Below are 56118 nucleotides of genomic sequence, written 5' to 3' on the forward strand. Positions count from 1 at the left end.
ATTGGTCCAGGCGTCGGATGCCCACCGCCAATTGCTGCAACATCGCCTGGGTGGTGCTGAGCAAATCATGCCCGGCATCGGTCAGGCTGACGCTGCGGCCATTGCGATGAAACAACGGCTGCTCCAGGTAGCTCTCCAGGCTGCGGATCTGCTGGCTGATCGCCGACTGGGTGAGGTTCAAGGCCTCGGCGGCCTTGTGGAAGCTGCCCAACCGGGCTGCGGCTTCGAAGCCGCGCAGGGCGTTGAGCGGGGGCCAATGCTTGAGCATGCTGATAAGCCTGACTGATCAGAAATACGCTAAATCTATCGTTTGTCGCCGCGACTTCCTAGCCATAGCATGGACATCAACACCCGCGACGGCGGGCTTCGTTGATAAAAATCCCTAATAGATCGGAGTTCACTATGCACCTGTCCCACGACAGCGGCTGGCGCATGCCCGCCGAATGGGCCCGCCACGCTGCCACCTGGATGATCTGGCCGCACAACCAAGCACTGTGGGAAACCGGCTGGGGCGTGACCCTGGCCGACGTGCAGCGCGACTATGCCCGGGTGGCCACGGCCATCGCCCGCTTCGAGCCCGTGAGAATGGTGGTCGACCCGTCCGCCGTGGACAGCGCCCGGGCCCTGTGCGGCGCCGGTATCGAACTGATCGAGCTGGCGGTGGATGACAGCTGGTGCCGTGACAGCGGCCCGAGCTTCCTCGTCCATCCGCAGGAGGGCGTCGCGGGCTTGAGCTGGCGCTTCAATGCCTGGGGCGGCAAGTCCGAGCACGGCCTGGACCGCAGCCTGGCCCGGCGCATGCTCGACCACCTGGGCCTGCAAGGCTTCAGCACGCCATTGTGCAACGAAGGCGGTGCCATTCATGTGGACGGCCAGGGCACCTTGATCACCACCGAGTCGGTGCTGCTCAACCCCAACCGCAACCCAGGCCTGAGCAAAGCGGACTTCGAAGAGGTCTTCGCCCGCCTGCTGGGCATCCGCAAGACCCTCTGGCTGCCAGGCGACCCGCAGTACATCACCGGCGACATGACCGACGGCCATGTCGATGGCGTCTGCGCCTTCGCCCGCCCAGGCGTGCTGCTGGTGGACGCCACCCATGACCGCGACTCGGTGTACGCCGAAGTCGCCCGGGAGAACCGCCGAGCCCTGGAACTCGCCACCGACGCCCAGGGCCGCCATTTCGAGTTGCTCGACCTGTACGAGGCCAGTGCCGCTGTCGACCCGAGCGCCGAGGTGTTCTGCGCCTCCTACACCAACTTCTACCTGGCCAACGGCGCGGTGATCATGCCTGCCTACGGCATCGACGCTGACCAGGCCGCCGCGCGCCAGTTGGCCCTGGCCTTCCCTGACCGGGAGATCGTGCCGGTGCGTATCGACCACATTGCCCATGGTGGCGGCGGCATCCACTGCATCACCCAGCAACAGCCTGCCTGGCCTCTGCAGGAGGCACGCCCATGAGCTGCTTGCGCATCGCCACCACGCAGATGGTCTGTGACTGGAACCTGCCCGGCAACCTCGACCGCGCCGAGCAACTGGTGCGCCAGGCCGCCGCCCAAGGCGCCCAGGTGATCCTGTTGCAGGAGCTGTTCGCCACGCCGTACTTCTGCATCGAACAGCGCCATCACCACCAGGCGCTGGCCGAGGACTACCACGACAGCCCGCTGCTGCGACGCTTCGCAGCCCTGGCCCGGGAGCTTGGCGTGGTGCTGCCGCTCAGTTGGTACGAACGCGCCGGCAATGCGTTCTTCAACTCGCTGACCGTGGCCGACGCCGACGGCCGCTTGCTGGGCGTCTACCGCAAGAGCCACATCCCCAACGCCATCGGTTACCAGGAGAAGGAATACTTCAGCCCTGGCGACACCGGCTTCAAGGTCTGGGACACCGCCTTCGGCCGCCTGGGAATCGGCATCTGCTGGGACCAGTGGTTTCCCGAGACCGCGCGCTGCCTGGCGCTGATGGGCGCCGAGGTGCTGTTGTTCCCGACCGCCATCGGCTCCGAGCCAGGCGCCGCCGAACTCGACTCCCGCGATCACTGGCAGACCGCCATGCGCGGCCATGCGGCAGCCAACCTGGTGCCGGTGGTGGCCGCCAACCGGGTCGGCCAAGAGGTGGCGGGCAGTGACGACACCCTGTCGATGCGCTTCTACGGCTCGTCGTTCATCTGCGACCACAAAGGCGCCCTGCTCGCCGAGGCCGACCGCCACAGCAGCGGCGTCTGGCTGCACGACCTGGACCTGGCGCTGATGCGCGAGGATCGCCTGAGCTGGGGCATCTACCGCGATCGTCGCCCCGACCTGTACGCGCCACTGATGACCCTCGATGGCCGCACACCTCAACCCACGGGAGCCTGACCCATGCCACGCCGTCCATACCCATGGCTCGCCGCCCTCGCCCTGGCGAGCGGCGCCAGCCTCGCCCAGGCCGAGCAGGAGCCCCTGCGCCTGTACAACTGGGCTGACTATTTTGCCGAGGACATCCTCAAGCGCTTCACCGCCGAAACCGGCATCCCGGTGATCTACGACGTCATGGACGGCAGTGAGGTGCTCGAAGCCAAGCTGATGTCCGGGCGCAGCGGCTACGACCTGGTGTTCCCCGGGGACACCGTGGCCGAACGGCTGATGCGCGCCGGCAGCCTGCAACCGCTGGACCCGACCAAGCTGACCGCACTGGACGACATCGACCCCGGCCTGCGCAAGCTGCACGCCCAGTACCCCAAGGCCAGCCAGGCCACCGTGCCCTATACCTCGGGTACCATCGGACTGACGGTCAATGCGCAGAAGATTCGCGAGCGCATGCCCGACGCGCCACTGGACAGCCTGGACCTGCTGTTCAAACCGGAGCTGGCCGCCAAGTTCGCCGACTGTGGCATCTCGATGATCGACTCGCCCGATGAAGTGCTCGCCGTGGTGCTCCATTACCTGGGCCGCGAACCGCGCAGCGCCAAGCGCGAAGACCTGGCCGCCGCCAGCGAGCTACTCAAGGGAATCCGCCCCTACGTGCGCAAGATGCAATCGCAACCGGTGACGGAGCTGGTCAACGAAAACATCTGCCTGTCGCTGGGCTACAGCGGTGACGTGATCCAGGCCCAGCGCGCCACCGAGGCGGCCGGCAAGTCCATCGACTTCCAGTACCGCGTCCCGCGTGAAGGCACCACGATCTGGATGGACACCATGGCCATCCCCGCCGACGCGCGCCACCCCGATTACGCCTATCGTTTCATCAACTTCGTGATGCGCCCGGAAAACATGGCCGCGATCAGCAACGCCACCGGCTATCCCACCGCCAGCGCCAAGGCGCGGCTACAGGTGGACGCGCGCCTGCGCGACAACCCGGACATCTACCTCGATGAAGCCACCTACGCCCGGTTGATCCCCGGCAAGGACATCCCCCAGGCCGACATGCGTGCGCGCATGCGCGTCTGGACCCGCTTCAAGACTGCACAGGACTGACCCATGCCCACTCGCCGCACCTTCCTCCAGCAGCTGTCGATCGCCGCCGGCATCGGCGCTGCCGCCAGCCTCGGGCTGCCGTTGGGCAGCGCCCGGGCCAGCGAGACCGATCGCTGGTTCATGCCCGACGAGGGCGAACCCCAGCAACGCACCTACCTGGCCTTCGGCGCCCAGGACGCGATCTGGGAAGACTTCACCCAAGACGTGCAAGCCGCGCTCGGTCGCATCGCCCAGGCCATCGCCGGCTACCAGCCGGTCACGGTGTTCTGTCGTGCCAGCGAGCGTGCGCTGGCCGAACAATACTGCGCCAGCCCCAACACCACGTTCGTCACCACCGAGCTGGACGACATCTGGATGCGCGACATCAGCGCCAACTTCGTGGTCGATGACAGCGCAGCCCTGAGTGCTGTGGGGTTCAACTTCAACGGCTGGGGCAACAAGCAGCGCCACCGCAATGACACCCAGCTGGCAGCCCGGGTGGCGAAGCTTGCCGGCGTGCCCTTGCAGCGCAGCGAGCTGGTCGGTGAAGGCGGCGGCATCGAAGTGGACGGCCACGGCACCGGGATCATGACCCAGAGCTGCTGGGTCAATGCCAACCGCAATCCGGGCTGGAAGCTGGCCGAGGTCGAGGAGGAGCTCAAGGCCCGCCTGGGCCTGCGCAAGATCATCTGGCTGCCCGGCATCGCCGGCAAGGACATCACCGATGCCCACGTGGACTTCTATGCCCGCTTCGTGCGCCCTGGCGTGGTGGTGGCCAACCTGGACAACGACCCGCAGTCGTACGACTACGCAGTGACGCGCAAACACCTGGAGATTCTGCGCAAGGCCACCGACGCCGATGGCCGCCCGCTACAGGTGCACACGATGTCACCGCCGCTGTCACCACGGCGCAGCAAGTTCAGCCAGGGCAATCCGGATTTTGCCGCCGGCTACATCAACTACGTCGTCCTCAACGGGGCGGTCATCGCGCCGCAGTTCGGTGATCGCGATGCCGACGAGAAGGCACGCGCGCTGCTGGCCCGGTTGTACCCGGGCCGCGACGTGGTGCAGTTGAACATCGATGCCATCGCCGCCGGGGGCGGCGGCATCCATTGCGTGACCAGCCACTGCCCGGCCGTGTGAGTGACCTGCGCCTTCAGTCCTTGGAGGCGCGTCGTCGCCCGGTGAGCATCGACAGGGGCAGGTTTTCCTTCAGGCGCACGCTCTCGACCAGGGCTGCGAGCAGATGCACGCAGACCAACGCCAACAGCCCGTTGGCCAGAAAGCTGTGCACATCGTGGGGCCAGTCGACGCCCCACAAAGCGTCCACCTCCTGGGACAACCAGCCGGTCACCCCCAGCCCGACGACGCAGGCGAGCATCAACACCATCACCAACCCGCCGATCGGCGTATGACCCATGCGGTGATAACGCTCCCCGCGCCACAATGCCCGGACGTGCAGCGCAAGGCGCGTCGGGGTCGGCCAGAAGTCCGCCCAGCGCGCACTGCGCGGCCCGACGAAACCCCATACCAGACGCACGACCACGACACCGAACGCGTAATAGCCCAACCACTGGTGCCAGTCGTCACCCTCCTCGTTGAAAAACGAGTTGGCGAAGAACACGAATACCAGCGACCAGTGGCAGCACCTAAGTAACGGGTCCCAGAGCCGCACGCTGGCCATCAGTCATGGATCTCGCTCTTGACCGCCTTGCCGCTCACCGGGTCGTGGTAGATCTCGACCTTGCGTCCGTCCTTGTCGAACCCGTAGATCTCGTAGCAGTTGCCCTTGGTAATCTTGAACTTGTTGATGCGATAGCCCTGCTCCTTGAGCTGGGCCTGGAACTGGTCAGCGTTCTGCCAGGTGCTGCGCTCGGCGGTGGTGCACTGGGGTTCGGCGAAGGCGGTGGCACTGGCGAGGACCAAAGCAGTGGCGATCAGGATATGGCGCATGACGGGAAGCTCCGTTTTTTGATGGGAAGCCGCAGTGTGCGACGCGAAGCTGAAGCCAATCTTAAGTACCGGCGGCATGCAGCCGCCTTATAGGCGACCGCATTGATTTGAATTTCAGATCAATGCAAAAGAAAAACAAACTTAACAAATGAACCAAACCCGCCGATGCTGCCGGTAATACGCCGAGCCGGCGTCCACCCCTTGCACGGAGAACAACAAGATGAACGACGTGGTCATCGTCGCCGCCACCCGTACCGCCATCGGCAGCTTCCAGGGTGCCCTGGCCAATGTGCCCGCCGTGGACCTGGGCGCCGCCGTCATCAAGCGCCTGCTAGAGCAGACCCAACTGGACCCGGCCCAGGTCGACGAAGTGATCCTCGGCCAGGTACTGACCGCCGGCGCCGGCCAGAACCCCGCACGCCAGGCCGCGATCAAGGCCGGCCTGCCCTACAGCGTGCCCGCCCTGACCCTGAACAAGGTCTGCGGCTCGGGCCTCAAGGCCCTGCACCTGGCCGCCCAGGCCATCCGCTGCGGCGATGCCGACGTAGTGATCGCCGGCGGCCAGGAGAACATGAGCCTCTCGCCCTACGTGCTGCCCTCGGCACGTACCGGTCAGCGCATGGGCCACGGCCAACTGGTCGACACCATGATCACCGACGGCCTGTGGGATGCCTTCAACGACTACCACATGGGCATCACCGCCGAGAACCTGGTGGAAAAATACAGCCTCACCCGCGATCAGCAGGACGCCTTTGCCGCCGAGTCCCAGCGCAAGGCGGTGGCCGCCATCGAGGCGGGCCGCTTCAAGGACGAGATCACCCCGATCGTCCTGCCACAGAAAAAGGGCGAGCCGCTGGTGTTCGATACCGATGAGCAACCCCGCCCAGGCACCACCGCCGAAGCCCTGGGCAAACTGCGCCCGGCCTTCAAGAAAGACGGCAGCGTCACCGCCGGCAACGCCTCCAGCCTCAACGACGGCGCCGCCGCCGTGCTGCTGATGAGTGCCACCAAGGCCAAGGCCCTGGGCTTGCCGGTGCTGGCGAAGATCAGCGCCTATGCCAGCGCCGGTGTGGACCCGGCAATCATGGGCATCGGCCCGGTGTCGGCCACCCAGCGCTGCCTGGACAAAGCCGGCTGGCAATTGGGCGAGCTGGACCTGATCGAAGCCAACGAAGCCTTCGCCGCCCAGGCCCTGGCCGTGGGCAAGGCGCTGGAATGGAACACCGAGCGGGTCAACGTCAACGGCGGCGCCATCGCCCTGGGCCACCCCATTGGCGCCTCGGGCTGCCGTGTGCTGGTGACGCTGCTGCACGAAATGATCAAACGTGACGCCAAGAAAGGCCTGGCGACGCTGTGCATCGGTGGCGGCCAAGGCGTGGCGCTGGCGATCGAGCGCTGATCCACAGCCCAAGGGCCGCTGTAGGCTTCGTCTGCTCCTAATCGGCGCTGTACCTATTAGGCGCTGGCGAGGCCTGCGATGGGCTGCAAAGCCGGCCCGACCACCACACCGCTATATACTTTTCCAATAGCGCTATGGCACTGTATCGGCACCCGCTTTCCCGTACGCCGTAGCCATGCCTATCCGTTATCCCTTCCTGCGATGCCCCCATGTCCAACATTCGCGAGCGTAACCGCCGCCTCATCGTCGAGGCCGCCGCCGTCGAATTCGCCAGCAAGGGGTTCGAGGCCTCCAAGGTCGAAGACATCGCCGCCCGCGCCGGCCTGCCGAAGGCCAACCTCTACTACTACTTCGAAAACAAACGCGACCTCTATGCCTGCGTGCTCGACAGCGTCATGGAGCCGGTCCTGCGTGCGGCGCGCAGCCTGGACCCACAGGCCTTGCCCGAGCAGGCGTTGCAGCGGTACATCCGCGTGAAGATGCGGGTCGTCAGGCAGTACCCGCACGCCTGCAAGGCGCTGGTGCGGGAGATGCTCCACGGCGCCCACCACGTTTCGGGGCGACGCGCCGAGACCCTGCGCGACACCGCCCGCCAGAACCTGCACTGCCTCACGGCCTGGATGGACAAAGGGCTGATCACCCGCACCGCGCCGGAACACCTGCTGCTGTTTTTGTGGTCGATGCCGATGGCGCACATTCTGGTGGCCGATCAGCCAGGGCTGACGCAACCGCGTGGATCGTCGCAGAGCACCGTGATGCGGATCGTGTTGCGTGGGTTACGCCCAGAGGTAGTGGCGAGCGCCACATAGGCATTGGGGCGCACAGCGCCCCCACCAACTTGGGTTTCACACCTTGCCCTTGGCATCCTTCACATCGCCCGCCAGGCCACCCGCGGCCCCCGCGATGGTGGCGCCTGCACCCGGCACCACCTGGGTCACGGTTTGCGTCATGGTCGCCTGCACATTGCGGGTGTACTCGGCCACCTGAACGCCAGCACGCATGTGCGCCGAAACCGTCTGGGGCGTCAGCACCGTGCGGGTGAAGGTCGAGCTGACGGTGCGGAACAGATTGCCCAGCGCCGAGACGATGGACACGATGGTCAGCACCACGAACGGAATCGACAACCACATGATGCTCATCTTGAACAGCGCCTGCTCCGTGCCCAGCCCTTGCAGGCGACGGCAGTACTGCACGCACACGCACAGGTAGATCAATGCCAGGATCGCGATGGCCAGCAGGTCACGTACATCGAACGCCACCCGCGCCGTCAGCAGCCCATAGATCAGCGCACTGGCCAGCACGTCCGGCATCAGCACCTTGAGCCCCTCCACCGCCTTGGCGATGTTGTAGAGCACAAAGCCAATGAGCACGATCCAGCCCAGCACCGGCACGAAACTGAAGGCGATCACCAACAGCGACAGCAAGATGCCCTGAAGCATCCCGTGATAGAGCTTGTGGCGAATGAGATAGAAGACGAAGTAGCCAAACGAGAACGCCGCGATCGCGAGCAGAGAAGCGGTCATCATCTCGCGATCGAGGAAAAAACTCGGAAAGCCAACGGCGATCATGAACGCCAGGCACAGGTATCCACTTTTTTGCATCGGAGAATCATCCATGGGGGGAGGCCCTGATCGGTGGGGCCTCCATCGCGGGCATGGATGCTACTAATGTGCCACCACCCTGTCGAGGGCGACTTCGTCTCTTTACCGGCACAAAAAAACGCTACATCGATCGCGATGTAGCGTTCGCTCAGTGTTCGAATCAGGCCAGCGCCGTACGACGCAACTCACGCGCCGCAGCAACCATGTTGACCAGCGCCGCCTCGGTCTCCAGCCAGGCGCGGGTCTTCAGGCCGCAGTCCGGGTTGACCCACAGGCGCTCGGCCGGGATACGCTGGACCGCCTTGTTCAGCAACCCGATGATGTCGTCCTTGCTCGGCACGCGCGGCGAGTGGATGTCGTACACGCCAGGGCCGATCTCATTTGGGTAATCGAAACGCTCGAAGGCCTCCAGCAGCTCCATGTCCGAACGCGAGGTCTCGATGGTGATCACATCGGCGTCCATGGCCGCGATCGACTCGATCACATCGTTGAACTCGCTGTAGCACATATGGGTGTGGATCTGCGTCTCGTCACGCACGCCCGAGGCGCACAGTCGGAAGGCCTCGGTGGCCCATTCCAGATAGTGCGGCCAGGCCCCCCGGCGCAGCGGCAAGCCTTCGCGGAAGGCGGCCTCGTCGATCTGCACGATCTTGATGCCCGCAGCCTCCAGATCCACCACCTCATCGCGGATCGCCAGCGCCAGCTGGCGGGCCTGGACTTCGCGGCTCACATCCTCCCGCGGGAAAGACCACATCAGCATGGTCACAGGGCCCGTCAGCATGCCCTTCATCACCTTGTCGGTCAGGCTCTGGGCGTACTGGATCCAACCAACGGTCATGGCCTTCGGGCGGCTAAGGTCGCCGAAGATCACCGCCGGTTTCACACAGCGCGAGCCATAGCTTTGTACCCAGCCGAAGCGGGTGAAGGCATAGCCCTCGAGCTGCTCGGCGAAGTACTCGACCATGTCGTTGCGCTCGGCCTCGCCGTGCACCAGCACATCCAGGCCGAGGTTTTCCTGGATCTGCACGGCATGGCGGATCTCGCTTTGCATGGCCTCGATGTAGTCGGCCTCGGTCAGCTTGCCCTGCTTGAAGGCCTGACGCGCCAGGCGGATCGCAGACGTCTGTGGGAACGATCCAATGGTCGTGGTGGGAAACGCCGGCAGTTCCAGCCCCGCCCGCTGCTTGGCGATGCGCTGCTCGAAAGCCGACTGACGCTGGCTGTCCTTGGGCTGGATCGATGCCACACGGGCCTGCACCGCCGGCTTGTGGATGCGCGGCGACGTGGCGCGGCTGGCCTGAACGGCGCGGCTTTGGGCCAGCGCCGCGATCACTTCATCCGCCTCAGGCGTGTTGATCGCCTTGGCCAGCAGTACCACCTCCTGACACTTCTGCACGGCGAAGGCCAGCCAGCTCTTGAGTTCGGCATCGAGCTGATCTTCGCGAGCCAGGTCCACCGGGCTGTGCAACAGCGAGCACGACGGCGCCACCCACAGGCGATCGCCCAGGCGCTCGGCGGCGTAACGCAGTACGTCCAGGGCCTTGTCCAGGTCGCAGCGCCACACATTGCGGCCGTTGACCACGCCCAGGGAGAGGATCTTGTAGGCAGGCAGGCGGTCGAGGATGGTCGGAAACTGCTCCGGTGCCCGCACCAGGTCGATGTGCAGGCCATCGACCGGCAGGTTGGCCGCCAGGCCCAGGTTGTCTTCCAGGCCGCCAAAGTAGGTAGCGACGAGCTTTTTCAGCGGCGCGCGCTGCAGGATGTTGTAGACGCGCTCGTAGGCGTTCTTCCAATCCTGGGGCAGATCTAGCGCCAGGATCGGCTCGTCGATCTGTACCCACTCCACGCCTTGGGCGGCCAGGCGGTTGAAGATCTGGTCGTACAGTGGCAGCAGGCGGTCCACCAGCTCCAGCTTGTCGAAGTCCGCACCCTTGGTCTTGCCCAGCCACAGGTAGGTCAGCGGGCCGATCACCACTGGCTTGACCGCATGGCCCAGGGCCTTGGCCTCGTCCACCTCCTCGAACAGTTGCTCCCAGCTCAAGGCGAACGCTTGGTCAGCGGTGAACTCTGGGACCAGGTAGTGGTAGTTGGTGTCGAACCATTTGGTCATTTCCTGGGCATGGCCACCGCCACAGCAGCGGTCGCTGACGCCACGCGCCATGGCGAACAGGGTGTTCAAGGTCGGCTTGGCCCCGTCGTGGCCAGCAAAGCGAGCCGGGATCACACCGAAGGTCAGCGAGTGGGTAAGCACCTGGTCGTACCAGGCAAAATCACCGACCGGCAGCAGCTCGATCCCGGCATCCTTCTGCACCTGCCAATGGGCGGCGCGCAGCGCCTGGCCCACGGCGCGCAGGCCGGCTTCGTCCAGCTCACCCTTCCAGAACGCCTCCTGGGCCTTCTTCAGTTCGCGGTCCCGACCGATGCGCGGAAAGCCCAGGTTGTGCGCCAGTGCCATGTCTTATCCCTCAGAAATCTTGAAATTGAATGAGGGAATTTTCCCGGCTGAGCCTGTGTGAGACAAACTCATTAAATTTGAGATCAACTCAAGATTTGCTCATGATCGTCGAACAGGTTCGAGGACAACAAAGAACCTGCGGGAGCGGGTTCCCCGCGAAAGGGCCAGCACCGCCAACTCAAATGTCTCTTTCAGCGCATTTCCCTACGCAACCGGACATGACCCAACCCTCGCCCTGCCCCACAATGCCACCGTGCCCCAACCCGATACCCGAGCGCCCATGAGCCAGCTGAAAACCGCGCTGCACGACAACACCTTCGTCTGCATCATGGAGTTCGTGCCCAAGTCCTCCAGCGAGCGTTTCGCCAGCATCGAAGCGCTTATGGCGCGCCAGCACCTGTGCGGCTGGCCCATAACCATGGCCATCGCCGACCGGGTCGGCAGCCCCTTCGAAATGTCGCCGCTGGACGCCTATTCAAGCCTTGAGCAACCGCAGCCCGCGCTGTTGCACTTCTCCGGCAAGGACCGCGAGCGCCACCACTTGCTGGAGCAGTTGCAGCAGATGGACGCCGCTGGCCTCGACCAGCTCCTGCTGCTCACCGGCGACCGCCTGCCCGGCCACGTCCCGGGCCAGCGCCCGGTGCGCTACCTCGAATCCATCGCCGCCCTGCAGACCGTTCGCCAAGCCCGCCCCGACTGGCTGCTCGGCGCCGGCATGCACCCGTTCAAGTACCGCGAGGAAGAAGGCGGCGCCCAATACTTCAAGGCCGAGAAGAAGCTCGCCGCCGGCGCGGACTTCCTGGCCTTGCAACTGGGCTACGACGCCAGCAAGCACCTCGAAGCCATCCAGTGGATGCGCCGCCAGCCCCAGCCCAAGCCGCTCACGGCCTGCGTGATGGGCCTCACCCTGGGGCGAGCGAAGCTCTTCGAGCACGTCGCCGGCATCGTCGTCACCCCGTCCATGCACGATGTGCTCGCCGCCGAAGCCGCCGTCTCCAAGGCCCACGCCCAGGCACGCAGCCTCGAACGCCTGGCCTTGCAGATCATCGGGCTGCGCCTGATGGGCTATGCCGGCATCCACCTCTCCGGCATCCACGACCTGGAGCAGTTGGAGGCCCTGGAGCGCGCGCTCGAACACTGGCAAACCCGCCTGCATTCACTGGAGCAATGGGCGCCCGCCTGGCACGCCTGCTGGCAGATGCCCGGCCTGCCGGCTGTCACCTTCCACCCGCCCGGCGCCAACTGGCGACTGGGCGAATCCCAGGTCACCGCCTCGCCCAAGGAGACCGCCCGCTATCACCTGCTGCATGGTCTGCACTCACTGCTGTTCAGCCGCCGCAACCCGCTGAGCCAGGCCTTCGGCTGGGCCGTGCAACGCCGGCTGTGGAACACCCCCACCGGCGCCCGCGTGCTCCATCGCCTGGAACGTAGTGCGAAAAGGCCCTTGGTCGGGTGCGACACCTGCGGCACCTGCCGCCTGGAAGACACCCTCTACATCTGCCCGGAAACCTGCCCCAAAGGCCTGGCCAACGGCCCCTGCGGCGGCACTACGCTCAACCGCTGCGAGTTCGGCGACCGCGAGTGCATCCACAGCGTGAAGTACCGCACCGCCAAGGCTGTGCGGCAGACGGCGGTGCTCACCGAACGCCTCATCCCCTGCATCGACGCCGACACCCGTCACCGCAGCTCCTGGCCCACCTGGTTCCAAGCCCCCGCCGCGACCACCACCACCGCCAAGCCCTGTGGCAATGGCCTTGCACCGCAGTCGGCCACCGAAGCCGAGCCCAAGGCGCCTGCCCTGCACACCAGCAAAGTGCCCGAGCTGGACAACTGACCCCACGATGATTGGGCCCAAAGGTGGCCCTGCCCGCCCACCCCACTTACACTCACCGGCCATCAGGACAGCCAATGCAGTTCAAGGACCGGCATGAACGAAACGCTCTATTGCACCCAATGCGGCGCGACCAACACGGTCGAAGCCAACTTCTGCCTCAAATGCGGCCAGGCCATCGCCAAGCACTACACCGGCGCCGCGACCTTGCAAGGCGCACAGCCTCGCCCATCCCAGTCATCCAGCTTCATCACCAAACACTGGCGCGGCGAGTACTCGCTCGGAGTGTCCTACTGGCTGTTCGGCTTTCTCCTGACGCTGCTGATCATCGGCCTGTCCCTGGCGATAGATCCCATCAGCGACGCCATAAGGCTCGGCACCCAAGGCCACGGCGTCCTGATCGTGGGGTACTACCTGGGTATCCTGGCGGTGTCGGTCTGGCAGTTCGTCGGCGTGTTCCGCTCGGCCTCGGCCCACGTCTCGCGCGGCGGCAAAGCCTTCTGGGCCATCCTGGCCAAGGTGCTGGTGTGCCTGGGCGCCATCCAGATGGCAATCAGCGTGATCACCGATGGCGTCCCCATCCTGCGCGAAGGCGTGGACATGATCCGCGGCACCGACAACATCCCGCCCTATGCCCTGCGCCTGATGCGCAACGACACCGAACTCGAAGTGGCCGGCGGCCTGCCCATCGGCACCACCGATGCCGTGCGCGACCTGCTCGACGCCTCGCCGAAGGTGCGCGTCATCCACCTGAACAACACCGGCGGGCGCATCTACGAAGCCAACAAACTCGCCGACCTGATCGCCCAACGCCAACTGATCACCTACACCCGCACCAGTTGCTCGAGCGCCTGCGCCCTGGCCTTCCTCGCCGGGCGCGAACGCTACATTGGTGAAAAAGGCCAGATCGGCTTTCACAGCGCCTCGGTCCATGGCGCCACCGGCAGCGACGATCTGGACGTGAACGCCAGCTTCAGAACGGCACTTTCGCGAGTCGGCGCCTCGCCTGAATTCATCACCCGCGCCACCACCACCAGCCCCACGGACATGTGGTACCCCGACAAGGACACCCTCAAGCAGCAGCACATCATTACCGAGCAAGTCGACTCCCGTTACTTCGGGTTGTCTGGCCTGACGCAATGGCGCGACGCCAACCAGATCGAGCAGGCCCTGTTGAAGCAACCCGTCTTCGCCGCCCTGGCGGCCCATGACGCGGACAACTACGCCCAACTGAGAAAGATCGTGGTCGACGGCGTGCAAAGCGGCCGCTCGACTGTCGAGATCCAGGCCGGCATCCAAGCGCTGATCGCCACCTCGATCGTGCCCAACTACCTGGTCCGCGCCCCCGACCACGCCCTGCTGCGCTACTGGCGCGCGCAGGTCGAAGAGATGAAGTTCTTCGGCAAGACCCACCCCGCCCATTGCCTGACCTTCCTCGGCCTTGACAACAACACGCCCAAAATCGAGTTGATTCACCAGATCCCCAAAGCCCAGGCCAACGAAGACCTGGCAGCCCTGGTCGAAGTGGTGGAGCAAACGGCCAAACACCCCGTACAAGCCAAACCCTTGTCGGTTTACGAGCAAGACTTTCGCCGCGTGCTGATGAGCGTCATGGCCAAGGACCGCCGCGCCGTGGAAATTGTGGCAAGCCCCGAGCAGTTCACCCATGAGCCCAGCGCGACCTGCAACAGCATGGTCCTGCTCTACGACACCATCCTGTCGCTGCCCGACACCGCCCTATCGGCCGGCCTGCTGCGCAGCATGGCTGCCGAAGTGGCCAACCCACAGTAATGAACAGCACGCCCCCTATGGGAGAAGTGCCAATCCCACAGCAATGAGCAGCACGCCCCCTGTGGGAGAAGTACCAAGCCCACAGTAATGAGCAGCACGGCCCCTGTGGGAGCGGGTTTACCCGCGAAGAGAACACCACCGCTCCCCAACCGTCCCACCCACTTATCCACAGCCCAAACAAAAGCCGCGTCCTGACAACAAGACGCGGCTTCAATCAAGCACTGGCTAACTACCTAGCACTCCTCATCCCCCAGCAACTTGCCACACTGCTCACTGGCCAACCGGCTGATGATCTTGATCGCCTGATGAATCCCCGCTGTGGCGCGAAAGCTCAATTGGGGTTCGTGCTCGCACTCCAGTTGCTCGTCGCGCTGCACCAGCGATTCGCCGAGCAGTTCGAGGGTCCAGACGTAGCTCTGGAGAGTGGAGAGGCGTTCGTGCTCAGTCATGGGGCACCTGCCTTGGAGCTGGCGTTGGACTGCCCTGAATGTGGATGGGGTAGAAGCGGTGGGGGGCCCGAGGAGTTGGGCGGTGGAGAGCGGATGCGAGGATCCGGAACAGACTTGTGATGGTCATGCATGAGGTCCTTTTCATTTGAAGCACCACGCCAACCGTCGCCAAACGATTAGGGTGGCAGCTGTACGCAGGTTGGCGAACCGAGGAAAAGGAACTCGGCAGACCCGAAGGTCTCCCACGCACAGCCGCCATTACACGAGACTGCGGGCACAAAAAAAAGCGCCTGCAATCGTGATCTGGGCGCCATTGCGCCTTTTCGTTCGGGTCGCCAAACCCGGTCGCGGAATTTGCCGCGACCGGGGGAATTTATCCCCGTGGCTCGATCCGCGCAAGGACTGGGCGTTGATCTGAAAGGTATGGCTACGAAATCCCGTCCCGCCCGGCCATAACCCGACGGATAGCCATACCGTTGGGTACAGAAACATCATTGAAACGATGAGTGGTTAGGGCTGAAATCCAGCAAGACGGCATAATGGCATCGCATTTTTTTACGATCCCCTCACCCCGCCGTCGCGAGCCCCTTTTTAATGAATACCGAAACACGCTACTCGATCATCCTGGAACACAGCGCCGAGGTACTCCTCGAAAACGCCTCCATGGCCCAGGTGGAAGCGTTTTGGGATGACAACGATGAACGGTATTTCGGGTTGCGGATCGAAGATGAGCGAAGTGCTCATGCGCGGGTGATTGTTACGGATGACGTGCCGGATGAGGAAGAGGATGGGGTTGTCGTGCTGTGTGCCTAGGCTCTATGTGAAAGGTCATCGACATCGCATGGCGACTTACCAACGCAGTAGTCGCGGCCCGAGCAGGGCTCCCACCGCAGTCGGAACCAGCATCCCCAACACGTACCAGACACCCCAGAATGGCACCTCCATTTCCGGGCAATGCAGGCTATAGGCGAGTGTCGCTGTCGCCCCCGCCAACAAGCCCCCCGCCGCTCCTGCCTGACGCAGACGAGTCGGCGCCAAGCCGCGCAACGCCCAGAACACCGCGATGAACGCTGGCACGCAGAGCAGGCCGATGTTCAACGCACAAGTGCGCCAGGTACGCCCCAGAATCAAATCAGCCCGAGCATCGGGCGTCGCGCCCGCAAGGCTCAACCCAGCCCCCAGCCACACCAGCAGCAGCGGCACGCTCAGCGCCATCCAGGCTGCCCCGCCCTTGCTGCCCGGGCGAGCCAGGTGCTGGCTCAGGCGCAGCGCCAGCAACGCCAGGCTCGCCGGGAAGGCCAATTTAGCCCAGAACATCGGCGTACGCGCCACTTCGACCAAATCGCTGCGCACGCCATAGATTACCGCCAGCAGCACCAGCGCACCGAGGGCACCGACCACCATCGCCACGCCGAAGCGCCGCGCCAGAGCATGCCGTTGCACCGGCCCTTCGCCAGCAGCCAGCAGGGTAATCAGCTCATCGGTCTTCATTGTTCCGCTTACCTCCAATCATGCTCGCCAGCGCCTTCAGGCCCCGGTGTATACCGACCTTCACCGCCGAACTGGACAGCCCGGTGAGACGTGCGGTCTCATCCACCGATAGCCCCTCCAGCTTGACGTGGACAATCGGCAGGCGCTGGCGCGCGGGCAAGCGCTCCAGCAGCAGCCTCAGGTCGCGGCTGGCCTCACTGGGTGCTTCATCACTGACGGCGAACAGCTCGCAGTCGTCTTCCAGCGGCGCGTGCAGCGCATCGCGGCGGGCGTAGGCACGAAAGTAATCGGCCAGCTTGTAGCGAGCGATGGCCTGCACCCAAGGAGTCAGCGGCCCCTGCTCATGGTAGGTATGGCGGGCATTGTGCACCGCCAACAGCACTTCCTGCAGCAGGTCTTCGATTTCATCCGGGCGCTGCGCCAAGCGACGACTGAGGTAGCCCCGCAAGTGCACCGCCAGCGCGGCCAGGAACGCCCGGTAGGCCGTGCTGTCACCGGCCAGCCCGCGCAGCAACAGCGCCTGCAGCTGGGATTCGCGTGCGCTCAGTACCGACTGTTGATTAGTTCGTTGCATTCGCCGCCAGGGTTACACCCAGAGAGAGTCATTTCGTCGGCTTTACAGTAGGGGTGCGCCGGAGAAATCTCAAAAAAAATTTTCAGCGCGCTGTAACCGCAGCGAAACCCTTGGCGAACTACTCCATGAGCCGTCGGTAAGACACCGGGGCCATCCTACCTTTTTCGGAGACAACGCCATGAAACACCTGACCCTCGCCAGCGCAGCACTGGCCCTCGCCTCCCTCGCTGGCGCCGCCATGGCTGCAGACACCGCAGCCCCCGCCGGTGGTGCCATGGAGAAATGCTACGGCGTCGCCATGGCCGGCAAGAATGACTGCAAGGCTGGTGCCGGCACTACCTGCGCGGGCAGCTCGAAAAAAGACTACGACGGCGCAGCCTGGAAGAACGTGCCCACCGGCACCTGCACCACCATCAAGACGCCCAACGGCATGGGCTCGCTGACCCCGATCAAGTCCTGATCACAGGCCTACGACCATGACTGCCATCCACCGTATGGGCGCGGGGTTGAGCCTGAAGGCCGAGCATTATGCCGAGGCCCTGGCCTGCGATGCCCCGGGGCTGTGGTTCGAAGTCCACCCGGAAAACTACATGGTCGCAGGCCCGCGCCTGGCCTGGCTGGAGCGGGTGGCCGAGCGCCATCCGCTGTCGCTGCACGGCGTGGCGCTCTCGCTGGCGGCGGATGCCGAGCCGGACGCGGCTCACCTACGTCGCCTACGGGCACTGGTCGAGCGGGTAGCGCCAGCACTGATATCCGAGCACCTTGCCTGGTCGACCTGGCACGGCCAGTACCACCCCGATTTGCTGCCCTTCCCACGCAGCGATGAAGCCCTGGCTCGCATCGCCGCGAATATTTCGCGTACTCAGGACACCCTGGGCCGCAGCATCGCCGTGGAAAACCCCAGTCATTACCTGCACCTGGACGGCCATACCTGGGACGAGATCGGTTTTCTCGCCGAACTCACCCAGCGCACCGGGTGCAGCCTGCTACTGGACGTCAATAACGTATACGTCAGCGCCCACAACCTGGGCTTCGACGCGTTCGCCTACCTTGATCGCTTCCCGGCGCGGGCGATCACTGAAATCCATTTGGCCGGCCACAGTGAAGACGCCCAGGGCAACCTACTGATCGACTCCCACGACGCCAACGTCGCAGCCCCCGTGTGGGCGCTGTACCACCACCTGATCCAACGCATCGGCCCGCGCCCGACGCTGATCGAGCGCGATGACCGCTTACCTGCGTTCGATGCGTTGCTCACCGAGCGCGACACCGCCCAGGCCATTCTCTACCCGGCAGGAGCCACGCCATGACCCTTACCCTTGGCCAGTTTCAGGACGCCTTCGTCGAGGCGCTGTACCACCGACCGGCCCCAGCGTTGGCGGCGCTCACCGCCCAGCCAGCGTTCGCGGTCTACCGCAACACCGTACTGGTCGGCGCGGTGGAGGCATTGTGCGCAAACTACCCTAGCATTGAGCGGCTGGTAGGGGGGCAATGGCTGCGCGCTACCGCCACTCTATACGCCGAGCACTCACCGCCTGACGACCCGCGCTTGGTGCTCTATGGTGCCGATTTTCCTGACTTCCCGGCCTTCCAGGCCGGGCAAACATTGCACGGGCTGCTCTACCTGAGTGACGTCGCCCGCCTCGACCGGCTCTGGAGCGAAGCCTTCAGCGCCGTACTGGAACCGACGCTGACCCTTGCCGGACTCGCGGGTATGACCGTCGCCGACCTTACCCATGGCCACCTGACCCCGCGCGCCAGCGTGCGTTGGCACTGGTGCGCCAAGCACCCAGCATACAGCCTGTGGCGCCACAGCCGCGAAGGCCTGGACTGGCCACAGGACCATCCTTGGCGGGCCGAGGGCGCGCTGTTCAGCGGCCACGCCGACGGTGTGGCCCACCAGGCACTGGAGGCGGGAGGCTGTGTCTTCCTGGACGCCTGCGCCGCCGGCCACAACCTCGAACAGGCCTCAGCCCAGGCCTTGCAGGCCCAGCCCAACCTGGATTTCAACGACCTGCTGGGCCGACTATTGCAGGCCCAGGCTTTCCGTCCACTCACATTCGCCTGAGGTGCCACCATGGACATTGTCCACCCCAACACGACGGTCCAAGTCCTGCGCGCCTACTGGAACCGCCTCGCAGACCACCTGCAACTGTGGATAGGGGACACGATCTTGTGCTTGATCGCGCGCGTGGGGATTGCGTCGATCTTCTTCCTGTCCGGGCGCACCAAGGTAGAGGGCTTTCTGACCATCACCCCCAGTACTTACGAACTGTTCCAAAGTGAGTACGCACTCCCCTGGGTACCCTCCCCCCTTGCAGCGCACCTTGCGACCTATGCCGAACACCTCTTCCCCCTGCTGTTGGTACTCGGACTGTTCACTCGCCTTTCAGCCATGGCACTGCTGGGGATGACACTGGTGATTGAAATCTTCGTTTACCCCGATGCCTGGCCGACACATTTGTCCTGGGCAGGCTTGCTGCTGCTTCTGATAGCGCGCGGAGCGGGAAAGCTGTCGCTGGATGGGGTGCTTAAACTACGTTGAGCGTTGCGTCGAGAGGCTAGATTCTCGGTATTTGGGGGATCAGCGATAGCGCCCACGCGGCCAGCTCGTGAAAACGAAAAACCGGCCAGATAGCCGGTTTCAGCGGAAGGCAGTGGCGCTGGATGTGGTGCGGAGACAGACGGACGGTTGTTGTGATGGCCCATTTTTCGCGGAACTGGAATTTGGTGGATTTTTGGCGTACCTCAAAGTTTATCTATAAAAGACTCCGCGCTGCCGTAGGACCGAGGTAGCAGAAAAGGCTGAAGCCTTCATTTCTTGGAGTAATTATGAAACTCACTTCTGATACGACTCCGTCCTCTTCTAGTGCATGCTCCCGGTGTAATAGAGACTGCAATGATCAAACTTAAAGCGCTGGCCCTCTTTGCAGCGTGTATTGTTCTGGCAGGCTTTGTGTCTGAGTACATCAACGCCAGAAAGCAGGCACTAGATACGCCTGTGCGGATCACCATTCGCGTACTCGATGGGAATAGCCAGCCCATTCCCGATACCGTCGCGTTGGTCAAATAGCAGCTTAAGGTGGGGGAAAACGCAGGAACTCTGAAGATGTTTTCGCTAGCCGCTTGCTCTGCAATGTAGCGAGATGAGGTGTCGCCGGCACCATGAAAAAGCCCCACTCAGAACGTTCTGAGTAGGGCTTTTGCTGTCATCCTGCTGTCACAGCCTGCTTTACTGTTACGTTGAAACTGCTGGAGACCTCGATTTTACTGGTGCCGGAGACAGGAGTCGAATCAGCTAGCTCAACGCCAGAGAATCAGGCGTTGAATTCAGTTTGAATATGCAAAAAGGCACTCATCTAGGTACTCAGCTCGGGCTCGGGCTCGTCTTCACAAGGGAATGCGATTGAGGGCTACCTTCGGCGCTCTCAGCGGTAGGACAAAGGACAAAGCATCCTCACGGTGATATCCGAGCTGGTGAGCCTGTAGGTAGAGCTGAGACACCGCCGGTAACAGCTGCTTTCCTTGCCGGTGGCCCAAGGTTGGGCCATCATCCGTTCACGACCTAGCTTGAGTACTCAGTAAAAAGCACCACCCCTCGCTCAAGCGCCATCCAGAACAGAGAAAAATATGAGCAGTTATATCTTCAGTAGCATTGAGGCAAGCGCAGAAATTGAAGGTTTTCTGCATGAGCTGGCCGATTGGTGCGCACAAAAATTCGTACAGTGCTACATCATCGACAAGCCACTGATTGAAGTCAAAGGCAACTACGAATCAGACAAATGTTTCGCCATATTAATCCCAAAACGAAAGATCGTATTCGCAAGTTGCAGCACAGACGAAAACACCCTATCAGAATATGCCGATGATTTCGTTGAGGATATTGGCTACATCTCAACAAAATTCAACTACAAAGAAAAAATCGGTCGACCGAAGCGCTGGCAAAATGTTTTAACCTCTCAGAAGCCAAACGCCGAAAATCTATCAATAGCAGAATACCTTGAAGCGTCGGAACTAGACAATCCAGAAGAACAACGCCTTTCAGAATTGCTTGTTTCATTAGCCACCGGCAGCATTAACGACATCGAACGTGTCGGTGTAGAAGTACCTGAAAATGACCTCGATCGAATTAAGCGTAATATTTTGCTTTTCGATGGAGATCAGACTCGCTTCGTATATCAAGACTTGAAACAAAAAGAAGTCCGCATACAAGGTCTCTCAGGGACCGGCAAAACTGAGTTACTGCTTCACAAGCTTAAAGAGCTCTACGTTGCCGATGACAGTTCCAAAATTGCTGTCACGTGCCACAACAAAATTCTTGCCGCTAACCTTCGAGCAAGAATCCCGAAGTTCTTTAACTTCATGAAGGTTGAGCAGCAGATTGAATGGAACCATAGGCTTCTTTGTGTTCATGCATGGGGTTCATCTGGCCAGCCATATTCCGGCGCATACGCAGCTATTTGCAGCGCGTACGATATCCCCTGCCACCCCTGGTCACGCTCCATGGATTTTGACCGAGCTTGCTCACTGTCTTTAGAAGCACTGAAAGCGAAAGGTGGAACGGACGGAGTATATGCGTTCGATTACATGCTGATCGATGAAAGTCAAGATTTCCCCGAGAGTTTCTTTGTGCTATGCGAACTGGCAACAAAAAACTCTCTATTCATAGCCGGCGACATATTCCAAAGCATTTTCGACGAAAGAAAAAACGCCGGAGCTAAGGCGGAATTTACACTTAGCAAGTGCTACCGCACGGCACCCACTACGCTTATGTTCGCACAGGCGCTAGCTATGGGATACTTCGAAGACCGGAAACTTAACTGGCTAGACAACGACGATTTAGATGCTTGCGGCTACCAAAACCATACCGATCCGCACACGGGAGAGCTAATTCTCAAGCGCGAGCCTATCAGCAGATTTGAAGACATATCTCAAGAAAGCAGAAGCGTAGACTTAATTCGCTTAAATGGAGAGTATCGTCAGCAAAGCTGCCTGCAAATCATAGAATGCATAAGAGATATAAAAAGACAGTACCCCAACGTAACTGCAAATGATGTCGGTATGAATCGCCCCTGGTTTCGTAGACACCTCCAAGCCTCATAATGAGGCCCAAATAGGAGGTGCCATGAGTCGTCAGCGTTACCCCGAAGAATTCAAGATCGAAGCGGTCAAGCAAGTGACCGAGAAAGGCAAACCTGTCGCCGATGTCGCCCAGCGCCTGGGCATGTCCGTGCACAGTCTTTACGCCTGGATCAAGGTCTACAGCAAGCCCCAAGAGCAGCGTCAGCAAGACGACGATCAGCAGGCCGAACTGCGCAAGCTACGCGCTGAACTCAAGCGCGTGACGGAAGAGCGAGACATCTTAAAAAAGGCCGCCGCGTACTTTGCCAAGGAGTGCGGCTGAAGTACGCCTTCATCAAGAAGCACTCGACTGATTACCCGGTGCGGCGCCTTTGCCAAACCCTCAAGGTGCACCCCAGCGGCTATTACGCCTGGCTGGCCGAGCCTCAATCTGCCCGAGCAAAAGAAGATCAACGTCTGCTTGGCTTGATCAAACACGCTTGGCTGGAAAGCGGAGGTGTATACGGCTACCGCAAAATTCACGATGACCTGCGTGAGCTGGGAGAGGAATGCGGCCGAAATCGAGTCAGGCGCTTGATGCAGGCGGAGGGGCTGCGTTCTCAAACGGGCTATCGGCGGCGTCCAGGGTTCTATGGTGGAAAACCAACAGTGGCCTCGCCCAACCACCTCGCGCGGCAGTTCAAGGTAAGTGAGCCGAACAAGGTCTGGGTGACAGATATCACTTACATCCGCACCTATGAAGGGTGGCTCTACCTCGCGGTAGTGCTGGATCTGTTCTCACGCCAAGTAATTGGTTGGTCAATGAAGCCAAGGATGTGCAGCGACCTGGCTATCGACGCGATGTTGATGGCTGTTTGGCGACGCAAGCCTCAGCAGCAAGTTATGATTCACTCAGATCAAGGCAGTCAGTTCAGTAGCTCGGATTGGAAAAGCTTTTTGAAGGCCAACAATGTAATCAGCAGCATGAGCCGGCGGGGAAACTGCCACGACAATGCTGTAGCCGAGAGCTTTTTCCAGCTTTTGAAGCGAGAGCGAATCCGACGAAAGATCTACACAACCCGTGAAGAAGCCCGAAGTGATATTTTCGATTACATCGAGATGTTCTATAACCCTAAACGCCGACACAGCAGTGCTATGCAGCTGTCTCCAGTAGAGTATGAGAAACGCTATTTCCTGAGCTTGGAGAGTGTCTAGAAAACCAGGGGCGATTCAGTATTATCATGATCGACAAAGGAAAAGCAATTTACGAAATGTCTGACATGCTTGCTCAGATCATACCTAGAGAAGTCGGCTGGCCTGTTAACAAAGCCTATGAATCTGGTAATCCAAGCAAAGATGGAGAGCTTTTCCTCAGCAACACTAACCATGTGAAGGGCTTAGAGTTCCCATTTGTAATCTGCGTAACCTCCCACCTCTCGGAGTCATTCAATCATCGAAATGCACTCTACATGGCAATTACGAGGTCCTTCCTTAAGACGTATTTTTTAGTCCCGAATGGGGCTATGAATCAAACGCTCGACAGGATTCAGGAAGGTCTAGAAAAGATCTCCGAAAGCGGTGTATTGAGAGTCATGCCGCCACCAGCTGAAGAACAAGATCGAATTAGAGCCTCCGTCAAATGGCATGGCAGACTTAAATCTTTCGATGATCTCGCGTTAGACATTCTCACAGAACTGGGCACACCTGAATCTCAAGTCGCTCGTTATCTCAGTGCAATGAAGTCTCTCCTCGATCCTGATGCATCTAAAGTCGAGATCCACAAGCTTGCCCGTAAGCTTACGTCGGAATAGCTCGGCATGACGGTAAATATTTTCAAAGTGGACCAATATCAGACTGAAGCTTTCACTAAGGCCATACGCAGCAGGTTTGATATTTTGAGACTATGGATGGACTCAATAAAAGTAATCATCAACTACTTTCCACCGCATGAAGCTATTACTGCCGCAGAAATCCACATCCACAACTCCAGAATGAGTAGACTATTTTACTCCAGCGGCCCTAAAACTTTTTCCGTAGCCTTTCCATTTAGGGTTGAAGCCGATGCAGGCTCATTTACCGTAAAAACCATCTCCGGCATTGATATTGATAGTAGGCTATCCTCAGAAATACTACTGATAGCATCACTTCTGAAAAATAATGGCTTGATCAATGAGTGGACTCTAGCGGAACATTTCGAAAGCCAGGGTGGGGCTTCAAATGACTTTTGGCCTGTTCTGGCCGAGCTACTTGATGCAGAAGACGGATATCTGCGCTTCGACCATGACCCCGACAGACGAGATGGGCACAAACACCCCTTAGACCATGCCGACCTTTTTTATACCAATGGAGCCAGCTTCAAAATTGGACTGCATGAAAAAATTGCACTTGATGAAATTATAGACATACTCAACCGGGAAACAGACTGCCACTATCTTGGCCGAGTGACAGAGCGAAAATAGCGGACTTTAGCGCATCACTCGAAAATCCCAAATGGCTCGCGGCTTCTGCCCGCTCTCAAGCGAACTGCAACACGATTGGTTTGTTACACGGAGGGAGCGCCAAGGCGCTCCCCCTTATCTCTGGCAGCCCGATGTTTAGCCAATCATAGGGCGACGCTATCTTTTCTCAAACAAGCACCGGACTCCCCGACCTTGCTTGCAGCTCTCAGACTGGCTAAAAAATCTCGTTCGATGACCTTCCCGTCTCGAACGCTAGTGAAAGTCGCTTTTTTCATCCAGAGATGATCTTTTCTGCTCTTGTTAGGCACGACGGTGAGCATGATTTCCACTGCCGGGCTTCCTGAAAACACTCCGGAAACTTCAGGTTTATTGAACCGGAAAGTCAGCTCATTATCGTCTGTTGCAGTGTAAGCGCTCCATGAACCCCACCTAACCAACGATGGGCAGAGCACTCAGCTATGTATTTGAGGTGTGCAATTCCACGGCAGCAGCGCTTCGTAGTCTTCCACTGAGGCCGCATGCGGCAAGCGTTCCAGTGCGTGGCGCAGCCACGCATAGGGCTCTTGGCCGTTGGCTTTGGCCGTTTCTACCAAGCTGTAAAGTTGTGCGCTGGCAGTGGCACCTTTGGGCGTGTCACTGAACAACCAGTTCTTTCTGCCGATGACAAACGGGCGGATCGCTCGCTCGGCTGCGTTGTTGTCGATCGGTAAGCAGCCGTGCTCGACGTAGCGTTCCAACTTGCTCCAGTTGCTGGCCAAGTAGCCGATGGCCTTGCCCAAGGCATTCTGCGTCGTGACCTGAGGTTGCGTTTTCTCTACCCAGCTTTTCAGTTGAGCCAGCAATGGCAGGCTGCGCTCCATGCGGGCAGCCTTACGATCTTCATCGCTGCCGTCCTTAAGGTCGCGCTCGATGCCATACAGCTTGTTGATCAAATTCAGGGCGATGTCTGCGCGCCCGGTTTTACCCTTGGGCTGCACTTTCTGCGCTTCGACGAACTTGCGGCGTGCGTGCGCCCAACAGCCCAATCGCTCCACGCCGTCCTGCGCGGCCAGCGCGTTGTAACCGGCGTAGTCGTCGGTCATGACATAGCCGCGATAGCCATCCAACAGGCGCGTCGGCACCTCCTGCGCTCGGCTAGTGGCGTAGTCGAAAAGGATCACCGGGCGATCAGGTGGGCCGCCGGTTTGTACCCACATCCAGGATTGGCTGCTGAGCTCACGACCCGGCTCTTTCAACACCTGCACACGTGTTTCGTCACAGTGGATGATCCGACTGCTCAACAGGCTTTCGCGCATCAGATTCAGCAGCGGTTGGAAGTGCTCGCTGCATTGAATCACCCAGCGTGCCAAGGTTTGGCGCGAGATATCGATACCGTGGCGCCCCAACACTTTTTCGAAGCGATGAAGCGGCAAGCTGTCTACGTATTTGGTGGTGAGCAGCATGGCCAGCACACTCGGGCTAGCCATGCTCTTCTCGATCACCTGGGCAGGCTTGTCCGCCGTTACGGGCGCTGACTCGCAGTTGCGGCAGCCATACACCTTGCGAACATGTTTGATGACGCGAATCTGCATCGGGACGATTTCAAGCTGTTCGCTGACCTCTTCACCGATGGCATGTTTGCGGCAGCCACAAGCGCACGTCAGCTCATGCTCGGGCAGTTCGTGGACAACCTCGATACGCGGTAAATCAGCCGGCAGAGGTTTGCGTTTACCACGGCGCTTGGTCGGTGCAACGACTTCTTCATCGCCAGCCTCATCCAAGGGTTCTGCCAGGCTTTCCGCTTCGTCGAAGAGCGGCAACTGTGGCGTCGCCGCATCGCTTGTCTGCTCGGTCTTGCGCCCGAACAGGCGCTGGCGCAACAGCGCAACTTCCTCTTCGAGATGAACGATCTTGCCCTTGTCGGACGCGCGCTCGTTGATCATCTGCTCAAGCAGTTGCTTGAGCAGAACAGGATCGTCAGGGAGGTCTTCGGGCATGGAAATCATGCCGCGGATTATACCGAATCAGGCGACGTATCGAGGCGTCAAAACCTGATGCGGACGGTTGCGCCAGAGGTCGAAGCCGTCGAGTAGCCAGTTCAGTTCCTGAACGGTCAGTACGATGGCCACGTCAGTCGGATCGGGTGAGGTTTTGAACCGTTCGGAGTCCAGGCGTTTGAGCCAGAGGCAGAAGCCGTTGCGTTCCCAGTACAAGATCTTCACGCGGTTGCGCGGCTTGTTGAGAAAGACGAAAAGCACCGGGTCGAACACTGCCACTTTGATATCGAGTTCGACCAGCGCAGCCAGGCCATCGATGGACTTTCGGAAGTCGACGGGCTTGGGGTAGAGGTACACTTTTTCGACTTTGGCGTCGGGTCGCATCATGGTCGGCGAACTCCAGAAAGAAATCGGGAGCACAGCATCGGGGATTAGGTAAGCGCTTTGAATGTGGGGTTCATGGAGCGCTTACGTTGCAGTCACGCTCTGTTCGCTGGTGAGAGGAGCTCCCAGCTTCGCAGCGATTGGGAATCTGGCCGAGTACAAAGCTTTACCGTCGTGGACCTGTTTGGTGATATCCAGAAGATATTGCTCGCGATCCGAGGCGCTAGTAGGGGGCGCGCACTCCTCTCCCTCCGCAACGAAGTATTTCCCCTCAAAGGCGTAATCGCTCTGCCAGCACCCGGCAAGGGAGGCGGATGCCACAGCCAGCATCACCAGTTTCCATTTTTTCACACAGCACACTCCTTGATAACAATTTGCCATTATCACCTCTCCCCCTGTCTTGAGCCACCAGACGCGCCTAAGGCGTTGAGCTCCTTCACAAAAAGCTGGGCACGAAACTCGTCAAGGCTCAACAAGGCTGGCATCCAGTAGAGTCGGATGACTGGCCCTTCCGATGCCACAAATACCCGTCGTCTCACCGCCAGCCTCCAACTCCAGGAAGGAAACATTGCAGATAGAACGGCAAGATCCTTCATATCGGCATACATCATGGTTTGCCCTCGTCATTCCCTTCCCGGAGCTCAATCCACTCGGCAATGGCCCATAACCCCACGCCCAAAATTGCCAATCCGATTACCAGCCATGGAGGTACTAAGCGATTCGTTCCCAGCAAATACCCTCCCCCAGCGCATACAACCGTGATCAAAAGAGTCTTCATGCTCATCTCCTCTCCCAGTAGAGGGGGAAGCAAAACACCACTTGGCATGGTGTCATCGGGCCACGGAAAAAAATGCTCACTACCCCAAGTGGGAATCGAGGAGTTCGTGGCGGATCTCATAGGTAAGCCGGGGTGTATCAACAGTCCCCCAAAGCACGAGAGGGTGCGCCGATGATTCTCAGTGGTTTTTCGGAGATTTTCGCTGGGTAGTCACTGGTGTGGCGCAGGCTTGATTGGGTCTGGCGACGCCATGCCAATGGCAGGGCGAAGAACCAGTGACTCATCTCAGAGGAGCCTTAAAGGTGAGTCACTGGAACGGCAGTTGCGAGCTTGTGCGGCCAACTGCTTCGGCAACGCAAAAGCGGTGCCCCCAATTGAGTTGTTAGGGCGCCGCGAATGCATCTGTTGGTTTCTTTCGGAAATGGAGGGCTTGTACAGATGAGCCCCGCAAAAAGCGACGTCATCACCTGTACCAGGGCGGTCAGCGCCGCCCCCCTTGCCCGAACTCTAACGTCCGGCTTTCGGTGGGTTTAGCGATCTCACACCAGGGCTACCGGGCCGAAATGTGGGAATCGAGCTAGGCCCAACCGGATTGGCTGACGGTGGCATGGATGGAGGGGTTTCGTTGCCCGACTGAGTTTTAGAGCCACGCCTGCGCCCAGTCGAGGCCGCTCCCGCTATGCTAGCAATTCGGGAGCCCATCATGGCAAACCCAACCGCTTTCATACCTAGGCGTCCTACATCGCTGGCAGTTGCCACAGCGCCGGACAGGCTACCAGCCAACCCCCCCAACGATACACCTAGCATACTCGAAGTGATCCAGGTGGAAATGCCCAGTGATACAGCTGCAATAGCTGACATCAACCCACGAAGACCGTCATAGTCCGCTCCGACGCCTGACCACCCACTAGCAGCCCCCGCTTGGGCAACCGCAACAGCAGCCACCGTCTGGGACACCGCAACAGTGATCATCTGTGCGGTCATGACGGAGATGACCGGCAGCATCAGCAGCGACAGCCAATTGGTCAACATCCTACCGCCCCTGAGAGGCGCGAGCATCAAGAAGAACGGCGCGAGGAGTAACACAATCCAAAACAACCAGGCTGACATGATCACATAACCAGGTAACAGCGTTTGCAGATCAAGCCACCCGCTAAAGTTCTTCCACATCTGAGCCGCGGCTAAGAAGCTTCCAGCAACCTCACTATCCCCACGAGAGAGGCCCGCCGTTTTCTGCAATGAACCAGCCATGAATCGCTGCCAAGCTGTCGCTGTACTGACAGCCCCCACCTCAGCGCTTACTCTCTGCCCACCTGCTATAACCGCACCCGACTCGCGCAACGCCTGATACGCCTGCTCAGCGCCCATCTGGGCAATTTTGTATGCCTCGATGCAACTGGTGGGTCGAAACATTATTCCTTGATCGTCGCCGACGATAGCCGACTCCTGCCCTGGCACTGTGCTGATCGACAAGTAAGACGGCGTAGCTTGAGATTCCCCTGCAAGCTTGGCGGCCCAATGCGCTTGCGTTGGCAGGGCATAGCGGTCCCCCATGAACGGCCCGGCAGATTCAAGAGCACGAATACCGGCCTCACGACGCGACTGGATAGCTCTCTGGTCAAGCACCTGACCCAGACTAGCTCGGGCAGCCCCGCCGCCTAACAGATAAGCTCCCCAACCTCCATTTTCTTCGGCTGAACCGAACACATATGTCCACGCGCCGCCAATAGCGGTGCGTGCTTGTGCTATCACGCCGACTTCTTCATCCGGTATCCCCAAGCCACCACCGCCGAGCAGCCCTATAGACTGCAAAGCTTCGACTTTGGCCGCGTGCTCGGGACCGGCAAGCTCCGCCGGCGCCGGGGCACAACTAGCGTTGTAATCTCTAATCAACCGAGCCAAATCACTGCCGGCAAACACTTCGGCTGATCGACCTACCATGTTGTCAATCGCGGACTGCGCGGGGACGATTGTCCCTGCCACTGTTTGATCACTAAGAACCTGATCAAAAGCCTGTCTGTAGATTTTGTGAATCGTCATCACGAAACTGAGCGGCACCGCCTGAGCCTCAACCAACCGGACCGTTGCTCCGCTTGGAAGGGTTACGGTCACCGGTCTCATTCCGTACGCTACAACCAGGAAAATCATAATTCCGGACAACAACGTTCGCGCCGCGCCCTGTCCCACGCGCAATGCAACAAGCAGCATCCACCCAAAACCAACCGCAACGATAAGCGCGTTGCTGGTTTCGTTGAATGCAACAAATAGCGGCTCGGTGGCAGTCAGGATCGTCAACGCAACGTTTTCCCACAGCCCGAATACCCAATTGAATCCGGCGAAATCCTCAGCCGTGCCAATGCTCATCATGCCGCCCGCCGACAGATGATCCAACTACGCAGAGCCAAGGCACACCGGACAGCCCAAAGGAATACCCACAGGACACCGAAGACCACGCCCAACAGAATGAAATACTGCGCAGTCGGAGCGGCTAAGAGGCTTCCGGTGAGCTGGACCGCATCATATTGGGCGAGTACGAGTTGCCCGTATGGTGGAAAAATTGATGCGGCGATCAGATGCAGAACGCAAAGAACGGGGCCTAGGAGCAATCCCAGCCGACCCGCCCACCTGGTAAGGAATGGCATACGCACCTGAACCCAGTCCAAAAAAATCGCGAATTTCATCGTCACATCACTCCAGTGATAAAGGATACGTATCGATCCTATGAATCCACTGGCTTCGGTTCTACCGAACCCTATGTAGTTACTGCTACTGGTTCTGCTCGCGCCCCGTGCCCGCTATGTAACGCTCGTAAACGTCGCGCTACATAGCGGGCACCATCGACCGGTTTGATTTCGCGCAACAAATACAACGCAGCGCAGTTGCGTTGTTTGCCCGCCCCCGTTTTCGTAAGCTGATCAGGAACCAAACCGCACTGCCCGGCAGTCGTTACCCGTGTGATTCGTGGGTTGCGACAGTGGCAGGGGGCTCAGCCTGCGTCATCGCGGGCATTAGCCCATCGGCCACACCTGCGTCATCGCGTGTGTGCCCGGCCCAACGCCGACTACGTATCGGGACCATCAACGACCAATCACTTGAGGAGTGAAGACAACCCAACATGGTCAGCCAGACCCAATGGCAGCCGAACCTGAGCGGACACTCAGGAACTCACTCGGAGAATCCGAGTAGGCGTGAACAGTCCCCGCCTGCATCTCATGCTAAGGGGGGCGAACAGGCACACAACGAACCATCTCCGGATGGTGTGTCGCTGAACCGGCAACGGTCAGGAGTTCTTACACCTGATAGAGAGAATCCCATGAGCGAATTCGATGCGCAGAGCATTACTGCACGCCTCAAGGCCGAATCAAGGATTCGGAGAAAACCCCGAACTTATGCCCAGCGTCGCTCATTGTTGGATAACTATAAATACGAGCTGTTGCAGCTTGATTCAGCAGGCTGCAATGGCACCGAACTGCAACGCTGGATAGCGGAAAGAGGTATCAAGATTCAACGCTCTACAGTGCACCGATGGCTACATCGGAATCGCCTGAGTGGCTAAGTTTGCCAAGCCTACAACGCAAGCTGCATCCGTGATGAAAAAGCTCCAGGGCACCCAAATTCGATCCGTGGGCACTGTCCGTAACTACGAGCAGCGGTTGGTACGCATCACCGCTTACCTACAGCAGCATCGCTTAGGCAGCCTCCGCGAAATGACCCCTGATCGCGCGATTAGCTACCTCCAGCAAAGGGCGACGACCGTGGGTCAGAAAACACTCGATATGGAGCGTCAGGCTCTCCAGGCCATGATGCAACACGTCACCCTACAACTGCCGATAGGCCGGTCTCTGGAAGTAATTAAAAGCAGCGCGACCGCTCGCACCAGCACGAAGCAGCACCCGACTTTGGGTCGCCGTTTGGCCAACCAAACACGAGCATATAACCGCGAGCAGATGACGCTGATCGCCTCTCGGCAAGCTCCTCACAACTCGCTTGCGACAGAGATTGCATACGCAGCGGGTCTCCGTGCTCATGAATTGCTGAGTCTCCAAAGAACTCATCGCCGTGTAGCGGATGAACGTCCAACGCACGGGATGAAATTTGCAGGAATTCGGGAAACTACGATCAGCTACACCGTTCACGGTAAAGGTGGACTAGTTCGCGAGGTGCGTATCCCGATTCCACTGGCTCAACGATTAGAAAGGACCCGGCTGGCGGCACCACGGGGCGTAACGGATCGCGGCATCAACTACCAGCAATTCTATGCAATTGGCGGCGGCCAGCCTTGGAGCAAAAGCGTCAGCACTGCCTCGAAGGAAGCTCTCGGCTGGTCAAATGGCGCACATGGATTACGCCACACGTACGCTCAAGAGCGAATGGCTTCGCTACAACGTCATCTCCCACGGAAACAAGCCTTGGAGGTGGTCTCACAGGAACTAGGCCATTTCCGCCCTGAGATTACCGAGGTCTATCTGCGTTGAGCACCACTATCGATCCAACCCTGATTCACAGCTGCCTTCTCTTCGTTTTAGGTGCGTCGCTCATTCTAATTGTCGTGCTCCTCCTCCTACTCATCGAGAGCAAAAAAGCTATAGCGCAAACTGAAACGTTGCTGGATGCCAGCACTCAGCGACAGCTAGCTCTGCACAAAGAACAAGGCGAAGAAATTGAAGCTCTCGAACAACTGCACCTTGAGCGCTTAGCTGCGTAAGCGTACGGGGAATACGCCTTGCGTAGATCAGCCAGGCATCCTGGGAAATTGCACCTCTCTTGACCAAGCGTTTGCATTGCACTTGACCACCTGTTGGCATCGGATTTGACCAGCCAATTGCATTGGATCTGACCACTCAAAGCACGGCGTAACTGAATAGCTACAAAAACGATGTGGGCGGCATCATCTGCGGCGTGCCATCAATGATGCACATCCAGCCCCAGGTTTTGAGTGCTGGAGTCTTGTTGAACTCTTTCACCAAATCGGCGGCGATCTGCCCTATGTCGATCTGCAGTGCGAACTGCGGCCGCATCGCGTGCATAACATCTACCCCCACATCGCCGGCCAGAAGTTCGCACATCAGTCTGGTGCGTAGCTTCCAAGGAGTTCTTTCCGCGTCGTTCCGGATGCTGAAAGACCATGGTGTCCAGATGGGCCGACGCGCGGCAGTTGGTCGAAGAACGCCAGTGAGCCTGCGCCCAGGGTTGCCGTGAAGGCAGCCGGCAAGCTGAACTTCACCACAACCGACCAATCAGTCTGCTGGGCCATCAGCCCGAGCTTAAAAAGATTGTTGGCGAAGTGCACCACGGCGGTGGCCGCAATAGCGAGCTGCAAGGGGAAGAAAAGGGCAAATACTGGCATCAGCGCTGTCCCTTGACCGAAGCCAGAGAGCAACGTCAGCCCTGAAGCCAGCAGTGCCGCAAAGCCGATCAGAATGAGTTCCATGATGGTCGACCTCAATTATCGATTTACGCTATCGTACATCGATAATTTCATCCAACCCTGTCACAGATCAAGTAATGACCATGACTGAGATCACCAAGACTGACCGTAGCCCTTGGGCTGTTTTTTTGATCTTCCTCTGCTTGGGGCTCACCTCCTTCGGCGGCCCAATCGCACACCTGGGCTATTTCCGCGATGAGTTCGTGGTGCGTCGACAATGGTTGAGCGAGCGCAGCTATGCGGATCTTGTCGCCCTTTGCCAGTTTCTGCCAGGGCCGGCCAGCAGCCAGGTCGGTATCGCGCTCGGTCTGTCGCGCTCTGGCTATCGCGGCGCGCTGGCCGCGTGGCTGGGCTTCACCTTGCCCTCCGCAATTGCCCTGATCCTCTTCGCACTCGGCATCGCCAGTTATGGTGATGCCATGCCTGCTGGCGTGCTGCACGGTTTGAAGGTGGTGGCCGTGGCAGTGGTCGCCCAGGCGGTCTGGGGCATGGCGCGCAATCTGTGTCCCGATGCACCGCGTATTTCCATCATGGCGGCGGCGACCTGCTTCGTGCTGCTCATACCCTCTGCCTGGGGGCAAGTGAGTGTCATCATCCTTGCAGCCATCGTCGGCCTGCTGCTGTTCAAACCGCAACAGGGAGAGGCCCATGATCCACTGCCGATCAGCGTGCGGCGTCGCGTTGGCCTGTTCTGGCTGGCGCTGTTCTTTGCTCTTCTGCTGGGGCTGCCGTTGCTAGCAGCTGTGTTCCCGAATCAGACATTGGCGATGGTGGATGCCTTCTACCGCGCCGGCTCGCTGGTATTCGGTGGCGGGCATGTCGTGCTGCCGCTGTTGCAAGCTGAGGTCGTACCAACAGGCTGGGTCGACAATGATGCATTCCTCGCGGGCTATGGTGCGGCGCAGGCCGTGCCGGGGCCTCTGTTCACCTTTGCAGCCTTTCTCGGCGCCTCGATGAACCAAGCACCAACTGGCTGGCTTGGCGGCCTGATCTGCCTTCTGGCGATCTTTGCGCCGTCTTTCCTGCTGGTGGTGGGTGCCCTGCCGTTCTGGGAACACCTGCGCCGTAACCTGCGCACGCAGGCTGCACTGCTCGGCATCAATGCGGCCGTGGTCGGCCTGCTGCTGGCTGCTCTCTACCAGCCCGTGTGGACGAGTGCGATTCATGGCCCGCAAGACTTCGGCCTGGCCCTTGTGGCACTGGTGGCGTTGATGTTCTGGAAGCTGCCGCCGTGGCTGGTCGTGCTGGGCAGCGGTATCCTAGGCGGGCTGTTGAGCATTGCCCTGTGAGAGGCGGCGAATGACCGACAAAGACCTCTACGGCGGGTTGATCCGCCTGCACATCCTGCACCACGCCGCCGAGGCTCCCATCTTCGGGCTGGCCATCATCGAAGAGTTGCGACACCACGGCTACGAGCTTAGCGCGGGCACGCTGTATCCGATGCTGCACGGTCTGGAAAAGAAAGGTTATCTGCGCTCGCACCATGAGCGTACCGGGCGCCGTGAGCGACGCATGTACGAGATTACCGATGAAGGCCGAGTCGCGTTGGCGGATGCCAAAGTCAAGGTCAGGGAGTTGTTCGGAGAGTTAATCGAAGGGCGCTGATGGCCTTATCCGGAGTGCCTGCGGCCAGCTACTTGCTTTCATGACCGCGCACTGACCGAAAGCAGTGGTCTATTAGCTACGTCCGCTTTTGGCCGATTCTGTTAAAAAAGTCGACCATGGTTTCCGCAGCAGAAAAGTATGCGTCCGAGATTGAAATCTTTACTTTCGGCAGAGGCTTCCGGACTCAGATTTCACGTAGCAGTGTGCAAAAAAGGCGTTTTAACCAGTCAATGACCGGGCTGTTTGGGCGAACCGACTTTTTCAACAGAGTCGGTCGATTTCTGCCGGTCAGGGCGTACCCGTGCGCGGTTCAAATTCGATGCAAACAACTGGTCAAGTCGAGTGCAAACGGGTGGTCAAGTCCATGCAATTACGCAGCATCCACTGATGCGGCAGTAGATGTTCGATCTCACTAGCTGTAACGGCTCGCGTTTGAAAACGGCCGGGCTCGCAATCGATGCAATTTCCAGCTCAGATTAACTGCGGCTGACGAAGCCCTCGGGCTCACATTAGCTGCGAGCGAGCTTGCATTCAGCCGCGCCGGCTTGCATTTAATCTCAATGGGCTCACGCTTTCTGCAACTGAACGCCCCTCGCTCAGACCGTCCAATAAACCAGGGTTTGTTGGACGGCCGTCTCTCAGCAGGCAACTGTCGTTTTCAGAAGACGACCGCACCATCTGACTGGATGTAACGCCTGGTGTGCATACGGCTCCTGACAGCCCAATATCAGGAGTCGTCTGCACCAATCTCGACTATGCTCAATACTCGTGTGCACCAAAGCGAGGTTTGGGCATGACATCAGACACTCCACCGATTGCCGCGCAAGGCGTGGCCACCCTGCCCGACGAGGCATGGGCGCAAGCCCGGCACCGGACGGAAATCATCGGGCCACTGGCAGCGCTTGAGGTGGTCGGGCATGAAGCCGCCGATGAGGCAGCCCAAGCGCTGGGCCTGTCCCGGCGACAGGTATATGTCCTGATCCGTCGCGCCCGGCAGGGTACTGGCCTGGTAACAGACCTGACGCCCGGCCGATCCGGCGGCGGCAAAGGCAAGGGGCGCTTGCCGGAACCGGTCGAGCGCATCATCCGCGAGCTGCTGCAAAAGCGCTTCCTGACCAAGCAGAAACGCAGCCTGGCGGCGTTCCACCGCGAAGTCGCGCAGGCGTGCAAAACCCAGAAGCTGCCGGTGCCGGCGCGCAACACCGTGGCCCAGCGGATTGCCGGACTACACCCGGCGAAAATAGCCCGCAGCCGGGGCGGGCAGGACGCTGCCCGTCCCTTGCAAGGCGCGGGTGGCATTCCGCCCGAAGTCACCATGCCGCTGGAACAGGTGCAGATCGACCACACCGTCATCGACCTGATCGTGGTCGACGAGCGCGACCGGCAACCGATTGGCCGCCCATATTTGACCCTCGCCATCGACGTGTTCACGCGCTGCGTACTCGGCATGGTGGTCACGCTGGAAGCGCCGTCCGCCGTCTCGGTCGGCCTATGCCTCGCGCATGCCGCCTGCGACAAGCGGCCCTGGCTGGAAGGGCTGAATGTGGAAATGGACTGGCCGATGAGCGGCAAGCCCAGGCTGCTCTATCTGGACAACGCGGCCGAGTTCAAAAGCGAAGCGCTGCGCCGTGGCTGCGAACAGCATGGCATCCGGCTGGACTATCGCCCACCAGGCCAGCCGCACTACGGCGGCATCGTGGAACGGATCATCGGCACGGCGATGCAGATGATCCACGACGAATTACCGGGGACGACCTTCTCCAATCCCGGCCAGCGCGGCGAGTACGATTCCGAGAAGATGGCCACCCTGACGCTGCGCGAGCTGGAGCGCTGGCTCGCGTTGGCGGTAGGCACCTATCACGGCTCCGTGCACAACGGCCTGCTCCAGCCGCCGGCCGCGCGCTGGGCCGAGGCCGTGGAGCGCGTTGGCGTCCCGGCCGTCGTTACCCGCCCCACCGCGTTTTTGGTCGATTTCCTGCCGGTGATCCGCCGCACCCTGACCCGCACCGGCTTTGTCATCGACCACATCCACTACTACGCCGACGCCCTCAAGCCGTGGATTGCCCGGCGCGAGCGCTTGCCCGCCTTCCTGATCCGGCGCGATCCGCGCGACATCAGCCGCATCTGGGTACTGGAACCGGAAGGTCAGCACTATCTGGAGATCCACTACCGCACCTTGTCCCATCCGGCCGTCACCCTCTGGGAACAACGCCAGGCGCTGGCCAAATTGCGTCAGCTCGGGCGCGAGCAGGTGGACGAGTCGGCGCTGTTCCGCATGATCGGGCAGATGCGCGAGATCGTGACCACCGCCCAGAAGGCCACGCGCAAGGCGCGGCGCGACGCTGATCGCCGCCAGCACCTCAAGACGTCGGAGCCACCGGCCAAGCCCATACCGCCGGATGTGGACATGGCTGACCCGCAGGCAGACAACCTGCCGCCGGCCAAACCGTTCGATCAGATCGAGGAGTGGTAGCCGTGGACGAATATCCCGTCATTGACCTGTCCCACCTGCTGCCAGCGGCACAGGGTTTGGCCAGGCTGCCGGCAGACGAGCGCATCCAGCGCATTCGCGCCGACCGCTGGATCGGCTACCCGCGCGCGGTCGAGGCGCTGAACCGGCTGGAAACTCTGTATGCGTGGCCGAACAAGCAACGCATGCCAAACCTGCTGCTGGTCGGCCCCACCAACAACGGCAAGTCGATGATCGTCGAGAAATTCCGGCGGGCGCACCCGGTCGGCACCGACGCTGACCAAGAACATATCCCGGTGCTGGTCGTGCAGATGCCGTCAGAGCCATCGGTGATCCGCTTCTATGTCGCGCTGCTGGCTGCGATGGGCGCGCCGCTGCGCCCGCGCCCACGGCTGCCGGAAATGGAGCAACTGGCGCTGGCCCTGCTGCGCAAGGTCGGCGTGCGCATGCTGGTGATCGACGAACTGCACAATGTACTGGCTGGCAACAGCGTTAACCGGCGCGAGTTCCTCAACCTGCTGCGCTTCCTCGGCAACGAGCTGCGTATCCCCCTGGTCGGGGTCGGCACGCGCGAGGCGTACCTGGCCATCCGTTCGGACGATCAGTTGGAAAACCGCTTCGAGCCGATGCTGCTGCCGCCGTGGGAGGCCAATGAGGACTGCTGCTCGCTGCTGGCCAGCTTCGCGGCGTCACTCCCGCTACGGCGGCCATCCCCGATTGCCACGCTGGACATGGCCCGCTACCTGCTCACCCGGAGCGAAGGCACCATCGGCGAGCTTGCACATCTGCTGGTGGCGGCGGCCGTCGCCGCCGTGGAGAGTGGCGAGGAAGCGATCAACCACCGCACGCTCAGCATGGCCGACTACATCGGCCCCAGTGAGCGGCGGCGACAGTTCGAGCGGGAACTGATGTGAAGTCCGCGCCGCGCTGGCCGCTGCATCCGGCACCCAAGGAAGGCGAAGCCCTGTCCTCATGGCTCAACCGGGTCGCCGCCTGCTACCAGATGGACGTGCACGAGCTGCTGGCCCACGATCTTGGTCACAGCCAACTTGATGACCTGGATACCGCACCATCCTTGTCGTTGCTGACGGCGCTCTGCCAGCGCAGTGGCGTCGAGCTGGAGCGGTTGCGCAGCATGAGTCTTGCAGGCTGGGTGCCGTGGCTGCTCGACAGTCTCGACGATTCGGTACCAGCAGCCTTGGAAACCTATACATTCCAATGCGCGGTGCTCCTGCCCAAGCGCACCCGCAAGGTGCGGTCCATCACTCGCTGGCGTGCCTGGCTACCGAGCCAGACGATTCGCCGGGCGTGTCCGCAGTGTCTGAACGATCCAACGAATCAAGCTGTGCTACTCGTCTGGCAGCTCCCCTTGATGCTGAGCTGCCCGCAGCATGGCTGCTGGCTGGAGTCCTACTGGGGCATGCCCGGCCGGTATCTTCAGTGGGAAATCGCCGATGCTGCGCCGCGCCCTGCCGATGACGCAATCGCCTGCATGGACCGGCGCACCTGGCAGGCGCTGACGACGGGTTTTGTGGAGCTGCCGCGTCGGCGTGTCCACGCCGGCTTGTGGTTCCGGCTGCTGCGCACCCTGCTTGATGAGCTGAACACGCCGCTCTCGCACTGCGGCAGTTGCTCGGCGAGCATCCGCCATGTCTGGGAGCGCTGCGGCCATCCGCTGCGCGCCGGGCAGAGTCTGTGGCGTCCCTACGAGATTCTGGCCCCGGCGGTGCAGTGGCAGATGCTGGAGGCGGCGGCCACCGCCATCACGCTGATCGAGTCAAAGGCGCTGATCCCGCGCGGGGAACAGGCCGCGCTGTTTCAGACGGAGCCGCACACTGGTTTCACCAACGGCCTGCCGGCGAAGGTGCCGAAGCCGGAACCCATCAACCACTGGCAACGAGCAGCCCAGGCCATCGATGAGGCCATCATTGAAGCGCGACACAACCCGGAGACGGCCCGCTTGCTGTTCACACTGGCGTCCTACGGGCGACGCGACCCCGAATCCCTGGAACGTTTGCGCACCACGTTCACCAAGGAGGGCATCCCGCCGGAGTTTTTGTCACATTACGAGCCTGAATGGCCGTTTGCAGGTCTTAGACTAAATGACGGGTTAAGTGACAGTTTTTGACGGCGAGAACTTTCTGGCTCACACTGTCACATAATCGAACGTATTTGTGACAATGGGGGCGGTATGCTGATCGGCTACATGCGGGTATCGAAGGCAGACGGCTCCCAGACAATTACTCTGCAACAAGATGCTTTGATTGCTGCCGGAGTGGCAGCTGCACATCTGTATGAGGACATGGCTTCGGGACGGAAAGATGATCGGCCCGGATTGGCCGCGTGTCTGAAGGCCCTGCGTGAAGGCGATACCTTGGTGGTTTGGAAGCTCGATCGACTAGGGCGTAACCTTCGCCACTTAATTAACACTGTCCACGACCTTACCGCGCGTAGCGTAGGACTGAAGGTGCTTACCGGCCACGGTGCGGCCATCGACACTACTACTGCGGCGGGAAAGCTGGTGTTCGGGATTTTCGCGGCACTGGCAGAGTTCGAGCGGGAGTTGATTTCTGAGCGGACGGTCGCCGGGCTCGTCTCGGCGCGTGCTCGCGGCAGGAAAGGGGGGCGCCCGTTCAAGATGACCGCTGCCAAACTACGCCTAGCGATGGCGGCCATGGGACAGCCGGAAACCAAGGTGTCGGATTTGTGTGAAGAGCTGGATATTACCCGTCAGACGCTCTATCGACATGTCTCGCCCAAGGGCGAGCTGCGGCGTGACGGAGCGAAACTACTGGAGAGAGCCCAATGAGTTGCTCAGAATCCTGATTCTCAAGAGTATGACGCCCGATCAGAACGGGGTAGTTCATCTTGCCTTGATTCTTCAAGGAGAACTGCTCGTTATAGATCTGGTCTCCAATGCAAATAGTCATCTGCACCACCGGTTGGTGCTCGGCGCCACCGGCACCCCGGACTTTTAAATTACGCTCAACCTTATGCTCGAACGGACAAGTTGTTTTACCTTCTGTCCATTATGGTTCACCCTCAGTCACGCAAGCGGCTGAACACATAGCCGTGATCTTTTTGTGAGGTATGGCAGGCAAAGCAGGCGGTTGTCGCGTTGGTCCTCACGACGCGATTGCCGTCGATGTTTAATCGAAATGCGACCTCTTGCTGGCGGGGAGGCCCGACCATAGCTCCTCGATGTTCTTGAAACCCCAGTCGCTAGCCGACTCGCGGCCGACGATCTTGTCACGACCGGCCAGTTTGCTAAGATCAACCAGTTCCTGGGCAATGGGCATTTTCGTGCGGGTCGAGAAGAACACCTTGACCATGGGTGTCAGCAGTGAACTCTTGTGCTGCTCCATGATGACGCCGAGACGCCCACTTTCTAAGCGCACCAAGGCGCCAACCGGGTAGATGCCCACCGACTTGACGAAGGCCTGGAACACCTGGTCGTCGAAGTGTCCCTTCCATTCAGCCATCTTGCGAATCGCTATGGCGGGATCCCAGCCCCTCTTGTAGGGGCGCTCCGACGTGATCGCGTCATACACGTCACACACCGCGCCCATGCGCGCGAACAGACTGATTTGCTCACCGACCAGGCGATAGGGGTAGCCGGAGCCATCGACCTTCTCATGATGGTGCAGGCAAACGTCGAGCGTGAGCGCGCTGACCTGGCGGCTTTTCAGCAACATCCTGCCGCCCGCTCTGGGATGGCTGCGCATGATGCTGAACTCGGCGTCGGTCAGTTTGTCAGGCTTATTGAGGATCGCATCCGGTATGGACACCTTGCCGATGTCGTGCAGGAGGCCGGCCAAGCCTGCCTCCCGGACTTGGTCGGCCGACAGGCCAAGCTGGCGGGCCAGGGCAATCATCAATGCACACACCGCCACAGAGTGCATGTAGGTGTATTCGGCGGAAGTCTTCAGACGTGCCAGGCTGATTAAGGCATTGGGGTGACGCAGTACCGAGTCGGAAACTTCCTCCACCAGCGCCGCGACGTGCTCCAAGTTGATAGCTTGGCCCATGCGCGCCTCGTTGAACATCTCGACAATGGCGACTTTGGAGCGGGCGCAGAGCTTGAGGGCACGTGACAGCTCTTCAGTCATCCCGGCTAGAGGCGGCAGCGCCGTGTTGTCCACGGCTAGCAATCGGGCTTCGGTTTCAACCTCAACTTCTTCGAGCGTATTGCTTGCCTGGCCTTGGGCAGTGTCCTGCCCCTTGCTGGTGTCGATCCATAGCGTCGTCACATTGGATTTGAGGATGCGCTGTCGATCGTGCTCGCTATGGAGCAACCAACGCGCTCTCCAGAAAGGGTGGTCCATCCATGAACCACAAAGCTCATGGATGTACATGCCGAGGCGGACCTCGGTAACCGCGATACGTTTCAGCACGATGAAGATCTCCCCATAGGATTTGACCACACGTCTGTTATGCGCAGTGCCGATGATCCGGCTGTTCGTGAGTTCTACCGGGTATGACCATGCTCCTTGGCCAGCATACTCACCGCCTGCACCGCATTGCTGGCACCGTCGCTAATTTGCTGGATCACCGCGCCCGCCTGATCCGCCAGGTCGACGCCTTTAGTGGCCCGGTCACGGGTGCCTTCCATGCTCTTGATGGCTAGCTGTGTTTCGTTCTGGATCATGCCAATCATCCCGGAAATCTCCGCCGTCGAGCCACTGGTGCGTGCGGCCAACTGACGGACTTCATCGGCCACCACCGCAAAGCCGCGACCTTGTTCACCCGCTCGAGCGGCTTCGATAGCAGCGTTCAAAGCCAACAGGTTGGTCTGATCGGCAATTCCGCGGATGGTGTTGACGATGGTGGTGATCTGCTCGGAGCGTTCGCCAAGTTTGGTGATGAGGGCTGACGAACCTTCGATATTCGAGGCAATCTCCCGCATTTCACTCGCTGCTTGTTGGATCACCGTGGAGCCATGTTCAGCCGCTTGGCGTGTCTCGACCGAGATGTGATACGCCTCGCTAGCGCTCTGAGCGTCCTGCGCATGCTTCTCCATCTTGGCGGTGATGTCTGTAGCAAACTTCACCACTTTGCATAACCGTCCGCTAGCGTCATACACCGGGTTGTAGTTAGCTTCCAGCCACAAGGTTTGCCCGCGCTTGCCTACCCGTTCGAATTGCCCACTGAAAAACTCGCCCTGATTCAGGCGTCGCCAGAAGTCCTGGTACTCGCTGCCGTTGGCCAGTGCTGGACGGCAGAACAGTTTGTGATGTTTGCCCTTGAGTTCGGCCAGACTGTAACCGACCACATCCAAGAAGTTCTGGTTGGCGTCAATAATGCTGCCGTCCAGATTGAACTCGATGATGGCCATGGACCGGTCTATGGCCTGCAACTTATTTTTGGCTTCACTCTCCTGTTGTACCCACAAGGTGACGTCAAGGGCATACTTAACCACCTTCACCACGTTACCAAGCTCGTCCTTGACCGGGTTATAGCTGGCTTCCAGCCAGATCGTCTGGCCATTGCCGGCAATTCGCTCGAAGGTGCCCGACTCGAACTGGCCGGCGTTGAGACGGGACCATAATTGTGAGTACTCGCCACTGCGGGCATAGGCAGGCGTGCAGAATTGGCGGTGCGGCTGGCCGAGCACTTGCTCCAGGCGATAGCCCATGGTCTTTAAAAAGTTGTCGTTGGCCCGGAGGACGATGCCATTGAGGTCGAATTCGACTACCGCCATGGAGCGGTTGATGGCTTCGAGCAGACTGGCTTGCTGGGCGATGGTTTGTTGCAGGGCGCTGATATTTTTTTTATTAGAATTGAATAGCACGATGGCAATAGCTCTGAAGTGGAAACCGATGAAAGTCCGTCCATAGTGATCGCGCTTGCCAACCAAAAAACCTTGCTCATCGGTGTAAGCGGCTCAATGTCTCCGTCCATGGTTACCGTTGCAAGATGCTGAATGTTGGAAGTTTATGCAACGACTATTAGTGTCTATTTGCTACCACTCGTGTCCTGCAAGACGCTATTAGCATGAAATGTCCATCTGGCGGCATGCCATAGCTGTCAGTACCCCAGATTGACTAGCGTCAGGTTACTCATTTTCCTGACACACCTTTGCCTACAAATTTGCGAGTGGTGGGGTGGGGCTCGGATGTACATGACCTATAGAGATCCTCTCGTGCCAGCCCATGAGTCCGCAACAGCGAGGGCTTCCTCAGTAGTGCAATCGACTTCTGACCTTAGGTGCAATCGACTTCTGAAAATGACAAACCTGTTTTTGATGGTTATCCGCCTATGTTGGTTGGCTACATGCGCGTGTCGTCGGACTCCGACCGCCAGAGCACGGACTTGCAGCGCGACGCGCTGCTCGCCGCCGGCGTCGATCCGCGTCACCTGTTTGAGGATCGTGCCTCTGGCGCGAAGGATGACCGTGCCGGCTTGGCGCGGGCGCTTGAGTTCGTTCGAGCCGGCGATGTGCTGGTGGTGTGGAAACTCGACCGGCTCGGTCGCTCGCTGTCGCACCTGCTCGCCATTGTGACTTCGCTCAAGGACAAGCGGGTGGCGTTCCGCTCGCTGACAGAGAACCTGGACACTACGACGCCCTCGGGCGAATTCCTGTTCCAGGTGTTCGGTGCGCTCGCGCAGTACGAGCGCGCCTTGATTCAGGAGCGCGTCGTCGCGGGCTTGGCCGCCGCACGCAAACGCGGCCGGATCGGCGGCCGGCCGCAGGCGATCACTGGTGAGAAGCTGGACGCCATCGTCGCCGCGCTCGATGGCGGCATGTCTAAGGCGGCGGTGTGCCGCAACTTCAATGTCAAGCGCACTACGTTGATCGAAACATTGACGCGAGCAGGTTGGCGTGGTGCGGGAAGGACGGTCGATGAGCAACAAGAATAAGCTACTCACCGTCTTTTCTGACGCAGAGCAGGAAGCCTTGTACGGCCTACCGGACTTCGACGATGCTCAGCGGCTGGAATACCTGGCGTTGGCCGAATCTGAACTGGCGTTCGCCAGCAGCCGGCCTAGCCTGCAGGCCCAAGTCTATTGCGTCTTGCAGATCGGCTACTTCAAGGCCAAGCATGCTTTCTTCCGCTTCGATTGGCATGAGGTCGAGGACGATTGCGCCTTCGTGCTGAGTCGCTATTTCCACGGCGAAGCGTTCGAACGCAAGGCGATCACCAAGCATGAGCACTACAGCCAGAGGGGTCAGATCGCCGAACTGTTCGGCTACCGGTCGTGGGCGGCTAGCTTCCTGCCGCAACTGGCACAGCAGGCTGAACAGATCGTGCGGCGCGACGTAATGCCAGGATTCGTGGCCGCCGAACTGATCGTTTGGCTCAGCGAGCACAAAATCATCCGGCCCGGCCACACCACCTTACAAGAGCTGGTCAGTGAAGCCCTGTCCACCGAACGCAGGCGCTTGGGCGGCTTGCTGGCAGAAGTGTTGGACGAATCGGCCAAAGCTGCGCTGGGCCAGCTCCTGGTGCGTGACGACACCCTGTCTCAACTGGCAGCGCTCAAGCAGGACGCTAAAGATTTCGGCTGGCGTCAGATGGCAGGGGAGCGCGAGAAGCGCGCCACGCTGAAGTCCTTGCACGGGATCGCCAAGGCGCTGCTGCCCAAGCTCGGCATCTCGCAGCAGAACCTGCTGTACTACGCGAGCCTGGCGAACTTCTATACCGTCCATGACCTGCGCCACCTGAAGGCGGAGCAGACCCGGCTCTACCTGCTGTGCTATGCCTGGGTACGTTACCGGCAGCTCACCGACAACCTGGTCGACGCGATGGCCTTCCACATGAAAAAACTTGAGGACGAGAGCCGCACGGGTGCGAAACAGTCCTTTGTCGCCGAACAGCTGCGACGCCATCAGGAAACGCCGCAGGTTGGCCGCCTGCTGTCGCTGTACGTGGACGACAGCGTGGCCGATCCGACGCCGTTCGGCGAGGTGCGCCAACGCGCCTACAAAATCATGTCCAGGGAATTGCTGCAAAACACGGCGCAGCGCATGAGCGTCAAGCCACTGAACAAACTGGCGCTGCACTGGCAGGCGGTGGACGGCCTGGCCGAACGCATTCGACGCCATCTACGGCCGCTGTACGTCGCGCTCGACTTCGCCGGCACGGCCCCCGATAACCCATGGCTCGCGGCGCTGACTTGGGCCAAGAGCGTGTTCGCCAAGCAGCAGCGCCTATCACAACGGCCACTCGACGAATGTCCGGCGGCAACGCTGCCGAAACGCTTGCGTCCGTACCTGCTGATGTTCGATGCCGAAGGCACGCCGACAGGCCTGCATGCCGATCGTTACGAATTCTGGCTTTACCGTCAGGTCAGGAAACGCTTCCAGGCGGGCGAGCTCTACATTGACGATAGCTTGCAGCACCGGCATTTGTCCGACGAGTTGGTTTCGATGGACGAGAAAGCCGCCGTGCTCGCGCAGATGGACATCCCCTTCCTGCGGCAGCCGGTCAGTGCCCAGCTCGATGCACTGGCGACCGAGTTGCGTGCGCAATGGGTGGCGTTCAATCGCGAGCTGAAACAGGGCAAGCTGACGCACCTGGAATACGACAAGGACACGCAGAGACTGACCTGGCGCAAGCCCAAGGGGGAGAACCAGAAGGCGCGCGAGCAAGCTCTCTACGAGCAACTGCCATACTGCGATGTCGCCGACGTGTTTCGCTTCGTCAACGGCCAGTGCCAGTTCCTGTCGGCGCTGACACCATTGCAGCCACGCTATGCGAAGAAGGTAGCCGACGCCGACAGTCTGATGGCGGTGATCATTGCCCAAGCCATGAACCACGGCAACCAGGTTATGGCACGTACCAGCGACATCCCGTACCACGTCCTGGAGAGTACCTACCAGCAGTACCTGCGCCAGGCGACGCTACATGTGGCCAACGATTGCATCAGCAACGCCATCGCCGCACTGCCGATCTTCCCGCATTACTCGTTCGACCTCGATTCGTTGTACGGTGCCGTTGATGGGCAGAAATTCGGCGTCGAGCGACCAACTGTGAAGGCGCGCTACTCGCGCAAATATTTCGGCCGCGGCAAGGGCGTCGTCGCCTACACGCTGCTGTGCAATCACGTGCCGTTGAACGGCTACCTGATAGGCGCACACGAGTACGAGGCTCACCACGTGTTCGACATCTGGTACCGCAACACGTCGGACATCGTGCCGAGCGCGATCACCGGCGACATGCACAGCATCAACAAGGCCAACTTCGCCATCCTGCACTGGTTCGGACTTCGTTTCGAGCCGCGCTTCACCGACCTCGACGACCAGTTGCAGGAGCTGTATTGCGCCGATGATCTGGCATTGTACGAGAAATGCCTGATCCGGCCGGCTGGCCAGATCGACCGGCAACTCATCGTCGGTGAGAAGGCGAACATCGACCGAATCGTCGCCACACTGGGCCTGAAGGAAATGACGCAGGGCACGCTGATCCGCAAGCTGTGCACCTATACGGCGCCGAACCCGACGCGGCGCGCAATCTTCGAGTTCGACAAGCTCATCCGCAGTATCTACACACTGCGCTACCTGCGCGACCCGCAACTGGAGCGTAATGTTCACCGCTCGCAGAACCGCATTGAGTCCTATCACCAGCTACGCTCGACCATCGCCCAAGTCGGTGGGAAGAAGGAATTGACCGGCCGCACCGACATCGAAATCGAGATCAGCAACCAGTGCGCCAGGCTGATCGGCAACGCGATCATCTTCTACAACTCGGCGATCCTGTCCCTGCTGCTGACGAAGTACGAGGCAGCTGGCAATGCCAAGGCGCTGGCGTTGATCACGCAGATGTCGCCAGCGGCCTGGCGGCACATCCTGCTGAACGGGCATTACACCTTCCAGACTGACGGCAAGTTCATCGACCTGGATGCGCTCGTGGCGGGACTGGAGCTGGGCTGACGGAAATTTCTGGGATTCCGGCGTACAACCCCGTAAAATAGAAGAGTGAGCACTTGATTTGCTGGTGCTTTCAAACAACGGTGTTGTTTTTTTAACAGCCGAACTGGAAAGGGAGGCTGAGCTGCTCAGTGATCACTTTATCCGTTGGCTGATTTACGCCGGCATGTTCGCTACAGGCACTGAACGACAACGCAGATGGTATGGTCTGTGCGTTCTGACTCGTCAAGGATCGGCCAATGGATCGTTTGTCTAATTTGCTCTCGCGGTTCGGCGTGCGGGCCAATCTGTTCTATGACGGCGACCTATGCGGCTCTGCATCTTACGATGGCGCCGAGCGGCGAGGTTATATCCATCTGCTTCAGGCCGGCAGCGTGACGTTGCTTGGTCCCGATCGCAAGGATTTGCAGCTCACTCGCCCTAGCTTGATTTTTATGCCACGCCCCGCCAAGCATCAATTGTTTGCGGGTGAGTCCGATGGCGCAAAGTTGTTGTGTGCTTCCATGGAGTTTGAGGGCGGAATTGATAATCCTTTGTCGGCTTCATTACCGGACTGTTTGGTGCTCGCACTCGATGATCTGCCCATGCTGGCAGACACGTTGGAGTGGATGTTTGCCGAGGCGGCAAATGTGCATTGTGGAAGGGAAGCCGCGCTTGAGCGCTTATTTGAGCTCCTAATCATTCTGTTGCTCCGTTACCTGCTCGATCATCACCAGTTGCGCACCGGAATGATGGCTGGACTGGCCGACATGCGGCTTGCCCGATCGCTTTTACAGATGCACAACTCCCCGGAACATGCCTGGTCAATAGCAGAGCTGGCCAGTGAGTCAAATATGTCACGCGCTGCGTATGCCGTGCATTTCAAGAGTGTCATCGGACAGACGCCTGCTGATTATTTGTTGAGTTGGCGAGTTAGCCTGGCTCAGAAGCTGATGCGAGAAGGGCGCTCGATTACGCTGATTGCAGCTCAAGTCGGCTACGAAAGTCCTTCGGCGCTGTCTCGCGCATTTAGACGCAAGACGGGGTTGAGCCCTCGTGACTGGTTGAAAGATCTGGCGGGGGAAAATGATGGCAAAAAGGCCTAAGGCATTACTGCCTTAAGCCATTGAAAAAATTATGCATTAATTTTACGTTTTTCCAGTTCAACCAGCGAATGGCCTGCCACAAATATCGAAACAGCAAGCAACCCTAAGTCTTTAAGCAGAAACTGACCTGGCGCAACGGAAATCGCCGGAAACCCTAAACTAGGCTCAATGACGCCCGGAGTGGAAAACATAAAGCTAAGGGTTGTGAAGAACAGGCCTGCAGACAGAGCGCCTCCTACCACGGATAGTTTGGGCGACAGCATGCGGCCTGCGATCAGAGTGCCGATCGAAATCTCTAGTATGCCGAGCAGGCTGGAGAACATGTCGACCGAAAAAATGCTATACACCCATCCCAAAAGCGGGCTGTTGCTCACCAGTGGAACCAGGCCCTCGGCCTCGTAGTGGGTAAATTTCATGCCGCCGAACCAGAAGTAAATAATAGCGAGAGCCAAGTACGCGCCATAGATACCTAGCCCCATAGTTTTGGTTCCAAGCGTTAAGTGGGCCTGTACGCTGGACTTCGAGTTTTCAATGCCTATGGTTTTCATGTCTGAGCTTCCAGTAGTGAGTGAGAGTGTGTTGGCTGCCGAACGCCGTATGCGTTGGCGATGAGATTATTATGGCTGGCATCTCTAATCAAGAGGCATCAGAAAGTATTGATTTCAGTGCAGATCGTCTTGGGCGGTGCAATTCGCGATGAAGGGATCGCCGTGGAGAGCGATGAGTGCACTATTTCGATAAAGGAGTCGTTTTACATAGGTCGATGAAGCGCGTTGCGGCATCGCCTACTGTCATTTCTCAAATCTGACTATGGGGCTTGGGGCGAAGGGCGGCACTGACTAGGCTTAGAACAGCTACCAACTAGCCGCGCGGCCGCGATGCACAAAGAATGGTAACTGAGCCGTGAGTGCGGTGGGCGCCCGCATTTATTTCCAAACCCTACAGATACATCGATCTTCGACTTCAACCGGGCAGATAGCTGTTGCAGCAAGCCTATCAATCGACTTTGACGTGTTAAAGAGGATAGGTTTTCCAGGGTTGGGGAACAGCCAATGTCATCAACTTTGGAAATTATCCATAAATATCATATAATTAGCGCTCAAATCAGTGCATGGGAGAAGCCCTTTTGACTACCTATACCGCATCGCTTGACACCGCCAGCCAAGCCCTGGTTTGAAAATTGTACAAAAAGTAACCAGTCCGCTCGATTGTCCCGCCTTCATCGCCGCCCACCGCCAGAATCCTCAAGACTTTACCCGCCGACGCCAGCTCACCTTCAAGAACCTCGTCCTGTTCCTGCTCAATCAGCCGCGCACGGCCCTGCAAACCGAACTCGATCAGTTCTATCGCGTACTCAATCAGGCGTCGACTGAGACGCAAATGGTCACTGCGCAGGCCTTCTGCAAAGCGCGCAAAAAGCTCAACCCCGAGGTATTTGAAAGTCTCAATCGCCTCCTGCAGCAACAAATTGACTGCTTCGGGCTGCGCCAGAAGTGGCGTGGGCTGAGGGTGCTCGCGGTGGATGGCTCGACCGTGCATTTACCCCTGGAGTCGACCATGGCGACCTTCTTTGGCAGTCACTCTGGCTTTCCCATGGCTCGCTTGTCCACACTCTACGAAGTCGCTGACGGTCAAACCCTGCATAGCCTGATCGTGCCCCTGACCGTCGGCGAGCGCGACTGTGCCCATCTGCACCTTTAGCACCTGCCGGCTGACAGCCTGACGCTGTTTGACCGTGGTTACCCTGGGCACTGGTTATTCGCGCTGTTCGCGCAGCAACAGCGGCACTTTCTGATGCGCCTGCCCTGTGGCTATAACGCCCAGGTCAAAGCGTTTCTACACTCTGGCCAAGTTGAAGACACACAGCTTTTCGTGGCCAACCATCCTGAAGCACGTCTGTTCTGCTCCGAGGCTGGCGTTGATCCTGCCAGCCAGATCGAGCTGAGACTGATCCGGGTCGAGTTGGCCAACGGCGAAAGCGAGGTATTGCTGACCTCGTTGCTGGATCGAGAAGCCTTTCCCGCTGAGGTGTTTGCCGAGCTTTACCACCGCCGCTGGGGCATCGAAACCGACTTCCGTCGCCTCAAACAAACCCTGACGCTGGACAACTTCAGCGGCCGCAGCGTGACCGCTGTAAAGCAGGACTTTCATGCCGCTCAACTGTTGAAGAACCTGGCGCTGTTGATGCAGCACCTGCTACAGCCAGTCATCGAACAGCGCCACAAAGGCCGCAAGCTGCGATGGAAAGTCAACTTCACCCAAGGCGTGTCACGGCTCAAAAATACCCTGGTCGAGCTGCTGGTGCGGCACTGTGCTCAGGGGCTGAGCAATGTGCTGGCCTTGATGGCTAAAAGCCTCAGTGCCGTACGCTCAGGCCGTAGCTTTGCGCGCCAACGCAAACGCGCAGCCAGCCGAGGTTGTGAGGGCTACAAACCGACGCGCTGAAGAAACACCACCGCCCAACCTCCGTGCAAAAAAAAGCTGGCCACAAGCGGTCGGCATAGGCTCGTCCGGAGAACGAGAAATCTCGCCTAGACAGCCGGAACAGACGATGATCACATCACCGCCAGCCCAGTTAGACCGCCTGATTGAGCGGCAGAGGCCTGGTCATCGCCCGACGGCCATGGCGGCTGGCTGCTTCGGGGGGCTTGCCTTGGGCAGGGCTGCAGCTTAGGTTGATGACATTGGGGGAACAGCATGCCCTGCAGAACGACACACGTCACTTTTGTTAAATTAATAAGCTAGCTACCTATTGGGCATAACCTTGCAATTTGCTTCAATTTACGCACATGCACTTGCGACCTCAAAATGCAACGTAAGCCCCGAATATCTCCATTATTGTCGCCGCCAGCCTTAGTTACAGCTGCTATGATGAATGAGATCGAAAACTGAAATCCCCCACTAGAATTGTTGACTGGAGTCAAAATGAATAAAAAGCGGCCGGTTAATCTTGATATTCGAACCATTCAGCTTCCTCTCACGGCGCTTACATCGATTCTGCACCGGATTTCAGGAATTATGCTCTTTATTTTTCTGGGACTGATACTGTATATGCTGAGCAAATCGTTGGAGTCAGAAAAGGGTTTTAATGAAGTCAAGGAGATTTTTTCTTCACCTTTCGGCAAAGTTAGTTTCTGGTTGGTATACTCTTCATTTATTTATCATCTCGTAGCCGGAATTCGACACCTAGTTATGGATGTGGGTGTTGGTCATACTTTGAAAGGCAGCAATCGCGCCTCTACTATTGTTTTAGTAGTGTCGGGTGTTTTAATGGTTGCTGGCGCCGTATGGATTTGGTAGCTGTGGAGTCGTAATGCGTATTTACAAGGACTAAAAGCGTCCTTTAAAGCTAACTTACGAAAGTATTTATAATCGACGGTTCACGCTTAAACGGTTGAATCCTTTCGGGCTTCCGAATAGCTGTTAGCTGAAAGCTATCATGAGCTAAGTTTTCTGTGCATCATCAAATGTGTTAATGGGAGCGCCATAGTACTAGGTACAAATATGGCTCTAGGACAATGTTAGATGTTTTGGATTTTGAGGCGGATCGCTCTTATCGAAGATCGTCTAATTCGCTCTGAAGCGCAGGTTTTTTGAAACTATCACCTGGTTGGCACACTGTGCGAATCAACATCAGATATGAGAAAGCCAATCAGGTGAACACTACCCTCGAGGGCTCATCTGTCCAGTTAAAGCCTCGAGTCTTTCTGGGTGCGCAAAAGACAAGAAGGTTATATGGGAAAATTATGAGGCCTGGATACCATGCGTCATGGGCGTGCCGATGCTGTGAGTGACAGAGCGAGAAGCAAGTGAAAGTCCCTGAAGTAGGGGCGGGATGCGCCCGAGTGGCATTTTTTGTCTTAAGGTAGATCGCGTAGCTGTTCTTCAGAATAATCTTCAGAGCGTTGACGACAGCCATCGCTGTGCATTCCTCAAGAATAGAATGTGTCGGAAGGGTGGCGTCATTGGTGTTAGTCATCGCTTAGGATTTCTCAATCTGGCTTACACGGGCGCCTGTACCGATATCCCCGCGGATGGCGACGTATCGATGTTGAATTCCTCGCCAGACGAAGTGCAATGAGCTGCGGCTATAGGCTTGCGCAGCCTTAGATAGCCGGCCGTCGCAGGCGCGCCGGTTGGCCGGGATCTTCTTCTGCCCGTCAGGTGTCCGGTCGGAACTCCAGCACGAACGCTACGACCTTTTCGGCGGACATTTCGCACGGCTTCAACAATGTCCTATCTGATGTAACGCGGAAGAGGTTGAAGCTGACAATGTCAGTCCCGTCCAACTCCCTGGCGAACAGACTGTTGCGACGTCCGTCCCCAGATCGCCGGACGATCAAGCTGAAACGCCGGCCTTCATAAGTCCCTTCTCTGTATCCCTCCGCAAGCTTCGCGAAAGCGGCATCGAACTCGGAATGCTCCATGTCATCCATCCTTATTGATAGAACAGAGGCGCGGCGGGTGCGAGACCGCCAGTGCCGGGTCGCGCTAAGGTGCCGGGCAGATTCCTGCAGCCGACGAGGCCCGGGGTGGGCAGGATAATTGAGATGTCGGCGCCCGCATGGCTATCAGCGAAGTCGTCCGTCCAGTCTGCTAGGCAACGTCCACGCCTTTCCAGAAAGCGATGTAATCCCGGATACCCTCGGCATCCGGAGTGGGGGCGGGATAGGTCCAAGCGGCGTTCACGTTGAGCGCGTCACCCGCGCGAACATGAAAGAAGCGCGCGGCGCCTTTGATCGGACAGACAGATGTGTGCGGGCTCATCTCAAGCAGGCTCAGGTCGACTCCTGACGGTGGGAAGTAGTGATTTCCCTCGACGATGACTGTTTCGTCGCTTGTGGCGATAGTAGTGTCTTTCCAGATGGCTGAGACCAACGGACTCTCCTTTTGTATTCATCAACCGGCGAAGGCTCGCGGGCTGGCTGCCCCAAGCCGCACCTCCTCAGGTGGCAGGCGGGTTGCGTCCGAGAAGTTTGTCGAGCTCGCCTCTGACATCGAGCGCGAATAGCTCATCGGAGCCACCGATAAGGGTGCCATTGATGAAGATCTGCGGCACGGAGCTTCGCCCCGACGCTTCCGCCATGGCCTGCCGGTGAGCCGGATCCGCCTCAATATCGAGCTCCTTCCATCGCACGCCCTTTTCCTTGAGGAGCGCCTTCGCTCGGCGGCAGAACGGGCACCAATTCGTGGTGTACAGCAATACATCAGTTGTCATATTGCATCTCCGGCAGTTGCACGCGGATCGCTGTCATGGCGTTGATCTCCAATTCGCGGCGTTCAAAGATGGCGACTGCACCTTGGCCGACATCGGAGCAGATGCTGACGATTGGCCGCTATCCAGGCGACATGGCCCAAAGTGCTTTCACCGCCAGGCAGAGGCCGCACGCGCCTCCTGTAGCGCCGAGCCGATGCTCTAAGGTAACCGAGCCTCGATTGGGACGGAAGCGGTCCCGCTCGAATCGCCCATCATGCTGGTCGAGCATATCAGGACGACGGATAGTGCAGGAACTTTCAAATTGAGCTTGATGTCGAGCCAGGTATCGCGAGCGAAGGCGTTCTAGAGGCCGGGGGGTACGAAGACTGTGTTCGGCAAAACGGTTCACGTTGATCGCCAAAGCTTCCCAGGGCGCACGTCTACGATCGGCGCGACGTGAGATAGCTCGCGCCGCTAGCCCCCGTAGCGCTCCGTCTTGATGATGGAGGCGTCCAAGCCCGCCAGCAGCGCGCTATCGGTTGCGATGTTGACGAATCCGTTAGACCCGCAGACGAACACTTGCGTCGGCTTTCCCTGAAGCCTGGTTAGAATTTCTTGGACCATCATGCCGTCGATCCGTCGCGCAAAGTCCGATGCGCGAACCGGTTTCTCGCGCGTAATCGCGAGCGCCAGGACGAACGCCGGATCGCTGATTTCGATGCAATGAAGTTCTTCTGAGAAGAGAACGTCCTCGGCGGTTCGTGCGGACAGGAGCAACGCTGTCGGAACGGCTTGGGCCAATGCGCGGCGCTGCCGGATCATTGCCATCAACGGCACGAGGCCGGAGCCTCCCCCGATCAACAGAACCGGATCTATGGCAGGCTCAGGCCAAAGGAAATGGCCACCGAGCGGACCGCGAACTTCGATTTCGTCACCAATCGCCGCGATGTCGTGAAAAAACGGCGAAACTTCGGCATCCGGCATGCGCTCGATAGCTATCTCGACGATCGGGGTCGAAACTGCCGATGACGCGATCGAGTAGCTGCGCATTGCACTGTAGCCGTCGGGCGCGGTCAGCCGGATATCGACGTGCTGACCTGCGGTGTGCGCGAACGGCTTGCTCAACCGAAGGAAGAAGCTCTTGATACTCGGTGTTTGCTGGATGATGTCGTCGATCACGCATGATTGCCACGAACGGACTTGCGCTTCGTTTTCAGTCATGGGTGTATCGTTGTTCGCGCCACGGATCGCCGTAGATGTGATAGCCGTGCAGCTCCCAAAAGCCGGCCTCGTCACGCGTCGTGAATTGCAGCGCATTCACCCATTTGGCGGATTTCCAGAAGTAAAGGTGCGGCACTAGAAGACGCGCCGGCCCCCCATGATCGCGGGAAAGTGGCTTGCCCGCATAACTGAGGGCGACCATCGCTTTCCCGGAAAGCAGATCCGTCAGAGGGACGTTTGTCGAATAATTATCGTAGCAGTGCGCCAAGACGAAATCGGTAGGCCGATCAAGCTCTGCATCTGCAAGGATGTCTTCAATGAGTACACCCTCCCAAACGGTATCCAGTTTGGACCAAGAGGTGACGCAGTGAATATCCTTTGTCACCTGGGTCTTTGGTAGAGTGTTGAATTCGCCCCAATTCCACGTTTTGACGGGCTTCGGACCAATTTTGACTGTGAATTTCCAGTCGGAGGGCTCTACCCTCGGCGTAGGGCCGGCCGACAGAACAGGGAAATCCTCCACCAGATGCTGACCTGGCGGAATCCGATCGGACTGGTCGCCTGAACCGCGACCGGTGAAACCTCTGGTGACCATAGTGACCCCTCTTGCTCGATACGGCAGACCGAAGCCGGCCTTCATTTCAGTACTCTGCGTAAAGCATTTGCCCGCACATCCGCCGAATAAGCCAATCGACTAAAAATCAGATACAGATGCTCTATCATCGTAAAAAATCGCGTATCGAACATAGCGTCAGGCCAGCATGATTCCCAATACCCAATGGCTATAGGGTAGATAACCCCAAGGCTGCGTACGCTGATCTGCGGTATGCGGAGCGGAAGTTGCAGGTTCGCTCTCAAACGGATGGGCAGCGTGCAAAGCTCAAGGCTCACCAGCGCATGGTTGCCCAGTTCGCGCTCGCCGGCAGCTTGAGTATATTAAGGACGAAATGTCGATCTGATCTATTCTGGCTTCAGGAAATAGGGAAAATAAGGTCGGACGTTCGCGCACCGTCGCGACGCGCGATCATCCACTAAGCTTCTGTATCGGGGTTGGAGGATCAGATGAACGAGATCGAACGACAAGCGCCTGAGCTGCGGGTGCAAAAATGGATTGGCAAAGATGGGGAAAGTATCGCGCCGTTCAAACTGTCAGATATCGGGCCCGGCCCGAAAATCTTGTTTGCCTTCCAGCATTGGTGCCAAGGTTGCCATTTGCATGGGTTTCCGACGCTACAAAAGTTGCATGCAGCGTTGAGCTCAAAAGACGTGGGGTTCGCAGTGATCCAGACCGTCTTCGAAGGAACGCATGAGAATACCTTCGAGAAGTTGCGCGTGAACCAGCTCAAGTATGAGCTTCCTATCGTTTTCGGTCACGACGAGCAACCGACCGGCTCGCCGTTTCCAACCTTCATGGAAGACTACCGCACACGAGGAACTCCGTGGTTTACGGTTATCGACGCTGGCGGTAGCATTGTTTTCTCGGACTTCCATCTCGACGCGGAGCGACTAGTGAAGCAACTTGAGCAAGGTTAATCGTTGGAAGGTGGGCAATCATCCTGATTGCCACCCATCCCCTGATGCCCACTACAGGCGTTGCGCGCTGTAACTCTG

Annotated in this window: 55 protein-coding genes and 2 pseudogenes (1 of these 57 cut by a window edge); 33 read left to right on the plus strand and 24 right to left on the minus strand. The window is 59.3% G+C overall.

Annotated elements, in window-relative coordinates; genetic code table 11:
- Window positions 1-268, minus strand: partial view of a LysR substrate-binding domain-containing protein gene (locus IEC33019_RS13835; RefSeq protein WP_070093332.1) — the beginning only. The gene continues 593 nt to the left of window position 1, outside the view; 268 of the gene's 861 nt are visible here — the first part of the coding sequence; the start codon lies at window positions 266-268; its stop codon lies beyond the left edge, outside the window.
- Between the two features lie 134 nt (window positions 269-402).
- Here IEC33019_RS13835 and IEC33019_RS13840 point away from each other — a divergent pair, with 134 nt between their 5' ends.
- From IEC33019_RS13840 to IEC33019_RS13855, 4 genes are read left to right on the plus strand one after another with little or no spacing between them, the layout of a single operon-like run.
- A complete protein-coding gene (locus IEC33019_RS13840) occupies window positions 403-1458 on the plus strand; it encodes an agmatine deiminase family protein (RefSeq protein ID WP_070093333.1) in 1056 nt (351 codons plus the stop codon).
- Entirely contained in the window at window positions 1455-2351 is an 897-nt protein-coding gene (aguB, locus tag IEC33019_RS13845; protein WP_070093334.1) for an N-carbamoylputrescine amidase, read from the plus strand. The genes IEC33019_RS13840 and aguB overlap by 4 nt, the downstream gene beginning before the upstream one ends.
- Window positions 2352-2354: 3 nt before the next feature.
- A complete protein-coding gene (locus tag IEC33019_RS13850) occupies window positions 2355-3449 on the plus strand; it encodes an extracellular solute-binding protein (protein ID WP_070093335.1) in 1095 nt (364 codons plus the stop codon).
- A 3-nt stretch (window positions 3450-3452) separates the two neighbouring features.
- Complete coding sequence (locus tag IEC33019_RS13855; protein WP_070093336.1) at window positions 3453-4571, plus strand: agmatine deiminase family protein; 1119 nt, start codon at window positions 3453-3455, stop codon at window positions 4569-4571.
- Window positions 4572-4584: 13 nt separating this feature from the next.
- Here the strand turns inward: IEC33019_RS13855 and IEC33019_RS13860 are convergent, their stop codons facing one another.
- Both IEC33019_RS13860 and IEC33019_RS13865 read right to left on the minus strand, forming a co-directional pair.
- Complete coding sequence (locus tag IEC33019_RS13860; protein ID WP_070093337.1) at window positions 4585-5112, minus strand: cytochrome b/b6 domain-containing protein; 528 nt, start codon at window positions 5110-5112, stop codon at window positions 4585-4587.
- Window positions 5112-5381, minus strand: coding sequence for a PepSY domain-containing protein (locus tag IEC33019_RS13865; protein WP_070093338.1), 270 nt, complete (start codon window positions 5379-5381; stop codon window positions 5112-5114). The genes IEC33019_RS13860 and IEC33019_RS13865 overlap by 1 nt, the downstream gene beginning before the upstream one ends.
- 220 nt (window positions 5382-5601) lie before the next feature.
- On the opposite strand from IEC33019_RS13865, the gene IEC33019_RS13870 reads away from it, so the two are divergent.
- A complete protein-coding gene (locus IEC33019_RS13870) occupies window positions 5602-6780 on the plus strand; it encodes an acetyl-CoA C-acetyltransferase (protein ID WP_070093339.1) in 1179 nt (392 codons plus the stop codon).
- A 209-nt stretch (window positions 6781-6989) separates the two neighbouring features.
- A complete protein-coding gene (locus IEC33019_RS13875) occupies window positions 6990-7589 on the plus strand; it encodes a TetR/AcrR family transcriptional regulator (protein ID WP_099593644.1) in 600 nt (199 codons plus the stop codon).
- Window positions 7590-7625: 36 nt separating this feature from the next.
- Here IEC33019_RS13875 and IEC33019_RS13880 read toward each other — a convergent pair whose 3' ends face one another.
- Together IEC33019_RS13880 and metE are read right to left on the minus strand one after the other, a co-directional pair.
- Entirely contained in the window at window positions 7626-8381 is a 756-nt protein-coding gene (locus tag IEC33019_RS13880) for a hypothetical protein (RefSeq protein WP_070093341.1), read from the minus strand.
- A gap of 160 nt (window positions 8382-8541) precedes the next feature.
- The gene (gene metE, locus IEC33019_RS13885) at window positions 8542-10836 is read right to left on the minus strand and encodes a 5-methyltetrahydropteroyltriglutamate--homocysteine S-methyltransferase (protein ID WP_070093342.1); all 2295 of its coding nucleotides are present in this window, start codon (window positions 10834-10836) and stop codon (window positions 8542-8544) included.
- A 280-nt stretch (window positions 10837-11116) separates the two neighbouring features.
- On the opposite strand from metE, the gene IEC33019_RS13890 reads away from it, so the two are divergent.
- Together IEC33019_RS13890 and IEC33019_RS13895 are read left to right on the plus strand one after the other, a co-directional pair.
- Window positions 11117-12670: a methylenetetrahydrofolate reductase C-terminal domain-containing protein gene (locus IEC33019_RS13890; RefSeq protein WP_070093343.1), complete on the plus strand. Its 1554-nt coding sequence runs from the start codon at window positions 11117-11119 to the stop codon at window positions 12668-12670.
- A gap of 93 nt (window positions 12671-12763) precedes the next feature.
- Window positions 12764-14458, plus strand: coding sequence for a zinc-ribbon domain-containing protein (locus IEC33019_RS13895; RefSeq protein ID WP_070093344.1), 1695 nt, complete (start codon window positions 12764-12766; stop codon window positions 14456-14458).
- Between the two features lie 233 nt (window positions 14459-14691).
- Here IEC33019_RS13895 and IEC33019_RS13900 read toward each other — a convergent pair whose 3' ends face one another.
- Window positions 14692-14907, minus strand: coding sequence for a hypothetical protein (locus tag IEC33019_RS13900; protein WP_070093345.1), 216 nt, complete (start codon window positions 14905-14907; stop codon window positions 14692-14694).
- A 594-nt stretch (window positions 14908-15501) separates the two neighbouring features.
- On the opposite strand from IEC33019_RS13900, the gene IEC33019_RS13910 reads away from it, so the two are divergent.
- A complete protein-coding gene (locus IEC33019_RS13910; protein ID WP_070093346.1) occupies window positions 15502-15720 on the plus strand; it encodes a hypothetical protein in 219 nt (72 codons plus the stop codon).
- 36 nt (window positions 15721-15756) lie between these two features.
- On the opposite strand, the gene IEC33019_RS13915 is transcribed toward IEC33019_RS13910, so the two are convergent.
- Window positions 15757-16398 (minus strand): DUF1109 domain-containing protein, encoded by a 642-nt coding sequence (locus IEC33019_RS13915; protein ID WP_099593646.1) that lies wholly within the window; start codon window positions 16396-16398, stop codon window positions 15757-15759.
- Window positions 16385-16972: a sigma-70 family RNA polymerase sigma factor gene (locus IEC33019_RS13920; protein ID WP_070093348.1), complete on the minus strand. Its 588-nt coding sequence runs from the start codon at window positions 16970-16972 to the stop codon at window positions 16385-16387. Before IEC33019_RS13920 ends, IEC33019_RS13915 begins: the two co-directional genes overlap by 14 nt.
- A 178-nt stretch (window positions 16973-17150) precedes the next feature.
- On the opposite strand from IEC33019_RS13920, the gene IEC33019_RS13925 reads away from it, so the two are divergent.
- From IEC33019_RS13925 to IEC33019_RS13960, 9 genes are all read left to right on the plus strand, one after another.
- Window positions 17151-17432 (plus strand): BufA1 family periplasmic bufferin-type metallophore, encoded by a 282-nt coding sequence (locus IEC33019_RS13925; protein ID WP_070093349.1) that lies wholly within the window; start codon window positions 17151-17153, stop codon window positions 17430-17432.
- Between the two features lie 16 nt (window positions 17433-17448).
- Window positions 17449-18282, plus strand: a complete 834-nt coding sequence (gene bufB, locus IEC33019_RS13930; RefSeq protein ID WP_070093350.1) for an MNIO family bufferin maturase — start codon at window positions 17449-17451, stop codon at window positions 18280-18282.
- Window positions 18279-19040: an HvfC/BufC N-terminal domain-containing protein gene (locus tag IEC33019_RS13935; RefSeq protein WP_070093351.1), complete on the plus strand. Its 762-nt coding sequence runs from the start codon at window positions 18279-18281 to the stop codon at window positions 19038-19040. Before bufB ends, IEC33019_RS13935 begins: the two co-directional genes overlap by 4 nt.
- A 9-nt stretch (window positions 19041-19049) precedes the next feature.
- The gene (locus IEC33019_RS13940) at window positions 19050-19517 is read left to right on the plus strand and encodes a DoxX family protein (RefSeq protein WP_070093352.1); all 468 of its coding nucleotides are present in this window, start codon (window positions 19050-19052) and stop codon (window positions 19515-19517) included.
- Window positions 19518-19871: 354 nt separating this feature from the next.
- Entirely contained in the window at window positions 19872-20045 is a 174-nt protein-coding gene (locus IEC33019_RS27365; RefSeq protein WP_157765888.1) for a hypothetical protein, read from the plus strand.
- Between the two features lie 557 nt (window positions 20046-20602).
- Window positions 20603-22075: an AAA family ATPase gene (locus tag IEC33019_RS13945; RefSeq protein ID WP_099593648.1), complete on the plus strand. Its 1473-nt coding sequence runs from the start codon at window positions 20603-20605 to the stop codon at window positions 22073-22075.
- Between the two features lie 22 nt (window positions 22076-22097).
- Window positions 22098-23248 (plus strand): IS3 family transposase gene (locus tag IEC33019_RS13950; protein ID WP_087535084.1). Its coding sequence is split into 2 segments (ribosomal slippage): window positions 22098-22332 and window positions 22332-23248, totalling 1152 coding nucleotides; the frame shifts between segments, so codons are not numbered across the junction.
- Window positions 23249-23274: 26 nt separating this feature from the next.
- Complete coding sequence (locus IEC33019_RS13955; RefSeq protein WP_099593650.1) at window positions 23275-23844, plus strand: ATP-binding domain-containing protein; 570 nt, start codon at window positions 23275-23277, stop codon at window positions 23842-23844.
- A 6-nt stretch (window positions 23845-23850) separates the two neighbouring features.
- Complete coding sequence (locus IEC33019_RS13960; RefSeq protein ID WP_099593652.1) at window positions 23851-24492, plus strand: hypothetical protein; 642 nt, start codon at window positions 23851-23853, stop codon at window positions 24490-24492.
- A gap of 143 nt (window positions 24493-24635) precedes the next feature.
- Here IEC33019_RS13960 and IEC33019_RS13965 read toward each other — a convergent pair whose 3' ends face one another.
- The 5 genes from IEC33019_RS13965 to IEC33019_RS13990 form a co-directional block, all read right to left on the minus strand.
- On the minus strand, window positions 24636-24821 hold the full coding sequence (locus tag IEC33019_RS13965; RefSeq protein ID WP_216641841.1) for a hypothetical protein: 186 nt from the start codon (window positions 24819-24821) through the stop codon (window positions 24636-24638).
- Window positions 24822-24944: 123 nt separating this feature from the next.
- Window positions 24945-26477 carry an IS66 family transposase gene (gene tnpC, locus IEC33019_RS13970; protein WP_070091772.1) on the minus strand — a complete coding sequence of 511 codons (1533 nt, stop codon included), beginning with the start codon at window positions 26475-26477 and terminating at the stop codon, window positions 24945-24947.
- A gap of 18 nt (window positions 26478-26495) precedes the next feature.
- The gene (gene tnpB, locus IEC33019_RS13975; RefSeq protein WP_054913089.1) at window positions 26496-26855 is read right to left on the minus strand and encodes an IS66 family insertion sequence element accessory protein TnpB; all 360 of its coding nucleotides are present in this window, start codon (window positions 26853-26855) and stop codon (window positions 26496-26498) included.
- A gap of 81 nt (window positions 26856-26936) precedes the next feature.
- The gene (locus IEC33019_RS13980) at window positions 26937-27203 is read right to left on the minus strand and encodes a hypothetical protein (protein WP_216641842.1); all 267 of its coding nucleotides are present in this window, start codon (window positions 27201-27203) and stop codon (window positions 26937-26939) included.
- A gap of 934 nt (window positions 27204-28137) precedes the next feature.
- A complete protein-coding gene (locus tag IEC33019_RS13990; RefSeq protein WP_225521601.1) occupies window positions 28138-29997 on the minus strand; it encodes a hypothetical protein in 1860 nt (619 codons plus the stop codon).
- 946 nt (window positions 29998-30943) lie between these two features.
- On the opposite strand from IEC33019_RS13990, the gene IEC33019_RS14000 reads away from it, so the two are divergent.
- The 3 genes from IEC33019_RS14000 to IEC33019_RS27370 are packed head-to-tail and all read left to right on the plus strand — an operon-like array spanning window position 30944 to window position 32335.
- Window positions 30944-31186, plus strand: a complete 243-nt coding sequence (locus IEC33019_RS14000) for a hypothetical protein (RefSeq protein WP_099593658.1) — start codon at window positions 30944-30946, stop codon at window positions 31184-31186.
- Window positions 31179-32105 carry a site-specific integrase gene (locus tag IEC33019_RS14005; protein ID WP_247846873.1) on the plus strand — a complete coding sequence of 309 codons (927 nt, stop codon included), beginning with the start codon at window positions 31179-31181 and terminating at the stop codon, window positions 32103-32105. Before IEC33019_RS14000 ends, IEC33019_RS14005 begins: the two co-directional genes overlap by 8 nt.
- A complete protein-coding gene (locus IEC33019_RS27370) occupies window positions 32102-32335 on the plus strand; it encodes a hypothetical protein (protein ID WP_157765889.1) in 234 nt (77 codons plus the stop codon). Before IEC33019_RS14005 ends, IEC33019_RS27370 begins: the two co-directional genes overlap by 4 nt.
- Before the next feature lie 160 nt (window positions 32336-32495).
- On the opposite strand, the gene IEC33019_RS14015 is transcribed toward IEC33019_RS27370, so the two are convergent.
- Entirely contained in the window at window positions 32496-32696 is a 201-nt protein-coding gene (locus tag IEC33019_RS14015; protein WP_016711371.1) for a hypothetical protein, read from the minus strand.
- Window positions 32696-33061 carry a hypothetical protein gene (locus tag IEC33019_RS27825; RefSeq protein WP_013970866.1) on the minus strand — a complete coding sequence of 122 codons (366 nt, stop codon included), beginning with the start codon at window positions 33059-33061 and terminating at the stop codon, window positions 32696-32698. The genes IEC33019_RS14015 and IEC33019_RS27825 overlap by 1 nt, the downstream gene beginning before the upstream one ends.
- Window positions 33062-33141: 80 nt before the next feature.
- On the opposite strand from IEC33019_RS27825, the gene chrA reads away from it, so the two are divergent.
- The 6 genes from chrA (at window position 33142) to IEC33019_RS14060 (ending at window position 39942) form a co-directional block, all read left to right on the plus strand.
- Complete coding sequence (chrA, locus tag IEC33019_RS14025) at window positions 33142-34347, plus strand: chromate efflux transporter (RefSeq protein WP_029380191.1); 1206 nt, start codon at window positions 33142-33144, stop codon at window positions 34345-34347.
- A gap of 10 nt (window positions 34348-34357) precedes the next feature.
- Window positions 34358-34663, plus strand: a complete 306-nt coding sequence (locus IEC33019_RS14030) for a PadR family transcriptional regulator (RefSeq protein WP_009405714.1) — start codon at window positions 34358-34360, stop codon at window positions 34661-34663.
- Between the two features lie 793 nt (window positions 34664-35456).
- Window positions 35457-37136, plus strand: coding sequence for a Mu transposase C-terminal domain-containing protein (locus IEC33019_RS14045; protein ID WP_003465068.1), 1680 nt, complete (start codon window positions 35457-35459; stop codon window positions 37134-37136).
- Between the two features lie 2 nt (window positions 37137-37138).
- Complete coding sequence (locus tag IEC33019_RS14050; RefSeq protein ID WP_003465065.1) at window positions 37139-38047, plus strand: TniB family NTP-binding protein; 909 nt, start codon at window positions 37139-37141, stop codon at window positions 38045-38047.
- Window positions 38044-39261, plus strand: coding sequence for a TniQ family protein (locus tag IEC33019_RS14055; protein WP_014754502.1), 1218 nt, complete (start codon window positions 38044-38046; stop codon window positions 39259-39261). Before IEC33019_RS14050 ends, IEC33019_RS14055 begins: the two co-directional genes overlap by 4 nt.
- 63 nt (window positions 39262-39324) lie before the next feature.
- The gene (locus IEC33019_RS14060; RefSeq protein WP_049277571.1) at window positions 39325-39942 is read left to right on the plus strand and encodes a recombinase family protein; all 618 of its coding nucleotides are present in this window, start codon (window positions 39325-39327) and stop codon (window positions 39940-39942) included.
- Here IEC33019_RS14060 and IEC33019_RS14065 read toward each other — a convergent pair.
- The 3 genes and pseudogenes from IEC33019_RS14065 to IEC33019_RS14080 all read right to left on the minus strand — a co-directional run.
- Window positions 39857-40132: pseudogene (locus IEC33019_RS14065) on the minus strand (RimK/LysX family protein); the annotation flags it as partial. The gene IEC33019_RS14060 and the pseudogene IEC33019_RS14065 overlap by 86 nt on opposite strands.
- A gap of 150 nt (window positions 40133-40282) precedes the next feature.
- Window positions 40283-41527, minus strand: a complete 1245-nt coding sequence (locus tag IEC33019_RS14075; protein WP_049277576.1) for an HD-GYP domain-containing protein — start codon at window positions 41525-41527, stop codon at window positions 40283-40285.
- 74 nt (window positions 41528-41601) lie between these two features.
- Complete coding sequence (locus tag IEC33019_RS14080; RefSeq protein WP_049277574.1) at window positions 41602-42924, minus strand: methyl-accepting chemotaxis protein; 1323 nt, start codon at window positions 42922-42924, stop codon at window positions 41602-41604.
- A gap of 467 nt (window positions 42925-43391) precedes the next feature.
- On the opposite strand from IEC33019_RS14080, the gene IEC33019_RS14085 reads away from it, so the two are divergent.
- The 3 genes from IEC33019_RS14085 to IEC33019_RS14095 all read left to right on the plus strand — a co-directional run bounded on the left by IEC33019_RS14085 (window position 43392) and on the right by IEC33019_RS14095 (window position 48089).
- A complete protein-coding gene (locus tag IEC33019_RS14085; protein ID WP_010465829.1) occupies window positions 43392-43994 on the plus strand; it encodes a recombinase family protein in 603 nt (200 codons plus the stop codon).
- The gene (locus tag IEC33019_RS14090) at window positions 43978-47007 is read left to right on the plus strand and encodes a Tn3 family transposase (RefSeq protein ID WP_024015041.1); all 3030 of its coding nucleotides are present in this window, start codon (window positions 43978-43980) and stop codon (window positions 47005-47007) included. Before IEC33019_RS14085 ends, IEC33019_RS14090 begins: the two co-directional genes overlap by 17 nt.
- Before the next feature lie 236 nt (window positions 47008-47243).
- Entirely contained in the window at window positions 47244-48089 is an 846-nt protein-coding gene (locus IEC33019_RS14095; RefSeq protein WP_003464995.1) for an AraC family transcriptional regulator, read from the plus strand.
- A 29-nt stretch (window positions 48090-48118) separates the two neighbouring features.
- Here the strand turns inward: IEC33019_RS14095 and IEC33019_RS14100 are convergent, their stop codons facing one another.
- The gene (locus tag IEC33019_RS14100; protein WP_003464991.1) at window positions 48119-48637 is read right to left on the minus strand and encodes a YkgB family protein; all 519 of its coding nucleotides are present in this window, start codon (window positions 48635-48637) and stop codon (window positions 48119-48121) included.
- A 625-nt stretch (window positions 48638-49262) separates the two neighbouring features.
- Between IEC33019_RS14100 and IEC33019_RS14110 the strand changes: the two are divergent.
- Window positions 49263-50534: pseudogene (locus tag IEC33019_RS14110) on the plus strand (IS4-like element ISPa1635 family transposase).
- A gap of 480 nt (window positions 50535-51014) precedes the next feature.
- On the plus strand, window positions 51015-51389 hold the full coding sequence (gene sdhC / locus IEC33019_RS14120; RefSeq protein WP_005005993.1) for a succinate dehydrogenase, cytochrome b556 subunit: 375 nt from the start codon (window positions 51015-51017) through the stop codon (window positions 51387-51389).
- An 860-nt stretch (window positions 51390-52249) separates the two neighbouring features.
- Here the strand turns inward: sdhC and IEC33019_RS14130 are convergent.
- From IEC33019_RS14130 to IEC33019_RS14150, 5 genes are all read right to left on the minus strand, one after another.
- Entirely contained in the window at window positions 52250-52516 is a 267-nt protein-coding gene (locus IEC33019_RS14130; protein ID WP_003464988.1) for a hypothetical protein, read from the minus strand.
- Window positions 52517-52685: 169 nt separating this feature from the next.
- On the minus strand, window positions 52686-52967 hold the full coding sequence (locus IEC33019_RS14135) for a DUF427 domain-containing protein (protein WP_003464986.1): 282 nt from the start codon (window positions 52965-52967) through the stop codon (window positions 52686-52688).
- Between the two features lie 67 nt (window positions 52968-53034).
- Complete coding sequence (gene grxC / locus IEC33019_RS14140; protein WP_005005995.1) at window positions 53035-53307, minus strand: glutaredoxin 3; 273 nt, start codon at window positions 53305-53307, stop codon at window positions 53035-53037.
- A 453-nt stretch (window positions 53308-53760) separates the two neighbouring features.
- Window positions 53761-54507 carry a ferredoxin reductase gene (locus IEC33019_RS14145; protein WP_002118292.1) on the minus strand — a complete coding sequence of 249 codons (747 nt, stop codon included), beginning with the start codon at window positions 54505-54507 and terminating at the stop codon, window positions 53761-53763.
- The gene (locus tag IEC33019_RS14150) at window positions 54500-55102 is read right to left on the minus strand and encodes a sulfite oxidase-like oxidoreductase (protein WP_003464980.1); all 603 of its coding nucleotides are present in this window, start codon (window positions 55100-55102) and stop codon (window positions 54500-54502) included. Before IEC33019_RS14150 ends, IEC33019_RS14145 begins: the two co-directional genes overlap by 8 nt.
- Window positions 55103-55569: 467 nt before the next feature.
- Between IEC33019_RS14150 and IEC33019_RS14155 the strand changes: the two genes are divergently transcribed.
- Window positions 55570-56040: a TlpA family protein disulfide reductase gene (locus IEC33019_RS14155; protein ID WP_003464979.1), complete on the plus strand. Its 471-nt coding sequence runs from the start codon at window positions 55570-55572 to the stop codon at window positions 56038-56040.
- The last annotated feature ends 78 nt before the right edge of the window (window positions 56041-56118 follow it).

The organism is Pseudomonas putida (assembly GCF_002741075.1).
Lineage (GTDB): Bacteria > Pseudomonadota > Gammaproteobacteria > Pseudomonadales > Pseudomonadaceae > Aquipseudomonas > Aquipseudomonas putida_T.

What these genes read in the sequence shown, in the direction of transcription:
- IEC33019_RS13855 (WP_070093336.1), top strand. Translation starts at nt 3,453, where the DNA reads ATGCCCACTCGCCGCACCTTCCTCCAGCAGCTGTCGATCGCCGCCGGC.
- IEC33019_RS14015 (WP_016711371.1), bottom strand. Translation starts at nt 32,696, where the DNA reads ATGTGCGAACTTCTGGCCGGCGATGTGGGGGTAGATGTTATGCACGCG.
- IEC33019_RS13920 (WP_070093348.1), bottom strand. Translation starts at nt 16,972, where the DNA reads ATGCAACGAACTAATCAACAGTCGGTACTGAGCGCACGCGAATCCCAG.
- IEC33019_RS13935 (WP_070093351.1), top strand. Translation starts at nt 18,279, where the DNA reads ATGACCCTTACCCTTGGCCAGTTTCAGGACGCCTTCGTCGAGGCGCTG.
- IEC33019_RS14030 (WP_009405714.1), top strand. Translation starts at nt 34,358, where the DNA reads ATGACCGACAAAGACCTCTACGGCGGGTTGATCCGCCTGCACATCCTG.
- IEC33019_RS13940 (WP_070093352.1), top strand. Translation starts at nt 19,050, where the DNA reads ATGGACATTGTCCACCCCAACACGACGGTCCAAGTCCTGCGCGCCTAC.
- IEC33019_RS14100 (WP_003464991.1), bottom strand. Translation starts at nt 48,637, where the DNA reads ATGAAAACCATAGGCATTGAAAACTCGAAGTCCAGCGTACAGGCCCAC.
- chrA (WP_029380191.1), top strand. Translation starts at nt 33,142, where the DNA reads ATGACTGAGATCACCAAGACTGACCGTAGCCCTTGGGCTGTTTTTTTG.
- IEC33019_RS13840 (WP_070093333.1), top strand. Translation starts at nt 403, where the DNA reads ATGCACCTGTCCCACGACAGCGGCTGGCGCATGCCCGCCGAATGGGCC.
- metE (WP_070093342.1), bottom strand. Translation starts at nt 10,836, where the DNA reads ATGGCACTGGCGCACAACCTGGGCTTTCCGCGCATCGGTCGGGACCGC.
- IEC33019_RS13960 (WP_099593652.1), top strand. Translation starts at nt 23,851, where the DNA reads ATGACGGTAAATATTTTCAAAGTGGACCAATATCAGACTGAAGCTTTC.
- IEC33019_RS14085 (WP_010465829.1), top strand. Translation starts at nt 43,392, where the DNA reads ATGTTGGTTGGCTACATGCGCGTGTCGTCGGACTCCGACCGCCAGAGC.
- IEC33019_RS13880 (WP_070093341.1), bottom strand. Translation starts at nt 8,381, where the DNA reads ATGCAAAAAAGTGGATACCTGTGCCTGGCGTTCATGATCGCCGTTGGC.
- IEC33019_RS13925 (WP_070093349.1), top strand. Translation starts at nt 17,151, where the DNA reads ATGAAACACCTGACCCTCGCCAGCGCAGCACTGGCCCTCGCCTCCCTC.
- bufB (WP_070093350.1), top strand. Translation starts at nt 17,449, where the DNA reads ATGACTGCCATCCACCGTATGGGCGCGGGGTTGAGCCTGAAGGCCGAG.
- grxC (WP_005005995.1), bottom strand. Translation starts at nt 53,307, where the DNA reads ATGACAACTGATGTATTGCTGTACACCACGAATTGGTGCCCGTTCTGC.
- IEC33019_RS13875 (WP_099593644.1), top strand. Translation starts at nt 6,990, where the DNA reads ATGTCCAACATTCGCGAGCGTAACCGCCGCCTCATCGTCGAGGCCGCC.
- IEC33019_RS13870 (WP_070093339.1), top strand. Translation starts at nt 5,602, where the DNA reads ATGAACGACGTGGTCATCGTCGCCGCCACCCGTACCGCCATCGGCAGC.
- IEC33019_RS14155 (WP_003464979.1), top strand. Translation starts at nt 55,570, where the DNA reads ATGAACGAGATCGAACGACAAGCGCCTGAGCTGCGGGTGCAAAAATGG.
- IEC33019_RS13865 (WP_070093338.1), bottom strand. Translation starts at nt 5,381, where the DNA reads ATGCGCCATATCCTGATCGCCACTGCTTTGGTCCTCGCCAGTGCCACC.
- sdhC (WP_005005993.1), top strand. Translation starts at nt 51,015, where the DNA reads ATGAATAAAAAGCGGCCGGTTAATCTTGATATTCGAACCATTCAGCTT.
- IEC33019_RS13900 (WP_070093345.1), bottom strand. Translation starts at nt 14,907, where the DNA reads ATGACTGAGCACGAACGCCTCTCCACTCTCCAGAGCTACGTCTGGACC.
- IEC33019_RS13850 (WP_070093335.1), top strand. Translation starts at nt 2,355, where the DNA reads ATGCCACGCCGTCCATACCCATGGCTCGCCGCCCTCGCCCTGGCGAGC.
- IEC33019_RS13895 (WP_070093344.1), top strand. Translation starts at nt 12,764, where the DNA reads ATGAACGAAACGCTCTATTGCACCCAATGCGGCGCGACCAACACGGTC.
- tnpC (WP_070091772.1), bottom strand. Translation starts at nt 26,477, where the DNA reads ATGATTTCCATGCCCGAAGACCTCCCTGACGATCCTGTTCTGCTCAAG.
- IEC33019_RS14090 (WP_024015041.1), top strand. Translation starts at nt 43,978, where the DNA reads ATGAGCAACAAGAATAAGCTACTCACCGTCTTTTCTGACGCAGAGCAG.
- IEC33019_RS13890 (WP_070093343.1), top strand. Translation starts at nt 11,117, where the DNA reads ATGAGCCAGCTGAAAACCGCGCTGCACGACAACACCTTCGTCTGCATC.
- IEC33019_RS14045 (WP_003465068.1), top strand. Translation starts at nt 35,457, where the DNA reads ATGACATCAGACACTCCACCGATTGCCGCGCAAGGCGTGGCCACCCTG.
- IEC33019_RS27365 (WP_157765888.1), top strand. Translation starts at nt 19,872, where the DNA reads ATGATCAAACTTAAAGCGCTGGCCCTCTTTGCAGCGTGTATTGTTCTG.
- IEC33019_RS13945 (WP_099593648.1), top strand. Translation starts at nt 20,603, where the DNA reads ATGAGCAGTTATATCTTCAGTAGCATTGAGGCAAGCGCAGAAATTGAA.
- IEC33019_RS14095 (WP_003464995.1), top strand. Translation starts at nt 47,244, where the DNA reads ATGGATCGTTTGTCTAATTTGCTCTCGCGGTTCGGCGTGCGGGCCAAT.
- IEC33019_RS13860 (WP_070093337.1), bottom strand. Translation starts at nt 5,112, where the DNA reads ATGGCCAGCGTGCGGCTCTGGGACCCGTTACTTAGGTGCTGCCACTGG.
- IEC33019_RS14150 (WP_003464980.1), bottom strand. Translation starts at nt 55,102, where the DNA reads ATGGTCACCAGAGGTTTCACCGGTCGCGGTTCAGGCGACCAGTCCGAT.
- IEC33019_RS14000 (WP_099593658.1), top strand. Translation starts at nt 30,944, where the DNA reads ATGAGCGAATTCGATGCGCAGAGCATTACTGCACGCCTCAAGGCCGAA.
- aguB (WP_070093334.1), top strand. Translation starts at nt 1,455, where the DNA reads ATGAGCTGCTTGCGCATCGCCACCACGCAGATGGTCTGTGACTGGAAC.
- IEC33019_RS14060 (WP_049277571.1), top strand. Translation starts at nt 39,325, where the DNA reads ATGCTGATCGGCTACATGCGGGTATCGAAGGCAGACGGCTCCCAGACA.
- IEC33019_RS27825 (WP_013970866.1), bottom strand. Translation starts at nt 33,061, where the DNA reads ATGGAACTCATTCTGATCGGCTTTGCGGCACTGCTGGCTTCAGGGCTG.
- IEC33019_RS13955 (WP_099593650.1), top strand. Translation starts at nt 23,275, where the DNA reads ATGATCGACAAAGGAAAAGCAATTTACGAAATGTCTGACATGCTTGCT.
- IEC33019_RS14130 (WP_003464988.1), bottom strand. Translation starts at nt 52,516, where the DNA reads ATGGAGCATTCCGAGTTCGATGCCGCTTTCGCGAAGCTTGCGGAGGGA.
- IEC33019_RS13910 (WP_070093346.1), top strand. Translation starts at nt 15,502, where the DNA reads ATGAATACCGAAACACGCTACTCGATCATCCTGGAACACAGCGCCGAG.
- IEC33019_RS13990 (WP_225521601.1), bottom strand. Translation starts at nt 29,997, where the DNA reads ATGATGAGCATTGGCACGGCTGAGGATTTCGCCGGATTCAATTGGGTA.
- IEC33019_RS13915 (WP_099593646.1), bottom strand. Translation starts at nt 16,398, where the DNA reads ATGAAGACCGATGAGCTGATTACCCTGCTGGCTGCTGGCGAAGGGCCG.
- tnpB (WP_054913089.1), bottom strand. Translation starts at nt 26,855, where the DNA reads ATGATGCGACCCGACGCCAAAGTCGAAAAAGTGTACCTCTACCCCAAG.
- IEC33019_RS14145 (WP_002118292.1), bottom strand. Translation starts at nt 54,507, where the DNA reads ATGACTGAAAACGAAGCGCAAGTCCGTTCGTGGCAATCATGCGTGATC.